Below are 57,671 nucleotides of genomic sequence, written 5' to 3'. Positions count from 1 at the left end.
GTCCAGCCAGCGGTTCCTTTCCAGGCCATGCGGATCACGATCGAGGTTATGAGCCCGCTCCGCAATCGCCTGCCCAGGGGCCAGCGCTCCGCAACGCTTGAGCTGCGCCCCGGCAGCACCGTCGCCGATGCCCTTCGGGCCGCGGGCGTCCCGGACGAAGAACTGTGGAACGCCAGCATCGCGGGCCAGCTCGTGTACGCTGAATACCAGCTCAAGGAAGGGGACTCCCTTCTGGTGTTCGCCCCCATCGCAGGGGGCTGTCAGCAGGCCTGATTGCCAACAAGCCAGGGAGGCTACGATGATGCGCGGGGTTGCCGGCAAGATCCTCAGGGTGGACCTGACCTCCAGAACGATTCAGGTGGATCAACCCGACGAGGAGTTCTACCGCACCTACCTGGGAGGCGCCGGCTTCGTCTCTTACTACCTGCTCAAGGAGGTGCCCCGGGGCATTGATGCCTTCGACCCCCAGAACAAGCTGGTCTTCGCCCTTGGCCCGATGACCGGACTGGCCATGCCGGGCGCCACCCGCAACTGCGTGGGCGCCAAATCGCCCCTCACAGGCGGCTACTCCAAGAGCGAGGGCGGGGGGTTCTTCCCCATGGCCCTCAAGAAGGCTGGCTACGACGCCGTCATCGTGGAGGGCAAAGCCGATCGGCCCGTCTACCTTCTGGTGACAGACCAGAAGGCAGAGATCCGGGACGCCTCGTACCTGTGGGGTAAGACGGTCCTGGAAACCCAGGATGCCATAGCCTCCGAGCTGGGGGAGAAGACAATCCGCACCGCCGCCATCGGCCCCGCGGGCGAGAACCTGGTTCGTTTCGCCTGCATCATGAACGACCTCAAAGACGCCGTGGGCCGCGGAGGACTGGGCGCGGTCATGGGCTCCAAGAACCTGAAGGCCATCGCCGCGGCCGGCCGCTGGAATCCTGAGGTGGCCGATCCGGCCAGAATCCGCCAGTTGACCACCATGATGAACAAGGGCTTCGCCGACAACCCCCTTGGGTTCGCCAAGAACCTCCACTCGTGGGGCACCGGCGGCTCTGCCATGATGCTGGCGAGCAACGAGATCGGCAACATGCCCTCCTACAACTTCGGCGTCAACTCCTTCGATGGCACCGCCAAGGTCACGGCCAACGCCGTCCTCGATACCTATGGTGTTGGCATGGAAGCATGCGCCGCCTGCGCGGTCCGCTGCAAGAAGGTGGTGGAGATCGGCGAGCCCTGGAACGTTGACCGCCGCAGCGGCGGGCCTGAGTACGAGTCCCTGGTAGCCCTGGGGCCCCTGTGCGGTGTGGACGACCTGGCCTCAATCACCAAGGCCAACGAACTGGCCAACCTGTACGGCATGGACTCCATATCTCTGGGCGTCTCGATCGGTTTCGCCATGGAGTGCTTTGAGAACGGGATTCTCACGCCCCGTGATACCAACGGCATCGAGCTCAAGTTCGGCAGCGCCGAGGCGATGCTGCAAATGGTGGAGATGATAACCCATCGCAGGGGCGTGGGCGGTCTTCTGGCCGAGGGCACGAAGCGGGCGGCCGAGAATCTGGGACCGGCTGCCGGCGCGTTCGCCATGCACGTCAAGGGTCTGGAGATCCCCATGCACGAGCCGCGCGTCAAGCAGGGTCTGGGCCTCATCTATGCCGTGGGGGCGCAAGGGGCCGATCACTGCTCCGGCATGCACGATACCGGCTACACCATGAACTCGCCCGCGTTTGAGCACCTGCGGGGCATGGGAGCCATACGGCCCCTGCCTGCCAACGACCTGTCGGATGAGAAGGTCGCATCGCAGAAGGCGTCTCACCTTTGGAACCTATTCCTCGATTCGGTTGTCTGTTGCCAGTTCGTGCCGTGGAGCATTGACGAGCTGGTGGAGATAGTGCGCGCCACAACCGGCTGGTCGTACACCACGTACGAGGCAGTGAGGCTGGGTGAGCGGGTCGCCACACTGGGCCGCGCCTTCAACATCCGTGAGGGGATCACCTCGGCCCAGGACAACCTGCCCAAACGGATGTTCGGCCCCACCCGCGCGGGCGCCTTGAAGAACGGCGGCATTGACCCTGAGAAGCTCAGCCACGCAGTCCGCACCTTCTACGCTATGATGGGTTGGGATGAGGAAACAGGCGTGCCCACCCGCGGCAAGATGATGGAGCTGGGGATCGGCTGGGCGGCTTGCGACAATACGCCAGACAATTAGTCTTTCGCAGTTGACAATCCACGCGACAATCAGTATCTTCAATAGGACAATTAGCACAGGCGGGGCCGGCGGCCGCAGTGCCTGTGACATCCGGCCGGGGCTGCGGCGCAGCAGGAGCACCGATGGCACTCAGGGACATCATCCTTGACACCGCTTCCAGGCGCCAGGCGTTCAGGACCGCCGACGTAATCCGCGCCCTGCGCGGCCGGGCATCCCGCCAGCATGTCAGCGCCACCATCAATCGCCTGGTCAGGGAGGGCCGCCTCATCAAAGGAGGCTCGACCCGGGGCGCCTTCTACGCGCTCCCGCGCCACAGCTCGACCCTGGGAGTTGCGGTCAGAAGGCGGCTGCGCAACGAATCCCTCCGCGAGGAGGAGGTCCTTGACGGCCTGCGGCGCAGGGCTCCGTTCCTGGGGCAGCTGAGGCAGAATGTTTCGGGCATACTTGCCTACGCCTTCTGCGAGATGCTGAACAACGCGATCGAGCACTCCGGGTCTCGCGCCGTCGAGGTCGAGATCACCCGCGTCGGTGGCGTGCTGGCGTTCGTGGTCAACGACTTCGGCGTGGGTGCGTTCCGAAACGTGATGCGGCAGCGCAACCTCAACTCCGAGCTGGAGGCCATCCAGGACATCCTGAAGGGCAAGACGACCACTACCCCCGCAGCCCACTCGGGTGAGGGCATCTTCTTCACCTCCAAGGTCGCAGACGTCTTCTCCCTGGAGAGCTTCAACTACAAGCTGAGGGTGGACAACGTGGTGGGCGACACCTTCGTGGGAGAGCGCAGACCGTCGAAGCGGGGGACCAGGGTGACCTTTGAGATCGCCGAGCGGTCCGCCCGCCGGCTGGACGACATCTTCAAGAAGTACGTGACGGACCTGGAGGAGCCCGCGTTTGATAGGAGCGAGATCCAGGTGCGGCTATACGCACACCGGACCATCTATATCTCCCGTTCGCAGGCCAGGCGACTGCTTGCAGGGCTGGAGAAGTTCAGGGCCGTGACCCTGGACTTCAGCGGTGTTGAGATCGTCGGTCAGGCGTTTGTGGACGAAGTGTTTAGGGTATTCCCAGGGCACCACCCCGAAACCGCCATCATCCCGGCCAACATGAACGATGCCGTGAGATTCATGGTCAGCAGAGCCCGCTCCGGATGATGGTAGGCCTCGGCCTGATGCGCGCTGGTTCTGGCGAGCGCGTAGGAGGGCAGGCCCCAGGCCCCGAAACCTCAGGACGGAGGGCGACGACATGAGCGAGAAGATCGAGTTCACCAGCAACTACTCGGATCTGAGCACAAATCAGGGCTTTCAGTTCGAGGTCGCCTGCAACCGGTGCGGAACCGGCTTTCGCACACCATTCCGGCCTTCCATCACCGGCACGGTTACCGGTGCGATGGACGCCGCCAGCAGCCTCTTCGGGGGGATCTTCGGCAGGGCCGCTGATCTTTCCGAGCGCGTGCGGTCGGCGAGCTGGGAGAAGGCGCATGACGCGGCCTTCAAGGAAGCCATGGCGGAGCTACGGCCGGAGTTCATCCAGTGCCCGCGCTGTTCGACGTGGGTGTGCCGGAAGAACTGCTGGAGCGTGGCGAAGGGCCTCTGCAAGGAGTGCGCGCCGGACCTGGGAGTGGAGATGGCCGCGGCGCAGTCAAGCCGCACCGTGGAGGAGATCTGGGCCCACTCCAAGATGGCCGAAGAGGACCGCTCGATGCTCAAGGAGCAGAGCTGGCGAGAAGGCGCGCGCGCCACGTGTCCGAGCTGCAACGCCCCGCTGGCCAAGAAGGTGAAGTTCTGCCCGGAGTGCGGCGCAAAGATCCAGGCCGAAGCCCACTGCACGGAGTGCGGGGCCAAGCTTGCTCCAGGGGCGAAGTTCTGCGCCGAGTGCGGCACGAAGACACAGTAGCGCGCCTGAAAGCGCCGGCTACGCTGTGTCGCCGAGGAGCCTGGCGTCCGCGCCCTCCGCGGAGAGCTCGATCCATGCCCCCGCGTTCCTGCCGTTGCCCATCGAGCAGTTGACGACCAGCGTTTCCTCCAGGCGCGCGACCCCGGGTGCTTCGTGGATGTGCCCGCATACCAGCACGCGTGGGCGGCATCGCGTCAGCAGCTCCAGCACGCTGCGCGATCCGGCGCGCGTGCGCAGGAAGGTCAGATCGAGGGTGCCGAGCGGAGGTTCGTGCGTAACCAGCACGTCGCAGGCGGTCCGCACGTTCGGCCCTCCGAAGGAGAGGCCCGCGATGACCGCGGGTTCCTCACCGGCGAGTCGGCCGTGACGCGTGACCTCGTCCACCGCACCCGGGCCGTCCATGTTGCCGGGTACGGCCAGAACCGGCACCGGAAGGGTGTGGAGCAGGGCGAGTACCTCAGCCCCCTGATCACCGTGAGTGAGGTCGCCTGACAACACCACGACATCAGGGGTGTGCGCAGATACCAGCGCGCGAACGCGGGTGACGCGTTCCATCCGCCCGTGGAGGTCGGCAAAGGCAAGAATCCGAATCGCCGGCATCAGCCACCATGATACCAAAACCACCACGATGCTAGAGCAAGAGAGTGGGAGGCAGTTGTAGAAATGTCGCCACGGGCCGCAATCTCGGGGCACGGCCTGGGGGGGTGCCGCCTGTGGGCAGGTTCGTCGTGGATCAGGACGGGCGCATAACGCTTCCCCCTGGCTATCAGGGGACCGAGGTTGTCCTGGAATCCCGCGAGGACGGCATATCTCTCTGGCAGGCCAGGCCGGACGCGCGCCGCATCCATCTCGAGGTGACGGGCCGCTGCAACCTGGACTGCGCCATCTGCATCCGCAGGGCATGGCGCGATCAGTCAGGGGAGATGGGTTCCGAGAACTTCGGCCTGGTCATGGAGCAACTGCGCGCCTTCCCTGACCTGCGGCGCATCACCTTCGGTGGCTTTGGGGAGCCGCTCCTGCACTCCCGGATCGTGGACATGGTCGCCCGCGCGGCTGCCACGGGAGCGGGCGTGACGCTGGCGACGAATGGACTGCTCCTCGACCGTCACACGGCCGAAGCCCTGCTGGAGGCCCGTCTCGATACCCTTGTGGTGTCCGTGGACACGGCGCACATCCAGGCATACGCGCGGGGAGGTGTGGCAGACGGCCTTGACAGGGTTCTGAGCAATGTGCGAGGCATGCGAGAGATGGCGTGGCAGCGCGGCTTCATGGGCCCCCGAATCGGCCTGGAGTTCGTGGCAACCCGCGGCAACGTGGAGGAACTGGGCCGGCTGCCCGAGCTGGCCAAGGACGTGGGCGCGTCCTTCGCCCTGGTTTCCAACCTGTTGCCCTACACCCAGGAGATGGCAGGCGAGATTCTGTACGACCGCGCGGAACCGCTGCCGGTGCCAGCGGGCTGGTCGGTGCGGTCGGCCGACTGGCTGGTGTGGGGGATCACCCGGCTTCCACGAATGGGTTGGGGCGCGGCCCGGCGCTGCCGCTTTGTCGAGGACCGGGCGCTGGTGATCGGGTGGGACGGCGGGGTGAGCCCCTGCTACGCCCTGATGCACTCCTACCCTTGCTACATCTATGGGAGGCGTAGAGAGGTCAGCCGCTACGTGCTCGGCCAGGTGGCCGAGCGGCCGCTCGCGGAGATCTGGGCCGCTGAAGAGTACGTGAGCTTTCGAGCAAAGGTACGCGAGTTCCGCTTCCCGTCCTGCGTGGACTGCGGAATGGCATGCGCATACGCCGCGAGCAACGAAGACTGCTGGGGCAACGCACCATCATGCGCCGACTGCCTGTGGGCGCAGGATATCCTGCGCTGTCCATAGCCGGGGGACCGCGGAAATCGCGATGATCCGCAGATGGTTGCCAGTGCTGCTCGTAATCGCCTTCGTGGCGGTGGTGGTGGGACGCCTCACCGAGATCGAGCACCTGTTGGAGGCGCTCCGGCAGGGTCAGTGGCAGTGGGTGCTGACCGCGGCCCTGCTGCAGGGTGCGTACTACGCCGCGTACGCCGCGCTCTTCCATGCCGCGTTCAAGGTAGTGGAGGTGGACGGGCGGTGGCGCGATCTCCTGCCGGTGTTGCTGGCCTCGCTGCTGATCAACACCCTGGCCCCCAGCGGCGGAACGGCCGGTTCCGCGCTCTTCGTGGACGACGCGGCCCGCCGCAGGCAGTCTCCGGCCCGTGCCCTGGCTGGCACCATGCTGGTGCGGGTGGCCGACGCGTGCGCCTTCACGGCCATCCTGGTCGTCGGGCTGGTCCACCTGTTCCTGCGGCACCATCTCGAGCCCTACGAGATCACCGGAGCCGCATTGCTGCTGCTGGGGACTGCCGGGCTTGCGGGCGTGCTGCTGCTGGGATTGTGGTGGCCGACGCAGTTGCGCCGCGGCCTGGGTTGGATCGAGCGCACCGGGGCCCGGCTGGGCGGCTGGCTCCGTCACCCGTCGCCGCTCCGGCCGGGTTGGGCCGAGCGGAACACCGATGAGTTCACCCGGGCCGGGGCCGCCATCGGCGCGCGCCCGCGGCGTCTGGGGCGGCCGCTCGGGATCGCGCTCGCCGCGCACCTGGTAGACCTGGTGAGTCTCTATGCCTTGTTCCTGGCGTTCCGACAGCCGATCGCACCCGGCGCGCTGGTAGCGGGCTATTCGATGGGCATCCTGTTCTGGAAGATGTCGCCGATCCCCGAAGGGGTCGGCGTCGTGGAAGGCATTATGATCCTGGTCTTCGTCTCGCTGGGCGTGCCGGCCCCGCAGGCCACGATCATCGCGCTGGCGTTCCGCGGCCTGACGTTCTGGCTGCCGATGGTGTTTGGCTTCTTCATGGTCCGGAGATTGAGACTGTTCAGCCAGGGAGGCCTGCGATGAGTGAAGGGTTTGCAAAGGTTCGCGCAGCGGTGGTACAGGCGTCGCCAGCGGTGATGGATCGGGAGGCGACGCTGGAGAAGGCCTCCCGCCTGATTGACGCGGCCGCGGCAGAGGGTGCGCGGTTGATCCTTTTCCCAGAGGCGTTCATCCCGGCTTACCCGTGGGGCCTTCGGTTCGGGACGCGCGTAGGTGGGCGTACGGCAGAGGGCAGGAAGGCGTGGGCGCGCTACTGGGCCAACGCCGTGGAGGTGCCGGGGCCGGCCACCGAGGCGATCGGGCAGGCGGCACGCCGGGCGCAGGCGTATGTGGGCATCGGCGTGATCGAGCGCGACCAGACCTACAGTCGAGGGACGGTATACTGCACCCTGCTGTACTTCGGTCCCGACGGCCGGCTGCTGGCCAAGCACCGAAAGCTCATGCCCACCGCCGCGGAGCGGTACATCTGGGGGGCGGGCGACGGCAGCACGCTGCCTGTTCTGGATACTCCCCACGGCCGGTTGGGTGGGCTCATCTGCTGGGAGAACTACATGCCGCTTGCGCGGATGAGCATGTACGCGAAGGGCGTGGAACTATATCTGGCGCCCACCGCCGACTCGCGCGACGCCTGGCAGGCCACGATCCGGCACATCGCGTGCGAGGGGCGGTGCTTCGTGTTGTCCTGCTGCCAGTTCGTGACCAGGGGGATGTACCCGGCCGATCTCGAGGTATCAGACGAACTGGTCGAACTGCCGGAGGTCCTTTCGCGCGGCGGCAGTGCCATCGTCGGTCCATTGGGAGAATACCTGGCAGGCCCTCTGTTTGGTAAGGAGGGCATCCTGACGGCCGACCTCGACATGGGGCAGGTCGTTCAGGGCAAGTTTGACTTCGACGTGACGGGACACTACGCGCGGCCCGACGTCTTCCGGCTGATGGTCAACGAGAGGCCGATGCCTCCGGTCCAGACCGCCAGTTGGTGCGGCGCTGCGGACCCCGAGCCGAACTCGGCCGCCGAGGAGGCGCATGGTTCGTGAGCGGCCGGACCGTCATCGTTACCGGCGCGTCGAGCGGGATCGGCGAGGCAACGGCCAGGGCATTCGGCCGCGCCGGAGACCGGGTCGTGTTGGTGGCGCGCAGGGCCGAGCGGTTGCGACAACTTGCCGCCGAGCTGGGCGATTGCCTCGTCGTGCCCGCCGACCTTACCCGGCGAGAGGACATTGCCCGGATCGTGGAAGCCGCGCTGGCGCGTTACGGGACGATTGACGTGCTGGTCAACAACGCCGGGCTGGGGCGCTACGACTGGCTGGAGCGCCTGCCCGAGGACGAGATCCACACCCAGATTGAGGTGAACCTGGTCGCGCCTATTCTTCTGACGCGTGCGGTGCTGCCGGTGATGCGGGCGCAGGGGCGCGGGGTCATCATCAATGTCGGCTCGGTGGCCGGGAAGATCGCTACCCCGACTACGACGATCTACAACGCGACGAAGTTCGGCCTGGAAGGGTTCAGCGAGGGGCTGCGCCGCGAGGTGCGGCCGAAGGGGATCCACGTCTGCGTGGTCGCCCCGGGGCCGGTTTCCGGCACCGAGTTCAGCGCGCATAGGAAGCCCACTCCCCTGGGGGTGACCGGGCCCAGGTGGCTGCGGACCAACACGGGGACGGTGGCCGAGGCAATCGTGGGGCTCGCCGACCGGCCCCGGCCTCGGCGCGTACTGCCCTGGCCCTACTGGGCCATGATCGCCCTCAACACCGCGCTGCCGTCGGTCGTGGATCGCCTGATCTTCCACATGATCCGCCGCAGGCAGGGGAACATTCCGCGCGGGCCGAGCGTAGACCAGGGAGAGCGTGGGAAGGAGTGATCGAGATGAACGTTCATCGTTGGCTTGCCGGCGCGCTGGTGGCGGTGTGGCTGCTCGCTTCCGCGGCAATCGCGACGGCCGAGCCCCAGGCCAGGCCGGAACCTCCGGTTGCGATTGGCAAGCCGAAGGCCGATGAAGTGCGGCGCCAGGGAGACGCCTATTGCTTTGACCGCGCCATGTCCCTCGGCAACGTCGTCGTTGCCGGAGGCCGATGCTACACCTTCTATCTCATGCGCACCTCAGGCGGCAGCTTCCTGGGGTTCGGTCCCCCTGGACCGCCGATGATCCCTCCGGGACAGCTCGTCCGAATGGGCACCCCTGCCGGGGCCAAGTTGAGGGGCCGGATGTTCTACACGGTTCCGTTGCCGAGGCCGCTCACGGGCATCCCAGTGGGAGCCATTCGCTTCACCAATGTGCGGATCGTTTGGGAATCCGGGCGGATCGTGATCTACGTCCCGGGAATCACGACAGAGGGAGATCAGCGAGAGATCGAGATGCCTTTCATGCAGCGCTAGCGCAGGTCGCGGCGCACAGGCCCAGGTCAACGTGGCGTCGGACCCCGAGGCACCGCGCGGTCAGCGTAGCGGCGGGATTTCTTCGAGGGCCTGCGGGTTCTCCAGCGAGGAGATATCACCTGGATCCTCGCCCAGGTAGCGAGCGCGGATCACCCGCCGCATGACCTTGGCATTGCGGGTCTTGGGTAGGTCCCGGACGAACCGTATGTCATCTGGGGCGAGTGCCTTGCCCAGGTGCGCCGCGGCAACCTGCTTCAGGTCCCGGCGCAGCTCCTCACCGGGCTCGTGTCCGGGTCGGAGCACCGCGAAGCACACGACCACCTCGCCCTTTATCTCGTGAGGCACGCCGATCGCCGCGGCCTCGGCCACCGCGGGGTGCGAGGTCAGCGCCGACTCGACCTCTGCCGGCCCGATCCGCTTGCCGGCAATGTTGAGGGTGTCGTCGCTGCGGCCCAGGATGTACCAGAAACCGTCCGCGTCCGCGCGCACCCAGTCGCCGTGCACCCATACTCCAGGCCAGCGGGACCAGTAGGTCTCAATGTAGCGCTCCGGGTCGCGCCAGAACCCCCGCGTCATGCCGGGCCACGGCTGAGTAAGCACCAGCTCGCCAACCGCCCCGCGCACCGGTCGGCCGTGCTCGTCGAAGACATCCGCGGCCATGCCTAGGATGGGTCCGGTGAACGCCGTGGGCGCCTGCGCGTGCAGCGGGTCGCAGCACAGGATCCCTCCTGATATCTCGGTGCCGCCCGAGTAGTTCATGATCGGGCACCGCCCTCCGCCGATGTGCTCGAAGTACCACTTCCAGGGCCCGGGGTTCCACGGCTCGCCTGTGCTGCCGAGGATCCGGAGACTGCCGAGGTCGTGGCGTCGCGGCAGTTCAGGGCCGTGGCGCATCAGCGCCCGGATCGCCGTTGGCGAGATGCCCAGCACCGTGACCCTCTGCCGTGCGACCATCTCCCAGAGGCGGTTCGGGCCAGGGTGGTCGGGCGTTCCGTCGTAGAGGAACATCGCTGCGCCCAGCCAGAGGGTGCCGATGATCAGCCAGGGCCCCATCATCCATCCGATGTCGGTGTACCAGAAGACACGGTCGGCGGGCCCGACGTCGAAGCAGTAAGCCATGTCCATGGCGGTCTTGAGCGGGAACCCCATGTGGACGTGCACTGTACCCTTGGGCCTGCCGGTCGTGCCCGACGTGTAGATGATCATGTAGGGGTCTTCCGGGTCCATGGCCTCGGCCGGCGCGTCTCCCTGGTGGTCGCGCACCACCTCGTGCCACCAGAGGTCGCGACCCTCGGTCCACGGCACCGGGGCTCCCAGGCGCCGGACCACGATCACGTGCCGGATGCCCGGGGCCAGTGCCGCTGCCGCGTCGGCCGTACGCTTCATCTCGACCGTCTGGCCGCGCCGCTGGAAGCCGTCGGCGGTGATCAGCAGCTTCGCCCCACAGTCGGCCAGCCGCGTGGCGACCGCCGGGGCCGCGAAGCCCGAGAAGATCGGGACGTAGATCGCGCCGATCCGCGACAGCGCCAGCGTCGCGACAACCACCTCAGGTACAAGCGGCATGAACACACCGGCCACGTCGCCCCGGCTGACCCCTAGTTCCCGCAGCGCCGACGCGAAGCGGCGCACCTCGCCGTGCAGCTCCGCGTAGGTGAGCGTGCGCGTGCTGCCGTCCTCGCCTTCCCAGATCACGGCCGTCCTGCCGCCCCTCCCGGCGTCTATGTGCCGGTCGAGCGCGTTGTCCACGAGGTTGGTGGCGCCGCCCGTGAACCAGCGCGCCCATTCGATTCCACGGGAGGTGTCCAGCACGCGGTCGAATGGCCGCAGCCACCGCAGCCCCAAATCCTCGACCACCGCGCCCCAGAACCAGGAGGGATCTTCGATCGAGCGGCGGTAGAGGGTGTCGTAGTCGCCCATCCCGTGGCGTTCGATGAACCGTTGTAGGCGGCTGGTTTGCGCTGATGCGGGGTCGGGGGTCCAGACGTATGACTCAGAAGATGCGTGCAACGTCGGATTCTCCTCCGTTAGAGGTGTCTTTGCCACAGTGTAGCGACGGAAGTCTTGACCGAACAGGAATTGCTCGCAAGGAGGGTTCTTGGGGATACCTGGCACCCCCGGGGGCTGACCGAATCAGCGATCCGTTGAATCATGTGCCTTCCGGGTCGAATCCGGCCGTCAACAGGCGATCGTATACTCGCCGCGCGTATTGCGCCTGCTTTTCAGATACCCTCCATGACCTTGACACATAGCGACCCATGCTGAAGAGCATGGCTCTCTCCCAAGGGCTTAGACAGTCGTGCAGCTTGGCCCAATGAGCCATGCCAAACCATATCTTGGGGGCGATGGACGAAACCCATTCGACAAGTCCATGTTCGCTCCGTGTCGTCATGGGCTCGCTTGCGCTGGGTTCTTTGGCTGACAACGGGGGGCGGATCAGGTCTGATGCAGCTGCAGGCGCACCCTCAATGTGCTCCACCCGCTTCTGCCTGTGCTCCTTCTTGCCTCTATCGCTAGGAGGCAGTGGCGCCTCCCATTGCAGTCCGGCTTGGAATTGCTCCTGGTTGCTCAGGAGCGACCTGATCTCAGGATCCTTCGCCCACTCTTCTCTGAGTTCGGCCGCGCGCGACTCAACGCGCCGGATCAAGGGATGATTCTCTGCGACATCAGGAACAGGCCTGGGGGCTTCCAGCTCGGGTGGGATTTCGCGGTCCCGCAATCGCTCGAAAACCGCCTCCATAGCTTCATCTGGAGCCCTGAAGAAGTGACTTCCACGCAGGCGAACGAAACGCCAGCCAAGCCGCTCCAGAATCGCCTGACGTTCCATATCCTCAGGGAGTTTCTCAATAGGATGGTATCTGTCACCATCACATTCAATCGCCAGACGGTTGCCCCCGCCTTCTACGACGATGTCGATCCGCAGACTGCCAGCAGGGTACTGCGGCCGCACGCGATAGCCAGCATTCATCAGTCTTCGAATTACGGACCTCTCGAACTCGGATTCGGCCCTTGCCTGGACCTCGTCGTGCATGTTGATGACTGCCGAGGGATCAATCGCATACTCAATCAACTGTTGCCGGAGATCGCCGGGCTTGAGATCCTTGCCGGGGTCGAGCGAGTGAATCACCCACATTTGGTCACGGGCGCGGCTCGCGGCCACGTTGAATCTCTGCTTGAACCGCTCGTCCTGTCGGAGCGGCAGGGGCCCGTCTTGAGGGGCGTCAACGACCGAAAGGAACATCACGTCCCTTTCGTCACCCTGGAACTGTGCTGCAGTTCCACACAGAACACGGCGCTTGCTGTAATGATCCGGCGGAACGAATCTTCTTAGGACGCGGTCGATCTCGCAAGCTTGCTCTTCGCCCAGGAGCGACACAACCCCGAAGGTCTTGCCTGCATATTCCCGCTGTTCCGTAGCCGCGACTAGGAGAGACGCTGTGGCGAACACTTCATCCCAATTGACCTTCCCTGTGGACCGAATCCCCTGAACTCGGTATGGGACAACGAAGGGCCTCAGATTGACAGTACTGGGATCGCGAAGCGGCTTGATCCTCCAGTCATAGGACAGCCAGTTGCTGAATTGGATGATCTCCGGTACACACCTGAAGTGCTCCTCGAGTACGATTGTGCCTCCAAAGGATTCCCTCGCAATGTCATAAATCGAACGGCGACCATCATACAGTATTGCGTTTGGGATTCCCTGAAGATACTCACGGATGAGGTTGTGCACCACATCGAGATCCTGGCCCACGGCCTCGGGACTGACCTGTTGGTGGTCGCCCACTATGACAACCCTGCGGGCAAGGTAGAAGGTGATTAGGGCCATGGCATCGCTTTGGCTCGCTTCGTCGATGATGACGACGTCGAACCGCGTCGTCCTTGGGTCGAAATGCTCCACAACCCTGGAGAATGGCATGATCCAGACTGGCACCGCAGCCCTTGATTCGGTCATCCGTTTGGCGGCCTCGGCGCGCAGCTGGGCGACCATTCTCCCGTAGCCCTTGCCGATTCGCCTCACGATGCCCAGCCACCCCATGAGCGCTTGTCGCTGTTGCAGCGTGGTCCGCCGGACTTGAGCGGCCCATGCCCGTCGGTCGATTAGCTCAACGGTGACCTTTCGAAGCGCCTCAGCGTGGCTCGATACGTCTTCTTGCAGCTTCTGGATCCTAGCTGATCCACGTCTTTCAAGCTCGTCATCCAGTTGCCGCCAGAGCCAAGCAGCTGCTGGGTCGCCTGGTAGCTCACCATTCCCATGAACGCTCTTTCGATTCCGTATAGCTTGAGCCCAAGAGGGCGCCCCGGCCTCTAAACGCTCAAGCAGCTCCCGCCGTCTCAGCAGGTCTTCTTGACGATGATGAAGATCCACAAGTCGGTCAAAGGCATGCCTGTACTCTCCCGCATCCAGCATCGAGACCGCTCGACGCAGATTGCTCACCACACCGCCGGTGAGACTGCTCGAAGAGACGAGCTCGAGATCGTGTCGCAGCGCCGAGAGGTGGCCTTCGACATTCCACAATCGGATCGAGTTGGCCCGTGCTTGGATGATCCTTGGGATGTGTTTAGTGACACCCTCTGCCATCCTGATGAGGTCACCGTGGGGGGATAGATTTGGTGGCTGTTCGTCGATGAAGGCGGTCCATCGGAATCCCCACCGCTCGAGATCCGAGACGACGCGATCGAGTTGCTGAGACCTCCAATCTAGCGAGGAACGTATTGTCTGCGCGAACTGGCTAGCGGCAAGCTCCGGTTCCGCACCCAGGGAGACCGATTGGGGGCCCCCGATGGCGGTTATCTGTCTTTCCCATCGTGTTGTTAGCTCTTTGCGGGAAATCTCAAGTGAGACGACGGCCTGTAGGGCTCTGAAATCCTCCGCATCGCTGGGGGGGTTCTGGTTCACGCGGGATTCGCTAATCAGCTTGCGCCAATCGGGCCGCGTGAGGAGCGCCAGAAGCCCCAGCTTGCGACGGTTACCTATATGACCAAGCACTTGAGCCACTAGTTCCTGTTGCTTGTCGAGCGGGATCTGACGCGACGGCTTTGGGTCGTACCGAATTAGGACCTCCTTCAGCTGTCCTGCTAGGTCTGAGACATCCCGTATCTTCGCGAGCAACTGTTCCCAGGGCTCTCGGTGGGTTTCGCCTCGCTGACCCGCTGCTAGCGCGGCGAGCCTCCAGGGTTCACTCTGGTTGATCGCTTGGATCGAGGCGAGGAGGCGCTGGCCAACCAGCTCGAGCTTCTCGGCGTCTCCTTGGGCAGGAGGATCCGCCCAGAGGTCATCCCTGAAGTTCCTTTCGGCACCCAAGATGTCACCACGTAGCCGGACCAGAGAGGCGAACTCTTCAGAAGTGAGGATCTCAACCGGGTTTGGAAGCGCGAGCGAGAGTTCCAGTTCATCTTCAGGAGTGAGACTCGCATTCGTCCGGTACAAATCGACAAGTTCGCCGTGCGAGAGTGGCAAGGGCAGGCCAGTTAGGATCGGGGAAGGAATCCAGCTATGTTCGGCACGCTCGCGGGCAACTTTCCGAGCGGCATCGGCGGGGGTGCAAGTCTCTTCGAGTATCACTATCTCTCTGTACTCGCTCGTGCGGGCCTCCAGCAGCGCTGCACGCACTTCTCTCAGCCTTGCGAGCAGATGCCCCCGTTCGGTTGCCAGCCTCTCTGCTTGCGCCTCAAGCTCGGCCGCGTTCGATTTGGAGAGCCGCTCGACTATCGCTTCGACTGACTGCTCCAGTTGCTTACGACTGTCGAGGTCACTTTCGAGAACACTGACACAAAGAGGCCGGAGAGCCTCAATGACGTGGCCGCGCAGAACTCGCAAGGCCTTTGTCGTATGAGCCGTGATCAAGACGCTCTGCCCCTGGGCAAGCAAGTGCCCCACCAAGTTCGCTATTGTGTGGGACTTGCCAGTTCCTGGCGGACCTTGGACGAGGACTGCTCCCTCACGATCGAGCCGCTCCGCTACCCTCGCTTGCTCAGTGTTCCAGGGTTTGGCAAAGAGAGTCTCCTCAGGTTCCCGTCCATGGGGTAAGGACGATCTGGACTCCTCTGACCCCCCTCGGGGCTGTTCGATGCCAACGACGCCTATGAGCGGTCCTTGAAGACTGCCGCGCTCGGCGAGGTCGGTGAGGACTCCTTCGATCGCGGCTGCGAATCCAAGCGTACGTTCTCGGAGAAATAGAACCGGACTACGACTAACGATGGGTTCATCACTTTCGGGCTTTGGCGAAGACTGATTATCGAACTGACCATGGGGCGAGAGGTGGAGGACAAACCGCCGCAGGAACCCGTCAGTGTCCGCCTCCCCCAGCGGATGATAGCCGCGCTTCTCGAGTTCCTCCCTCAGATGAGCGAACCCCCGAGCGTCAACTCCGGGTATCGCGCGCAGGAGTGCTGTATAAAGTTCAACCTGGTGCTCTGTCTCAATCACGGTGAACTCAGGGATGTCTGTGTCAAACTGCAGTTGCACCCGCTGAAGAAGAATAGGATGGAAGACCCCGCCGCTAGGCACGCGCCAACTGAGGATTCCGTCGCCGATCACTAGCTCAACCCGTTCACCCTCTCGATCCATTCGGCCGTAGGTCTCATACAACCGTTCAAATACGCGCATTGCTGCTCGAGCAGGGAGTTCATTTCGAGCCCATTCATCGCGTACGGTCGACCAGGATTGCAGATTTCTGACTTGTCCCGGATCGTCCTCGAACCTGACCAACCGTGATTCGCCTGAATCCTGACGTTCATTGGTCGTCTCCCTTACGCGCACGCTTTGCGATGGATCCTCCCACCCGCGCTCTAGCCACTGTGAGAGCCCGCCAGGCGGATTGGGAGCATGCGTCAGCGTCGGGCGCTTGACCTTGAGAATGAAATCCCCGACTTCTTTCGATTGGCCTGTAATTGGCCTCCCCGTTGCTTCACGTTGAGTGACCGTACGATCACCGATTCTGATCGCGGGATGATCTGGAAGGCCTTTGAACCAGAGGGCCCAGAGTTGCTCGCTAATCTGTCGCTTTGCAGGGTTGCGGTGTTGGTTAAGAGCCTCGAGATACCGGAATACCCGAGTGACACGGTCTCTTGCAATTCGCAGGGCCTCGTCCCTCGACTGCACCTAGGGTCCCTCCAGCATCCTGGCAGCGCGTTCTGCCACAGGTCTGGAAACGCTCCGAGCGCGCGAGAACACCAGACGAATTCCTCCCCGGCTGTGTTCGGTTTCACAATACCACGTTCCCGCGCGGAATCCCGCCTAGTCCGCGGTGGATTTCCCGCACAGCCCGGAGCCCGGTGCGATGGGGGCTGCGGGGCTTGCCCGCCGCTGCAGGGATTTCCGGGGCGGCCCCGAAACCCGCACCTTGTATTTCTCCAGTAGCCTGCAACACTGCTGCTTCGGGGTGTGAGCCGTGCCATGAAGGTCACCATTACCGTCAACGGGGTCACCGCCACCCACGACGTAGAGCCGCGGCTCCTGCTCGTGCAGTATTTGCGGGAGGTGCTGGGGCTGACCGGCACGCACATCGGGTGCGACACCACCAGTTGCGGGGCGTGCACGGTGATGCTCAACGGCCTGGCGGTGAAGTCGTGCACGGTGCTGACCGTGCAGGCCGACGGCGGGAAGATACTGACCGTTGAAGGCCTGGCCCAAGACGGTCGGCTCCATCCGATCCAGGAGGCCTTCTGGGAGGAGCACGCCCTCCAGTGCGGGTTCTGCACGCCGGGCATGCTGCTCACCGCGCTGCAGATCATCGAGCGCCATCCCGAACCCTCCGATGAGGAGATCCGGCGCGGGCTGGAAGGCAATCTGTGCAGGTGCACCGGATACCACAACATCGTGAACGCCGTGAAGTCCGCGGCGCGTGAGATGGCCGCTCAACCCCCCGGATAGCCCCAGCGAAGCAGGAGATCGGACCGGCACGGCGAACGGTGTGGCTAGGCCACATAGTTGAAGGGTGATTCACCTGCCAGATAACCGCCGCCCGGTCACCCATCCCAAGGGAGAGCGGGGACGGCGCACCAGGCAGCAACTCCTGGATGCCGCCGAGGCCGAGTTCGGCCAGCGGGGCTACTTCGCCACCTCGGTGGCGGACATCACGCGCCGCGCCCGGGTCGCGCTGGGAACCTTCTACGTCTATTTCCCGAGCAAGCAGGCGATTTTCGCCGAGCTGGTGCGGCACCTGAGCCGGGCCCTGCGCCACACAATCCAGCAGGAGGTGGCAGGGGCCGGAGATCGCCTGGCTGTGGAGCGCAAGGGCTTCGAAACCTTCCTCCGGTTCGTCGCCGCGCACCGCAACCTGTACCGCATAGTGCTGCAGGCCGAGTCCGTCAACCCCCAAGTCTACCGCTGGTACTACCGGCGCTTCGCGGAAGGATACATCCGGGGGCTGTCCGCGGCGATGGACGCCGGAGAGATCCGGCGCACCGATCCCGAGGCCCTGTCGTACTGCCTTATGGGCATCGGCAACTTCATTGGGATGCGCTACTCGCTTTGGAACAGGGCCGGCCTGCCGCGGCGCGCCCTGGAAAGCATGTTCGAGTTCATCGCCTCGGGCCTGGCGCCCGCAGCCGCGCTGGCTCCGAGGAGCGGAGGCCGGCGGTCGAGTCGCGGCGAGCGGCGACAGGGTGACGCGCGGCGGGCGGGCGGCCCATGATCCCATCGGTAGGAATCGTGGACCTGGCGGTCTACCTCCCAGAGCAGATCATGAGCGCCGAGGAAGTCGCCGGCAGGTCCGGCATACCCGCCGAGGTCGTGCGGGAGAAGTTCGGACTGCGGGGCAAGCACATCGCCGCCCCCGATGAGCACCTTTCACACCTGTGCATCGAGGCCGCGCGCCCCCTGCTCTCGGTGGTACCCGCCGAGGAAGTTGACGTCGTCATCTACTTTGGGAGCTACCATCGGGACTACTATGTATGGCCGGTGGCCCCGCGCATCCAGCACGCGCTGGGGCTGCGTCGGGCGCACGCCTTCGAGTTGATGAACACCAGCGCTGGCGGTCCCATCACCCTGAAGGTGGCGGCGGACATGCTGCGGGCCGATGCGACACTCCGGACGATCCTGGTAGTGGCCGGGTCCCGCGAGTCCTATCTGCTGGACTACCAGAACGCGCGCTCGCGATTCATGTTCAACTTCGGGGACGGCGCCGCGGCCGCGCTGCTACGGCGCGGCCACGCGAGCAACCGCATCCTGGGGGGCGCGTTTCTCACCGACGGCTCGTTCGCCATGGACGTCATGGTGCCGGCCGGCGGTTCGGTGCACCCCACGAGCCCCGAGACGGTCGCACGCGGCATGCACTCCTTTGATGTCCCGGACCCCGCAGGGATGAAGGCGCGCCTCGACCCGCTGACCATCACTAACTTCCTCCAGGTCATCCGCACCGCCTGCGAGCGCAGCGGGCATGACCCTGGCTCGATCGAATTCCTGGCCGTGCTGCACACCAAGCGGTCGCTCCACGACCACCTGCTTGCGGCGCTGGGACTTCGCGAGGACCAATCGGTCTACCTGGATACGACCGGGCACCTATCAGCGGCCGACCCCCTGGTGGCGCTGCACGAGGGCCGCCGCACCGGCCGGCTGCGCGACGGCATGCTGGCCGTGGCGGTCAGCGCCGGCACCGGCTACTCCTGGGGCGCGGTGGCCATCCAATGGGGTGATGGCTGATGCAGGGGATCTGGCACTGGCTCGACCGCCGGGACCTCATCACGCCGCGTCGCCAGGCCGTCGTGGACGGCGATCGGCGTCTCACCTATCGCGACCTGGCCGCGCGGGTGCGCGCTCTGGCCGCCGGGCTGCGTCGGCGCGGGATCGGCCGGGGCGACCGCGTCGCACTCCTCTCGTACAACCGGGTCGAGACCCTGGAGGTTCTGTTCGCCCTGGCACGCCTGGGCGCGATCATGGTGCCGCTCAACTGGCGGCTGACCCCGCCTGAGCTGGCCGTCCAGATTGCCGACAGCGCGCCGGATCTGATGATCGCCGACCCCGAGCACCGCGACCAGGCAGAAGCCGCTGCATCAGAGGCGCGGATGGCGCTGCCCATGGTCCTGATCGGGGATGAGTACGAGGAGGCCGTCCGCACCCCGCCGGGGAGCGATGCGGAGGGTGCCTTCGACGATCCCCTCATCATCATGTACACCTCAGGCACCACCGGCCGGCCCAAGGGCGCGGTGCTGGCCCAGGGCACGCAGTTCTGGAACAGCATCAACATCGGCACGGCGATCGGGCTCACCTACCGCGACGTTACCCTGACGGTCCTGCCGATGTTCCACATCGGCGGGCTGGGGCTCTACGCGCTGCCCACGCTCCATGTCGGCGGCCGGCTGGTCATACAGCGCACCTTCGACCCGGAGGAGACCTGCCGGCTGCTGCGGGCCGAAGGGGTGACCGCGATGTTCGGCGTGCCGGCTATCTACCAGGCGCTGCTGCAGACACCCGCCTTCGGGCAGGGCGACCACCATGGCGTCCGGTTCGGCGTCGGGGGCGCGCCCTGCCCGCTCCCGGTGATCGAGGAGTTCGAGCGGCGCGGCCTGCTTCTCCAGCAGGGCTTCGGGCTGACCGAGACAGCACCCACGGCCACGCTGCTGCCTCCGGAGGACGCGTTCCGCAAGAAGGGCTCGGTCGGTCCGCCGACCCTGCACGTAGAGGCGCGCGTAGTGGACGATGCCGGACGCGACCTCCCGCCGGGTGAGATCGGGGAAATCTGCCTGCGCGGACCCAACCTGTTCTCCGGCTACTGGGGGCTGCCCGAGGCCACCGCAGAGGTCTTTTCACCGCCGGAGCGGCCGGACGACCCTGCGGCGTCGGGCGGGGACTACCGTGGCTGGTGGTTCCACACCGGCGACCTGGGCTACGCCGCCGACGATGGTTTCCTGTACGTGGCCGACCGAAAGAAGGACATGATCATATCGGGCGGGGAGAACATCTACCCTGCAGAGGTGGAGCAGGTCCTCTACCAGCATCCGGCGGTTCTCGACGCTGCGGTGATCGGCATTCCCGACGCCCGCTGGGGCGAGGCGGCTATGGCGCTCGTGGTGCTCAAGCCCGGGGCCCAAACCGAGCCCGAGGGAATCATCGCCGCCTGCCAGGGCCGGCTTGCCAGGTACAAGATCCCCAGGCGGGTGGTGTTTGTCGAGACGCTGCCGCGCAACGCCGCGGGCAAGGTGCTCAAACGCGTGCTGCGCGAGACATACGGGAAGGCCGGGAAGGCCTAGGCCGATGCCGCAGGCGACAGTGGGCGCGATCACGCTCCACTACGAGCGGACAGGAGACGGGCCCGCCGTCGTGCTGGTGCCCGGGCTGGGCGGCGACCACCGCCTCTGGCATCACCAGATGCTGGCGCTGGCCGGGCGGTTCGACGTCATCGCGGTGGACAACCGCGGTGCCGGGCAGTCGGCGAAGCCGGACGAACCGTACTCGACCGCGATGTTCGCCGACGACCTGGCCGGATTACTGGACGCGCTGGAGATCGCGAGCGCGCACGTGGTCGGCGCCTCGATGGGCGGGTTCGTCGCCCAGGAGTTCGCCCTGCGACATCCGGACCGGCTGGACCGCCTGGTGCTCTGCTGCACGTCGCATGGCGGGCCCAGAAGCGTGCCGATTCCCCAGGAGGCCGTGGACATAATGGTCAATCGGACGGGCGACCCTCGGACCGACCTCCTGCGATCGCTCGAACTGATGACCGCCGAGGCGTACCGGGCGGCCTGCCCGGACGCGATCGAGGCACACATCGCATGGCGCCTGGAGCATCCCCAGCCGCTGTACGCCTATCACCGCCAGCTCGGCGCGGCCGCCGCGCACGACGCCGCGGACCGGCTGCGCGCGATCCGCGCGCCCACGCTCGTTTGCCACGGTACCGGAGACCGAGTCGTGCCGTCCGCGAACGCGGCGCTGCTGGCCGATGGTATCCCACATGCCCGCCTGCATCTCTTCGAGGGCTCGTCGCACCTCTTCTTCTGGGAGCAGGCGGCGGAGTTCAACCGGCTCGTGATCGAGTTCCTGGTCGAGGACGGCACCCATGGAGGTGGAGGATGAGAACGCTTGCGGTCGCATTCGTGGTGGTGGCCCTGCTGGCCATGGCAGGGACGGAAGGCATGGCGCAGCGTGAGCAGGTCCGGATCGGCATCTCGCTGCCGCTGACCGGTCCGGCCTCGGCCAGCGGAAAGGCGGCCGAGGCCGGCTACCGGCTGGCCCTGGACGAGATCAACAAGGCCGGCGGTGTGCTGGGCCGCCGGCTGCAGATCTTCATCGAGGACGACGGCAACCTGCCGGCCAAGGCGGTGCCGATCTTCACCAAGTTCGTTACTGTGGACCGGGTCCACGCGATCACCGGTATCTTCGGCAGCGCGGTGGGCGTCAGCATCGTCGGGCCGGCGAAGCTCCATGAACCGCTGATCGCGATGCTGGGCGCGGCCTCACCCCTGGTCGAACGCGGCTTCGAGGGCTACAAGTATCTCTTCCATTATCATCCGTGGGCGTACCACAACATGGAGGCGGTCTTCAGCTTCATGGAGTTCGTGCGGACCGGCACCGGAGCGTCCACCATTGCCATGCTCTACGAGGACGGCCCCTTCGGGTCGGCGGGCATCGGAGACACCCGCGCCGAGTTGATCAAGCGTGGGTTTGACGTGCCGTTCATGGAATCGTTCAAGAGCGGGTCGGGCGACTTCACCGCGCTGCTGTCGCGCGCGAAGCGCCATCCGGTGGACGTGCTGTTCTGGATCGGGTTCGACGCCGACGCGCTGCCGATCGCGGTGCAATCCCGCGAGGTCGGCTTCAAGCCGCGGCTGATCTTTGGAACGCCGGCATCTTGGCCGGTGGGCTACGAGGGCAATCCCGTAGCCCGTGACGTCGCCGGGATGGCCGGGTGGACGTCGGCCAGCCCGCTGCCCGCCTCCAAGGAGTTCGTCAAGAAGTACCAGGCCAAGTACGGGGGGCTGACCGAGGAGTACATGGCGCCGATGGGCTTCGTGACGCTCACGACCCTGGCAGCGGCGATGAACAAGGCCGGCACGACCGACCGTGACCGGGTCGCGGCCGAACTGGCCAGGACCGACGCGGATACGCCCCTTGGGAAACTGCGGTTCAAGCCCAGCCGGCTGAGTCCCAGCGTATACCAGGGGTTCGACTCAGACCTGTGGATGGTGTTCCAGTTCCGGGAAGGGCGGCGGGTGCCTGTATGGCCCAAGTCCATGGCCGCCGGCCCGCTGGCGTGGCGCTGGCGGTAGGAGTAGAGACCCCTGGCCGCCCGTCCGTGTACTGGCGGGCGGCCGGGACGGCGTGATGGAGCTCTTCCTTCAGACCCTGGCCAACGCGCTGATTCAGAGCGGGACCTACGCGCTGGCATCGGCCGGCCTGGCCCTGGCGGTCGGGGTGCTCCACATCGTGAACTTCGCCCACGGCGAGTTCCTGATGGTCGGCGCGTTTGTCGCCTACTGGCTGAGCGTGCTGGCCGGGATAGATCCCATCGCATCGCTGGTGCCTGCCGGCGCCGTCATGTTCGCGGCGAGCGGAGCGATCTACCATGCCAGCATCCGTCGCGTGCTGCTCGCCCCAGAGCTCAACGCCCTGCTGCTTACCTTCGGGATAGGCATCACGCTGCAGAACCTGGCGATCTTGGTGTTCGGCGCCACGCCCCGCGTGGTCCACACCGCCTACCAGCTCACCGTGGTGACGCTGGGCCCGGTCTCGGTGGGCGTAGCCCCGCTGGTCACGCTCGTCGTATCGGTCACGCTGCTGGCCGGCATGTACGCCGTCCTGTACCGGACCGGCGTCGGCAAGAGCATCCGCGCGGTGGCCCAGAACCGTACCGGTGCGCACCTGGTTGGCTTGGACGTGGACCGGATATACCTGCTGACCTTCGGCATCGCCTCGGCGCTGGCCGCGATCGCCGGCTCGATGGTCCTGGTGCGGATCGGCGCCAGCCCGCACATGGGATTCGGGTTCGTCCTCAAGGCGTTCGCGATCATAGTGATGGCGGGCCTGGGGAACCTGACCGGCGTGCTGTGGGCGTCGCTCGTCCTGGCGACGGCGGAGGCGTTCGTGCGCACATACGTCCCGGGCGGCGGCGGCGCGGCAGAGGCCGTCTTCTTCCTACTCATCTTCTTCACGCTGGTGTGGCGCTCATGGAGGACGGCATGAGGTGGGTCGGACCGACGGTGGTGGTGGCGGCGCTCCTGGTGCCGCTGATCCCGGCCGGCGGCTACCAGCAGTACGTGGTGCAGGTGGCCACGTTCGTCCTCATCAACGCGGCAGCGGCTCTGGCCTGGGACATCCAGGCCCGCACCGGGCAGCTCTCGCTGGCGCCGGCGGCGTTCTTCGGACTCGGCGCCTACGCGTACACGATGGCGGCGCTTCGCGGTGTCCCGCTGCCGGTGGCGTTCCTGCTGGGGCCGCTCGTGGCCGGGGCGGTCAGCTTGGGTTTGGGAGTCGTCACGCTGCGGCTGCACGGGCTGTACTTCGCCATCGCCACGCTGGCGTTTGCCGAAGTCGTCAAGGTGATCTTCAAAGAACTGCCGCTGGATCTCACCGGAGGTGCGGTGGGACTGACCGCGCCGCCTCTGCTGGGCGGGCACCAGACCGGGCTGTACTACCTGGGCCTTTGCGTCTTGCTGCTCGTGGTCGCCGCCAGCCTGGCGATCCGCCACAGCCGGCTCCACTACGCCTTCACCGCGATCCGCCAGGGCGAGCTGACCGCTCGGGTTCTCGGCGTGCCGGTGGTGCGGACCAAGCTCCTCGCATTCGCCCTGTCGGCGGCCCTGACAGGGATGGTGGGCGCCTACGCCACGAGTCGGCTGTTCTTCGTCATCCCAGAGGACACGTTCGGAATCGGGCTGTCGGTAACCGCGCTGGCGACCGCGATCTTCGGCGGAGTCTACACAACGGCAGGGCCTGTGCTCGGTGCTATCATCCTGCGCAGTCTTGAAGAGGGACTGCGGCTGGTGCTGCGTGAAGGGTACCTGGCGGTCTACGGGGTGATCCTGATGCTGGTCATCCTATACCTCCCGGGCGGACTGGTGAGCCTCTGGAATCGGCGGTCGCGCGATGCTGCTGGCGGCGACTAGCCTTTCCAAGCGATTCGGCGGCGTCGCCGCGGTGCGGCGCCTCGACTTCCACCTGGATCCAGGGGAGATCCTCGCCATCATCGGCCCCAACGGCGCCGGCAAGACGACCGTGTTGAACCTGCTGTCCGGCGTGTTCCCTGCCGACGAGGGCCGCGTCGTGCTCGACGGCGTAGACATCACACATCTTCCGGCCGAGGACCGCTGCCACCTCGGCCTGGGCCGCGCGTTCCAGGTCGTCCAGCCGTTTCCCGAGATGACGGTCCGCGACAACCTGATGGTCGGCGCGCTGTTCGGCAGCCGCCAGCGCTCGCTAGCCGAGGCGCGCAGGCGGACCGACGAAGTTCTCGCCCTCACGGGCCTTGCCGGCCGGGCCGCGATGCCGGCGCGTGACCTCACCCTGGCCTGGGAGAAGCGGGTGGAGATGGCCCGCGCGATCGCCACCTCGCCCCGAGTGCTGCTGCTCGACGAGGTCATGGCCGGGTTGCTGCCGCACGAGGCCGACGAGATGCTGGCCGTGGTCCGCTCGGTTCGGGAGAGCGGGGTCGCGGTGCTGTTCATCGAACACGTCATGCGGGTCGTTCGCGACCTGGCCGACCGCGTGATCGTCATGGACTTCGGCGAGAAGATCGCCGAGGGTAGCTATACGGACGTGACGGCCAACCCCATGGTCATCGAGGCGTACCTGGGTTCGGAGGAGGCCGGCGGTGCTTGAGGTGCGCGGCCTGCAGGCCGGGTACGGCAAGGTGCAGGTGCTCTGGGGCCTGGATCTTCATATGGCGGACGGCGAGTTTGTGGCCCTCATCGGCGCCAACGGCGCCGGCAAGACCACGCTGTTGCGCACGATCTCAGGGCTGATCCGCCCGACCGGCGGAACGATCCGGTTCCGCGGGGCCGAGATCGCAGGGCGGCGGCCGGCCGAGATCGTTGCGCGCGGCATCGCCCATGTGCCCGAGGCACGCGAGCTGTTCCCGATGATGACCGTGCAGGACAACCTAGATCTCGGGGCGTTCGCCCGGCCGGCGGCCTGGGCGCGCGCGGAGCAGACCCTGGCAGAGGTCTACCGGTTGTTCCCGCGGCTGGCCGACCGACGGTCGCAGATCGCCGGCACGCTGTCGGGCGGGGAGCAGCAGATGGTCGCGATCGCGCGGGCGTTGATGAGCCGGCCCGAGGTGCTGCTCGTGGACGAGCCGAGCCACGGGTTGAGCCCGCTCATGGTGCAGGCCGTTTTCGCGGCCCTGCGAGAGGTCAGCCAGAGCGGGGTCTCGGTGCTGCTCATCGAACAGAACGTCCGACAGAGTCTTCGCCTGGCTGGCCGGGCGTACGTGATGGAGAACGGCCGGATCGTCCTCCAGGGCACAGGACGCGACCTGCTCGACAGCCCGCACGTCAAGGAGGCGTACCTGCGGCTCTAGCCGGCAGGCGGCATGGGTACTCTCGAGGCGGATTTTCTCCACGGGAAGGCCGCGGTCGTCACCGGCGCGGCCAGCGGCATCGGGCGCGCCGTCGCGCAGGGCCTGGCCCGCGCCGGCGCGTCGGTCTGCATAGCCGACCTTGATGCGGCGCAGGGCCGGCAGGCAGCCGAGGCCATCGTGGCCACAGGGGGCATCGCGCGTTTCGTGCGCACGGACGTCGCCCGGTCCGACGATGTGCGCGCCATGGTGGAAGCGGCCGCAGCCGCCTTCGGGGGACTGGACATTCTGGTCAACAACGCCGGGCTGCAGTACGTGGCGCCGATCGTGGACTATCCCGAGGACAAGTGGGACCTGCTGATAGGCGTGCTGCTGCGCGGCACGTTTCTGTGCACCAAGTACGCGCTGCCGCACATGATCCGCCGGCGCTGGGGCCGGATCGTCAACATCGCCTCGGCGCACGGCCTGGTGGCCTCGCCGTTCAAGTCGGCCTACGTGTCTGCCAAGCACGGCGTGGTGGGTTTCACCAAGGTCGCCGCCTGGGAGGTGGCCGAGCACGGTGTAACCGTGAACGCGATCTGCCCGGGCTACGTGCGTACTCCGCTGGTGGAAGGCCAGATCGCGGATCAGGCCCGGGTGCACGGGATCCCTGAGGCCGACGTCGTGGAGCGCATCATGCTTGGGACCCACGCGGTCAGGCGCATGATCGAGCCCGATGAGGTTGCCGCGATGGTGGTGTATCTGTGCTCGGATGCAGCGGCCATGGTCACGGGGGCAGCACTGACGATGGACGCGGGTTGGACCGCGCGATGAGTTTCGCCCCAGGGCAGAAGGCCTCCGTTACAAGAACCGTCACCGAGGCCGACGTCGAGGCGTACGCCCACCTGACCGGAGACCACAACCCGCTGCACATGGACCCCGAGTTCGCATCCGCCAGCCGGTTCGGGGGACGGATCGCCCACGGCATGCTGACCGCCGGATTGATCTCGGCGGTCCTGGGCATGTACCTGCCCGGCCCTGGCGGCATCTACCTCAGCCAGACGCTCACCTTCCTCAAACCGGTCCGCATCGGTGATACAATCACGGCGACCGCCGAGGTCGTCGCCTACGACGCCGAACGGCGGCGTCTTCGGCTCCGGACGTCCTGCGTCAACCAGCGCGACGAGGTGGTGCTGGACGGCGAGGCCGTGCTCCTGGTCGAGGCGACTCAACGCGGCTCCTGAGCCCGGCGTCAAACTAAGAAGAGTCTTGCATCCGGAGGACCGGAGTGAAGCGTATCGTCGTCATTGTGGTTGTGGCGGCCATCATCGCCGGCGGGGCCTGGATCTACCGCGGCCGCGCGGCCCTGAGGCCAGTTGATGAAGGACCCCGCACCGCGCGGGTAACGCGCGGCAGCCTTACCCACAGTGTATCGTCCACCGGAACGCTGAAGCCGTACTCGCAGGTGGAGGTCCGGTCTCGCGCCACCGGCACCGTTGTCGAGGTGCACGTGCAGGAAGGCGACCGGGTGTCCAGGGGCCAGCTGCTCGTGGTCATTGACGACCGCGATGCCCGAGCCGAGCACGAGACCCGAACCGCGCAGCTTGCCTCGGCGCAGGCCCGGCTCGAGCAGGCCCGCAGCCAGCTGGGTCTGACCCGCGCGCAGACGCGGACGCGCGTGGCCGAGGCCGAGGCCTCGTTGGCCACCGCGCGGGCGCGCCTCGCACAGGTAGTGGCCGGCTCGCGACCCGAGCAGCTCGATCAGGCGCGAGAAGCCCTGCGGCAGGCCGAGCTCTCCGCGGAACTGGCGCGCGCGAACCTGGCCAGAACGCGCGACCTGTTCGCCGACGGCCTGGTCTCCCGTGCGCAGCTGGATCAGGTGCAGAACCAGCACGACGTGGCCCAGGCCCAGCTCAGGTCCGCGCAGGCGCGCCTGCGGGAGATCACCGCTGGCAGCCGGCCCGAGGAGATCGAGGTGGCCGGCGCCCAGGTTCGGCAGGCCGAGGCGGCGCTGGCGCAGGCCAGGGCCGCGTTGCTGCAGGTGGACGTGCAGGCCGCGGACGTGGCGGCGGCCGATGCCCAGGTGCGCAACGTCCGAGCGCAACTGGCACAGGCGCGCGACCGGCTGGGCGAGACGCGGATTCTGGCCCCGATCGCAGGGATCGTTGCGCGACAGCTCGTGCAGGTGGGACAGAGCGTGATCGGCGGCACCGGAGCCGGCGGCACGCTCGTGATGGTGATTGCCGACGTGCGTGTTGTACAGGCCGAGGTCGGCGTGGACGAATCCGACATAGCGCAGATCGCGCCGGGCCTGGCGGTGCGGGTCACCGCGGATGCGCTGCCGCGGCGCACCTTCAACGGCAAGGTGGCCCGCATCGCGCCCCAGGCCTCGGTCGTCCAGAACGTGACCCAGTACCAGGTCATGGTAGAGGTTGAAGACCCAGGAGGGGACCTGCGTCTGGGAATGACCCTGGATGCCGAGTTCGTCATCACCGAGAGGCAGGGCGTGCTACTTGTGCCCGCGGAGGCGGTGCGCGGTCAGGATGCAAAGGTGCTCATCATCATCGAGAATGGCAAGCTCATCCCGGTAGTGGTCGAGACCGGGGCCAGCGACGGCCGGCAGGTGGAGATCGTGCGCGGCGTCGAGCAGGGGCAGACGGTCTACCTCGGGCCTTCGCGCCGCCAGGGCGGCAACGCCACGCGGACGCAGCCGGCCAGCCCGTTCATGCCGGTTCGTCCGCCGGCGAGGCGCTAGCGCCTTCCCCGATGTCGCTGATTCAGGTCAGGAACGTCGATAAGATCTACCGCATGGACGGGGTGGAGGTCCACGCGCTGCGCGGCATCTCGCTGGCGATCGAGCCCGGCGAGTTCGTGGCCATCATGGGACCCAGCGGATCGGGCAAGTCCACCTGCATGAACATCCTGGGATGCCTGGACCGGCCTACCGCAGGCACCTATCTGCTGGACGGGACCGACGTGACCACGCTGGGCGACGAGGCGCTGGCCCGGTTGCGCAACCGGCGGCTGGGCTTCGTGTTCCAGTCGTTCAACCTACTGCCGCGTACGCCTGCGATCGAGAACGTAGAGCTGCCGCTGGTGTATGCTGGCGTTCCGGACCGACGTGCCCGCGCGCGCGCGGCGCTCGATTCGGTGGGCCTGGGCGCGCGGGCCGGGCACCTGCCCACACAGCTCTCAGGAGGCGAACAGCAGCGCGTCGCCATTGCCAGGGCGCTGGTCAACTCCCCTGCAATCATCCTGGCGGACGAGCCGACCGGCAACCTCGACTCCTCCACCGCGGGCGAGATCATGGGTGTGCTCGATCGGCTCTCGCAGCAGGGGATCACGGTAATCCTGGTTACCCACGAGGCCGACATCGCGGCGCACGCCCGGCGGCACGTTCTGTTCCGGGACGGCCACATCGTGGGCGATGTTCCGGTGCGGTTGCGTACCGTGGTCGCACGGGGGCCGGTGCAGCCATGACGCTTGGGGCAAGCTTCCGGATCGCGGTGCGCGCGATGGCGGCGAACCCTCTGCGCTCGCTCCTGACGGCGCTGGGCGTGATCATTGGGGTCGGCGCTGTGATCGCCATGGTCGCGATCGGCCAGGGTGCCCGCCGTGCGGTCACCGATCAGGTGCAGGCCCTGGGCAGCAACCTGCTGACGGTCTTCGCCGGGCAGGCGCAGATCGCCCGGATCGTCCGGGGCGATCCAGTACAGACGCTGAACATCGAGGACGCCGAGGAGATCCGCAAGACGACCCCCGGCGTGACCGGCGTCAGCGCCGAGTACTCGAGGCAGGCACAGGTGGTCTTTCGGGCCGAGAACGTGATCAGCCAGATCTCGGGCGTTACCCCGGAGTTCCAGGAGGTGCGCAACTTCCGGCCTGCACGGGGGGAGTTCTTCACCGAGCAGGAGATGCGTAGCCGGGCCAAGGTTGCCGTGGTGGGGAAGACCGTCGCCGACCGGCTCTTCCCCGACACCGAGCCCATAGGGCAGCGCATCAAGATCCGCGGGATCACCTTCACCGTGATCGGCGTCATGGAGGAGAAGGGCGCTACCTCATTCACCGACCGCGACGACATTGTATTCGTCCCACTTGCGACCGCGCAGCGCCGCCTCTTCGGCGTGACGCACGTTCGGACCATCCACGTGCAGGTGGCCTCGGCCGAGGAGATGCCAGCCGCGCAGGAGGCGCTCACGGAGCTGCTGCGCCAGCGCCACCGCCTAGCTCCCCACCAGGAGAACGACTTCACGGTGCGCAGCCAGGCAGACATCCTGCAGACGTTCACGAGCGTATCCCAGACGATGACCGTGCTGCTGGGCGGAATCGCCGCGGTCTCGCTGGTCGTGGGCGGTATTGGTATCATGAACATCATGCTCGTCTCGGTGACAGAGCGGACGCGCGAGATCGGGATCCGCATGGCTGTAGGCGCGCGCCGCCGCGATATCATGCTGCAGTTCTTGGTCGAGTCGGTGGCACTCAGCGTGGGCGGCGGGTTGATCGGCATCGGCGTAGGCGTCATGGGATCACAGTTGATCAGCCGGTTCGCGGGATGGGCCACGCTGCTGTCGCTGCAGGCGGTGCTGCTGGCTTTCGCGTTCGCGGTCGCGGTGGGCGTGTTCTTTGGGCTCTACCCAGCGCAGCGCGCGGCCAGGCTGGATCCGATCGTAGCGCTGCGCCACGAGTAGGAACGGCCGCGCGCAGTCAGCCGGCGGCGATTTGGGAGGGTACGAGGCGATGAAGCGGCTCTGGGTGTGGTTTGGGGTGACGGCAGCAGTTGTTGTGGTAGTTGGGGCAGGTTTCTACTACTACGCCCGGAGCCGGCCGGCCGCCCAGCCCCAGCGGCCGCGCGACCCCGGGTTTCTGGTTATACTGTCAATCCGAACCCTGGAGCGCGAGCCCGAGACCCGGCTCTCCCGGGAACAGATCGCCAAGGTCCTACCGTTGATCAAGGCGTTGAAGGATGTGCCGCTATCGGACGTGGAGGCCTCAATGGCGATCGTGCGCGCCGTCGGCGAGGTCTTCACGGCGGAGCAGCGCGCGGCTCTGGAGGAGGCCAGGATGCAGTTCCGGGAACGCGCGCGGGCTCAGGGAGTCCCAGGAGGGCAGGGAGCCGGTGGAGCGGCCCTCGGTCCGGGTCTCGGCCCGGCAGGGGCCGGTGCCGGAGCGGACCTGACCGACGAGGAACGCGCGCAGCGCCGCGCCAGGACCTTTGAGAGGATGATTCGGTACCTGGAACGACGAATGAAGTCCTGAGACCCAGGCAGTCGTGTAGGAGGATTAGATGCGCCACCTCGCGCTTCCAATCGCATTCATTCTACTTTCTCTGTCGAGCGGCCCGGCCCTGGCCCAGACGCCCCTGCCCCGCCCGTCTTCGCTGGCCGAACTGATCGTTGCGGCCGATCAGCGCAACCCGTCCATCGCGGCCGCGCGCCAGGCGATCGCCGTTGCCGAAGCCAGGGTCGCGCTGGCCCGCGCCGGCCGGGGCCCTACGGTGACCGCGTCGGGCACCGCGGCGACGGCCGGTGGCGGAACTCCCACCACGACCCCGTCCTTCTCGAGCTCCACTTCGATCTCTGTCTCGTACCTGCTCTACGACAGCGGTCAGATCGGCCACGCCGTGCGGCAGGCGGAGGCGAACCTCAAAGCCGCACGCCTGGTACTAGAGGCCGTGCGCCAGGACGTGGCCAACGGGGTGGCCCAGGCCTACGTGAACCTTCTGCGCGCCGAGCGCACTGTGGGGCTGCGCGAGCAGGTGATTGCCCAGAGCCGCGAGGCGCTGCGCCTGGCCGAGGGACAGTTCAGGGCCGGCGTGGTGCCCAGGTCCGACGTGGTGCGTGCGCAGGCAGGGCTGGCCGCTTCCGAAGGAGAGTTGCTGGTTGCCCGCAACGCGGTGGACCAGGCCAAGGCATCGCTGAACGTCGTCCTCGGCCAGGCGCCGCCATCGCCCGTGGCGGTTGTGCCCGCGCCCCCAGTCCCTGTGCTGACCATCACGCCTGCGGGCCTGCCCGCGCTCACGGAGGAGCGCCCGGAGATTCGCCGGGCGCTGGCCGAGATCGAGGCCGCGGAGGCGGCCCTGGCCCTTGCCCAGGCAAGCGGCGGCCTGCGGATGACCCTCGACGGCCGGGGTACGCACGCCTTCGCGCCCTCCACGCAGACTATATACTCGATCGGCACCACGATCAGCTTTCCGCTTTCGGATGCAGGCCGCGTGGATGCCCAGGTCGCTGAGGCAACCGCAACCCTGGCGTCGGCGCGCGAGCGCATCCAGACAACACGCCTGACGGTGCAGCAGCAAGGGCTCGTCGCGTATCTGGCAATACTCGACGCACGGGCGCGCACAGCGAGCGCCCGCGCAGGGCTTGCGTTCGCACAGGAGTCGCTGCGGCTGGCACAGGGAAGGTACGCCGCCGGGGCCGGGCCTTTCCTGGAGGTGGTGGACGCGCAGACGGCGCTGGTGTCGGCCGAGGTGACGCTGGCCCGGGCCGAGTTCGACGAACTGGCGGCGGTGCTGTCGCTAAGGTACGCACTTGGGCGATCGCTGGTGGACGGGGCGATCTAGGGCATGCGGATGCGTCACCGGCTCCTGCCGATTCTGCTGGCCCTGATCCTGGCGGTCGGGGTTCCGGTTGCTCCTGCCCGTGCCCAACCCGCAGACATCGGTGTCGGGCTCTTCCTCGAGAGCTACCGTACCCTCAGGGAAGAGAGCCTGTTCCTGCCTTCCCCGGAGACCTTGCTGCGCGGCGCCGATGCCGGGCTGCGCGGCCTGCTACGCGAGGAGGGCCAGAACCCTGCTTCGCTGGGCGCGCTTACGGTCACCGGGGACGAGCGGGGCGACCTCGAGCAGTTACTGCACCGGATAGCGCAGGTACAGATGCTCGCCCGTGCCCGGCCGATCGCCGTCGTCTACGCGGCGATCTCGGGCATGGTGGCCGCGCTGGGTGATCCCAACAGCGCCTTCTTCTCGCCGGATGCCCTCGTCCAGCTCAACAACCGGATCCGCGGGGAGGAGTTCGTCGGCATCGGCATCGTCATCGAGGAGCGGGCCGGACAGGTTGTAGTCACCGAGGTGCTGGAGGAGTCACCCGCGATCGAGTCCGGGCTACGTGCCGGCGACGTCATTCTGTCGGTGGACGGTGTTCCGGCCGTGGGTCTCTCACTCGAGCGGGTGAGCCAGATGATACGCGGTGCTGAGGGCTCGGAGGTCTCTCTGACGATCCAGCGCCTCGGGGTCACGGCACCGATTCTCGTTACCCTGGTCCGGCGCCGCATCGCGCAGCGCGTGGTGGCGACCACCGTGCTGGCTTCCGGAATCGGCTACCTGCGGATTACGCAGTTCAACCAGGCGTCGTCCGAGGCAGTTGCAGTCGGGCTGCGCGGGCTCCTCGAGCAGGGCGCCAAGGGGCTGGTGCTCGACCTGCGGGGCAACCCCGGTGGCCTGTTGGACGCCGCGGTGAACGTCGCCAGCCACTTCCTGGAACGCGGGGTCGTGGTAACCCTGGAGTCCGGCCGCGGAGATGCGACCACGTACACAGTCCGTCCGCGCGATCCCAGGCACAACGGGCCGCTCGTGGTGCTGGTGGATCGCGGGAGCGCCAGCGCCTCGGAGGTGGTGGCAGGGGCGCTGCAGGATGCTGGCGTCAAGCTGGTGGGCACGCGGACCTACGGCAAGGCCACGGTTCAGGCGGTCTACCGCCTGCGCGACGGCAGCGGGCTGCGGCTGACCGTGTCGCGGTACCTGACGCCGCTGGGTCGCAACATCGAGGGCCGCGGGCTCACCCCGGACGTGGAGGTTGCCACCGGGGGAGCACTGATCGGAAGCCCTGGCGACGCACCGCTGAACCGTGCGGTGGCAATGCTTCAGCAGTCGGCCTCACTGGTGGGTGTGGCGTCCCGCTAGACCGATTCCCGATCCTCAAAGGAGGCGCCGTGACGATCTACGGTGAGATCCACCGCAGCACATACTACGACTCCGTGGCGCTGATGCTGGCACAGCGCGAGGCGCGCGACCTGCCCGGTGTGGAGGAGGTCGGCGTCGTCATGGCGACCGACGCGAACAAGGAGATCCTTCGCGCCGGAGGGCTGGAGTTCCCAGGGCTCGAAGGCGCAAGGGCGGACGATCTGGCGATTGTTGCGAGGGCGGCGACGGAGGCGGGGGCGCAGGCGGCAACTGCGTTCGCGGTCCAGGCGCTCACCCGCCGCCGGGTGTCAGCGACGGGTGATGCCTACCGGCCCAAGACGGTGTCCTCGGCGGCGCGTGCGCTTCCCGAGGCCACGATCGCCCTGATCTCGGTCCCCGGGCGGTTCGCGCATTCGGTGGCGCGCGAGGCCCTGGATGCCGGCCTGCACGTCCTCCTGTTCTCGGACAACGTCCCAATCGAGCACGAGATCGCCCTGAAGGCGCAGAGCCGCGAGCAGGGACTGCTCATGATGGGTCCGGACTGCGGAACGGCGATCATAGGCGGCGCCGCGCTCGGCTTTGCCAATCGGGTCCGCGCAGGGCGCATAGGCCTGGTCGGCGCGGCCGGCACCGGGCTGCAGGAGGTTACATCGCTGATCCACCGGCTCGGCGGCGGGATCACGCACGCTATCGGCACGGGCGGGCGCGATCTCTCCTCGGCCGTTGGCGGGGTAACCATGCTGGCGGGCCTGCGGGCACTGGACCTCGACCCCGGCACCGACGTGATCGTGCTCGTGAGCAAGCCGCCGGCGCCTGAGGTGGCTGGGGGGATCCTCGCCGCTGCCGCCGTCTGCAGCAAGCCGGTCGTCGCCGCCTTTGTCGGGGCCACGGTGGAACCCGCCGGAGCGGTGCAGGGCGCCGCGACCCTCGAGGAGGCAGCGTGCCGCGCGGTGCAACTGGCCCGCGGCACCGAGGCCTCGCTCCCGCCCAGCCGATCGCTGCCCGAAGGCGAGGCCAGACGGCTCTCCGCTGAGCAGCGGTACCTGCGCGGCCTCTACAGCGGCGGAACCCTCTGCTACGAGGCGCTGGTGCTGCTGCGGCCGTACCTGGGCGCCGTCTACTCGAACTCGCCCGCGGATCCCGCAGAGGCGCTTGAGCCGGTGACGCGCAGCCGGGAGCACACCGTGATTGACATGGGTGGAGATGAGTTCACGCAGGGCCGCCTTCACCCAATGCTCGATCCCACCCTGCGGCTGGCGCGCCTGCGCCAGGAGGCCGCCGATCCAGAGACCGCAATCGTGCTGCTGGACGTGGTTCTGGGCTACGCCGCCCACCCGGATCCCGCCGGCGCGCTCGCACCGGTAGTCAGGGAGGTCCGCGAGCAGGCGTCCCGTGAGGGGCGGCACCTGGCCGTCGTGGGTTCGGTGTGCGGCACCGACGATGATCCGCAGGGCGCCGGCGCGCAACGCGCGGCGCTGGTCGAGGCAGGGGTGCTGGTCGAGGAGAGCAACGCGCAGGCGGTCCGCCTGGCGCGACTGATCACAGAGGCGCGCGGCGCGCAGAAAGCCCGCCCATCGCAGAAGATCGTTGCCGCATCCGCGGCAGCGCCGGCATGGCCCGAGATCGGGCCGATCAGCGCGCTGCTTGGGAGGCGGCCCGCGGTCATCAACGTCGGGCTGGAGTTGTTTGCCGAAAGCCTCCAGGCCCAGGGTGTGCCGGTGGTCTCCGTGGACTGGCAACCACCGGCCGGGGGGAAGCAGCACCTGCTGGATCTGCTGGACAAACTGGAGGGATAGTGCCGTGGACATCAACGCCGCGAATCAGGAGGCACTCGGCCGAATCCTTGCCGCGCAACCGGTTCTGATGGGTGTTGGCCGCGCGCTCGATCTCATACCGGGGATGGCGCCGGATCTGATTCTTCACGCGGGACCGCCCATCACCTGGGAACGCATGTCAGGCCCGCTGCGCGGCGCGATCATCGGCGGGCTGATCCTCGAGGGCCGCGCGGACACCGAGGCAGAGGCGGTGGCGTTGGTGGAGCGGGGTGAGGTCCGCTTTGAACCGTGCCATCACCACGCCGCGGTGGGGCCGATGGCCGGCGTGACGACCGCCTCAATGCCCGTCTACATCATTGAGAACCGCGCAGGGGGCAATCGGGCGTACTCCAACTTCAACGAGGGCTACGGCAAGGTGCTGCGCTACGGCGCCTACAGCGAGGAGGTCCTGGCGCGGCTGCGCTGGATCAACGGGGTCCTGGCGCCGGCGGTCGGCGAAGCCCTGCAGCGCGCCGGCGGGCTCGACGTGAAGGCCCTGATCGCGCAGCAACTCACCATGGGCGACGAGGGCCACAACCGCAACCGGGCGGGATCGGCTACGTTCGGCCGTCTGCTCGCGCCGCACCTCGCCCGCGTCGGCCTCGCTCCCGAAACGCTGGAGCAGGTGCTGCGCTACTTCGCCGACAACGATCTGGCGGTGCTCAACCCGGTCATGGCCGCGTGCAAGGCCACCATGGACGCCGCGCATGGGATCGCCGGCAGCACGGTCGTTACGTGCATGGCGCGCAACGGCACCGACTTCGGCATCCGGGTCTCAGGCCTGGGCGACCGCTGGTTCACCGCCCCGGCCGCGGTGCCGGTTGGGCTGTACTTCCCCGGGTTCTCCTCCGCCGATGCCAACCCTGATATCGGAGACTCGACGATCACCGAGACCGCGGGCATCGGCGCGTTCGCCATGGCCGCGGCGCCTGCCATAGTGAAGTTCGTGGGCGGGACCCCGGCAGAAGCAGCCGCCGCGACCCTGGAGATGTACGAGATCACCGTCGGCGAGAACCCGGCCTTCGGCCTGCCGCCGCTGGACTTCCGCGGCACCCCAACCGGGATTGATATCCGCAAGGTGGTGCGCACCGGCATTACCCCCCGCATCAACACCGGGATAGCGCACAGGATGCCGGGCGTCGGCCAGGTCGGTGCCGGGCTGGTGCGGCCGCCCATGGCCTGCTTCGAGCAGGCCCTGGAGGCGATGGCCGAAATGGCGAAGTAGCCGGTCGAATCTGCCGGAGGTGTCACGAGATGAAGATCGAGGCCAAGCTTGCCGAGATGGGACTGGAGCTTCCCAGCGCGCCCAGGCCCGTCGCGAACTACGTCCGCACGGTGCGCGCGGGGAACCTGCTGTTCGTAGCAGGGCACGGTCCCTTCCGCGATGGGAAGATGCAGTTCCTGGGCAAGGTCGGTCAGGATCTGCCGGTGGAGGAAGGCTACCAGGCCGCCCGGCTGGTGGCGCTCAACTGCCTGGCCTCGGTGAAGGAGGCGCTGGGCGATCTCGACCGCGTGAAGCGGGTGGTGAAGCTGCTGGGCATGGTCAACTGCGCGCCGGAGTTTGGGCAGCAGCCCGAGGTCATAAACGGCGCCTCAGACCTGCTGGTGGATCTGTACGGGGATGCCGGGCGCCACGCCCGGTCGGCGGTCGGGATGAACGCGCTGCCGCGCGGGATCGCGGTTGAGATCGAGATGGTCCTGGAGGTAGAGTAGGGACCGGCGGGCCGCTAGGCGTCCTAGGCGGCCCACCCATCATCTGCCAGACACCGCGAATTCCCCCGGGGTGTGCCGATGTTCGAGTTAGGGTTCCGGCTGTCCGTCAAGAACCCTCGTATCAACGCTTGCCCTGAATTAGCATATTTGCTAATCTCTTCTTGCCACTTCACTCGGGAGGAGCATTGTGAAATGGACGGTGGAGTACGGTCCAGATGTGGGCAGGCCACATGTGGCTCCTGTGGGCCAAGGCATCTGGGAGATGCGGGCAGTGGGGAGCGATAGGCGAATGCTCTGCTCCGTGGCCCGGGGACACAGATTCGTCGTCCTACACGGACTGGCGAGCGCGAAGCGCCGCGAGGTGACACGAGTGAGGCGCGTACGGAAGGTGTCTCCCAGCGTAGGCTGGCGGCACTGGTTTGAGAGGGAGCTAGGCAGCTCGGGGTTTAGGGATGCATTCGAGCGACTGGCTCCGGAGTACGAGATCGCCCGGCAGTTGATTGAACTGCGCAGGCGGTGCGGATTGACGCAGCGGGAAGCCGCTGCCTCGGCCGGGATGTCGCCGCCCGAGCTCGCGAAGATTGAAAGAGGCAAGGTGCTGCCTGGGTTGGAAAAGATGGCGCAGGTGTACGGGGCAGTAGGATACGATCTGGAAGTCCGTCCGGTAACCAGGTCAGGCAGGCCGGCAAAGGGCGTCAGGCCTGTCCGCATCAGGAGCGGCCAGCGCCTCGCGGAGCCGGTCATCCGCATGGCCGCTGAAGGGGACTAACCTGACCCCTGGTGTAGGGCTGGTCATGGCAGAAATGTGACCGCCTCCGGGTTCCCGCGCAGGATGACCTCAGACCGCGCCGGTGTCGTCCGCGCCACCACACGGCCGCGCGAGATGACCGCCACCCGCGGGGCAATGCGCCGCACGGCGTCCTCGGGCGTCGGCGCGTCCCACACCACCAGGTCGGCCTGGCGGTCCTCGACCAGCCCGTACTCGTCCAGCCCGAAGCAGGCGGCCGCGCGCGTGGTGACCATCTCGAGGAGGGTGCGCACCTCCTCATATCCCGACATCTGCCCGTAGTGCGCCATCACGAAGCATGCCTGCATGGGATCGCCGGTACCAAGCGGGTACCAGGGATCCATGATCGAATCGTGTCCAATGCACACGTTGATGCCGGCGGCCAGCAGTTCTTTGACCCGCGTGAATCCGCGCCGGATTGGGTAGGCATCGAACCGGCCCTGCAGGACCGAGTTGTCGAGGGGGTTGGTGACGATGTGCACGCCTGCCTGCCGCATCCAACGGATCAAGCGGTGAGCATAGGCGTTGTTGTATGAGTGCATCGCGGTGGCGTGGCCGGCCGTCACGCGGCCCTGCAGGCCCAACCGGATGGTCTCGGCCGCCACCACCTCGAGGAACCGGCTCTGGTCGTCGTCGGTCTCGTCGCAGTGCAGGTCCGCCCGTAGGCCCCGCTCCGCGGCCAGGCGCAGCGCGGTCTTGACGGCACGCTCGCCGTACTCGCGCGTCCACTCACAGTGTGGGATGCCCCCGACAACGTCTGCCCCCTGATCCAGCGCCCGGACCAGCAGCGCCTCGCCGTCGGGGAACGAGTAGATGCCCTGCTGCGGAAAGGCCACTACGTGAATCGTGACCACGCCCTGCCAGGCATCGCGGACCTCTAGCAGTGCCCTGAGAGCCATTAGCGTCGGATCGCACACGTCCACGTGCGTGCGGATGTGGGTGACGCCACTGGCCAGCATCCAACGAATGGCCTGATTCGCCCGGCGGATCACATCCTCGCGCGTGAGCGTCTTGACCCTCTCGCCCCAGATCTCGATCCCCTCGAACAGCGAGCCGGTGAGGTTGTGGCGGGGCTGGCCCACGGTGAGCACGGCGTCGAGATGGACGTGTGTCTCGACCAGAGAGGGAGTGACCATGCGCCCGGCGGCATCAATCTCGTTGGGCGAAGTCTCCGCGATCGCGGGGCCGATCCGCGCGATCCGCTCACCGCGGACGCCGATGTCCACGGGCTGCGCCGCGCCCGCGACCGTTGCCTGCCTGATTATGAGATCCAAAGCCCTCACCTCGAGAACTCCTTCCCGCGGCAGCGCCGTTTCCCTTCAGATCCAGGCAGGTCACCAGCAGGCATGGCGCCGGCACTGCCGAAGAGTCTCTCGACGGACGGACAAGCACCCGACGGAGGTGGACCGATGAAGCCGTTTGATCTGTCAAGCGCACGCGTCCTGGATCTCTCGCAGAACTTCAGCGTGGACTCGCCGCCCTTTGCCTACTACGAAGGCCCTACGATCAAGTGGGTCAAGAAGATGGCCTTCGAGGGCGTGAACGCACAGCACATCAGCAGCACGAACCACATCGCCACGCACCTCGACGCGCCGCTGCACTTCAACGACCCAGGGCCGGACGTGGCAGGGATCCCGATCGGCACACTGGTGGGCCCGGCGTGCATAGTGGACCTGGCGCAGTTCGGGATTGGCGACTACGACATCTACGGCCCGAAGCACTTCGAGCAGTGGGAGAAGAAGTACAACACCAAGATCGAACGCGGCGACATCCTGGTCATTCACACCGGCTACCACGCCTACTACAACGAGGACTGGTCGCCGGCGACCAAGGCAACCCACCCCGATGCCCGGCCCGACCTGCCCCGGTCGTTCCTGCGCCATCCCGGCCCGCAGGCCGAGTTCTGCGATTGGGTACTCGATCGCGGGATCCGCTGGATGGCCGTTGACGCCATCTCGACAGATCACCCGTTCAACACCAAGGTGCGTGACGCCCGACGCGACCTGGTCCCCGAGGTTGAGGCCAAGATCGGCATGACGATGGACCAGGCGTTCCCCTGGCCGAAGGACTACCAGGCCACGCACACCCGGCTATTCCCCAAGGGCGTATTCCACATCGAGAACGTGGGCGGGGACATTGACCTGATCCTCAACCAGCGCGTCTGGGTGGGCTGCTTCCCGTTCCGGTTCAAGGGCGGCGAGGCGGCGTTCTGCCGTTTCGTGGGGTTTGTGGAAGCGTAGAAGACGGCGCGGGCGCCCGCTGCGGATGAAGACTCCCCTGGAAGGCCTCCTGGTCGTTGACCTGACCCGGGCGCTGGCCGGGCCGTACTGCACCCTGATGCTGGGCGATTTCGGCGCCCGCGTGATCAAGATCGAGGTCCCCACCGGAGGAGACGACACGCGAGGGTGGGGACCTCCGTTCATCGCCGGTGAAAGCGCCTACTTCATGGGCATCAACCGCAACAAGGAGAGTCTCACACTCGACCTCAAGACGCCCGAGGGTCAACAGGTGCTGGGCCGGCTCATCACGCGGGCGGACGTGCTGGTGGAGAACTTCCGACCGGGCATAATGGAGCGCCTGGGATTGGCCTATCCCGCCGTGCGCGCCCTGAACCCCGGTCTTGTCTACTGCTCCATCTCGGGATTCGGGCAGGACGGTCCCTACCGCGAGCGCACGGCCTACGACCTCATCCTCCAGGGGATGGGAGGGCTGATGGGCATCACGGGTGAGGAGGGCGGGCCGCCTGTGAAGGTTGGGGTCGCCGTGACCGACATCGCCGCCGGCATGTTTGCGGCCTACGGGATCCTGGCGGCGCTGCGCGTGCGCGACCGAACCGGAGCGGGTCAACTGGTGGACGTTTCCATGTTGGACGGCCAGGTGGCGTGGATGACCTACCAGGCCGGCCACTTCTTCGCCACCGACGAGAACCCGAAGCGCCTGGGCAGCGCGCACCCGTCCATCGTTCCCTACCAGGCGTTTCGGACGCGGGACGGGTACGTTAACGTAGCCGTGGGCAGCGAGGCGATCTGGGGCCGGTTTGTGGTTGCGGTGGGGGCTCCGGAGATGGCGGACGATCCCCGGTTTCGCGCCAATCCGGACCGCGTAGCGCACCGCGACGCGCTGATCGTACGCCTGGAGGAGCTCTTCGCCGCGCGCGCGACGGCCGACTGGGTGGCCGGGCTCGAGGAGGCCGGGGTGCCCTGCGGCCCCATCTACCTGCTCTCGGACCTCTTTGCCGACCCGCAGGTGCGTCACAGAATAATGGTGGTGGAGATGGATCACCCGCGGGCCGGTCGGATCAGGCAGACAGGCGTTCCGGTGAAGCTCTCGGCGACCCCGGGCCGCATCGTTTCCCCGCCGCCGGTGCTGGGAGAGCACACGGCCGCGATCCTGGCGGAACTCGGCTACGACGCCGAGACGGTTCGGGGCATGCGCCGCGCCGGCGCGATCTAGAATCTCCAGCCCAGAGAGGACACACCATGGCTGAGACCGAACGTTGTCCGGAATGTCAGACCGAGACCGCTCTAGGCACGTTGCGGTCTTCCCTGTGGCTTTGCCCCTCGTGCGGGTGGCACCTCTCCATGCCGGCCCGCGACCGGATCGAAGCCCTGGCCGATCCGCGGACGTTCAAGGAACTCGCCCGCGGACTGGTGTCGGTGGACCCGCTCAAGTTCACGGATCAGCGCGCCTACCGGGCGCGGCTGCTCGATGCCCGCAAGCAGACCGGATTGCGCGAGGCGGTCGTGACCGGCGTTGCCCGGATAGACGGGCTGCCGGTGGTCCTCGCCGTTTTCGACTTCACCTTTCTCGGCGGGACGATGGGCTCGGTGGTGGGGGAGAAGATTGCCGACGCGTTCGAGGTCGCCACACGGCGTCGCTGGCCCGTGGTTTCGGTCACGTCCAGCGGCGGCGCCCGTATGCAGGAGGGGATGCTTTCCCTGATGCAGATGGCCAAGACCGCGGCGGCGCGCGGGCGCCATCACGCCGCCGGACTGGCCCACATCTCGGTGCTCGCCCACCCCACGTTTGGGGGCGTGGCCGCGAGCTTCGCCTCCCTGGGCGACGTGCTGGTGGCTGAGCCCGGGGCGCAGATCGGGTTCATCGGGCCACGCGTCATCGAGGCAACGATCGGCGAGACCCTGCCGCCGGGGTCGCACCGCGCCGAGCGGCTCTTCGCCGGAGGCATGGTGGACATGCTGGTTGACCGGCGCGCCCTGCGCGAGGCGGTCTCGTGCCTGGTCCACCACCTGCGGCGGCCTCCGCCTGCGCGCCGGGCCGCGGGCCGGCTGCCTGCCCGCGCAACAAAGCCGGCATCGGACCGGCCGGCCTGGGAGATCGTCCAGGTCGCACGACGGCCGGATCGCCCTACCGCGCTGCTCTACATACGGCGCCTGCTCTCCCGATTCGTCGAGCTACACGGAGACCGCCAGTTCGGGGACGACCCGGCTGTCGTAGGCGGGCTGGGCGAACTCGACGGTCAGGCCGTGGTCGTGATCGGCCAGGAACGCGGTGCCACCCCACAGGAGGCGTCTGCGCGCCGCCGGGGCATGGCCTATCCCGAGGGCTACCGCGAGGCGCTGCGCCTCATGAACCTGGCCGCCAAGTTCCGCCTGCCGCTGGTGACCCTGATTGACACCCCTGGCGCCTATCCGGGGTACGAAGCCGAACAGCGGGGGATCGCGCAGGCGCTGGCCCACGACCTGCAGGCGATGGCGCTCCTGCCCACGCCCGTGGTGGCGGTGGTGATCGGCGAAGGCGGCAGCGGCGGCGCGCTCGCGCTGGCGGTGGGCGACCGGGTCATGATGCTGGAGAACGCGTACTTCTCGGTCATCTCGCCCGAGGGCGCAGCCGCCATACTCTATCGGGATGTCTCGCGCGCCGAGGACCTCGCGGCCGCGCTCAAGCTGACGGCGCCCGACCTGCTGAGACTAGGCGTGATTGACGAGATCGTGCCCGAACCGCCCGGCGGCGCGCACGCCGATCCCGATGCTGCGGCTGAATCCGTGCGCCGGCATCTTCGCGCGGCGCTGGATGCCCTGGGCCACCAGTCCGCGGACAGGTTATTGCGCCGGCGCTACCACAAGTACCGGCAGATCGGGCGCGTGGGCGCCTACTGGCGAGAGGTGGTGGTGGGAGAGGTGCAGGATGCCCTGGAGATGCTGGAGCGCAGGTTGCCGCGGCGCAGGGAGGCCGGGCGCCAGGCCCCGGCATCACCAGCGGCCGAGGGGTAGATCAGCAGGGAACTCCTGCGCGGCGTCGAACGCATGCACGATTCCAGGGCAATTACACCGAAGGCGCACGTGTGGCTTCTTCGATTCCTGTTCGATTCCTGACGGAAAGGGGGTGGAGAGGAAAGTCGGAATGGGCGGATTCTGACCACGAAGGGAGGCGAATGGATGGCAGCTGAAGTGCGAAGAGGGGATCTCATCTACAGCATTGACGACATCCCCCGCCCGTTTGGCAGAGCCTTCTTCCTGGGTGTACAGCACGTCCTGACCATGTTTGGGGCCACCGTGTCGGTCCCGCTGCTCCTGGGGCCGGCGATGGGGCTCAACCAGGCCCAGATCGCGACCCTTGTCGGGTCGGTCATGCTAGCCTCCGGCGTCGTCACCCTGCTTCAGGTACACTGGGGATCCCGCCTGCCCATCGTGCAGGGGGTCTCGTTCTCCTTCCTCGGCCCGTTCTTCGCCATAATAGGCCAGTACAAGGGGCCAGCCGCGATGCAGTACATCGCCGGCGCCATAATAACAGGCAGCTTCGTTGAGATGGCGGTGGGCCACTTCCGCTGGATCGGCAAGCTGCGCCGGTTCATCAGCCCCGTGGTCATCGGCCCGGTCATCATGCTGATCGGCCTGGCCCTGTTCAAGGTCGGCGCCCCCAAGGCGGGCGCGTACTGGCCGATCGCGGCGCTGGTGATCATTTGTATCTTCTGGTTCTCGCAGTTCCTCTCGCGGGCCAGTCTTGTGTTCCGGCTGTTTCCCATCCTGCTGGCCGTGCTTGCAGGCTGGGTAGTGTCGTACTTCTTCAGCTCGATAGGGACGTTTGCCCCGGACCACCCCGCCTATGTGAGTCTCCAGGTCGTGCGGGAGTCGAAGTGGTTCCGCCCGCCGTGGGGCGAAGGCACGGGGTGGATCCTGCCGTGGGGACTCCCTAAGTTCAGCCTGGCATTCTTCCTGGCGATCCTGGCCAGCTATCTCGCCTCGATGATCGAGTCGTTTGGGGACTACCACTCGGTCTCGTACATGAGCCGGCTCTCCGATCCCAGCGAGGACACGATCAACAAGGGGATCCGGGCCGAGGGCGTAGGCTGCTTCTTCACCGGGCTGTTCGGTGGGTTCGCCAGCACCAGCTACTCCGAGAACATCGGGCTGATCGGGATAACGAGGGTCGCCAGCCGCTACGTTGTGACAATAGGAGCCTTCGTCCTGATCTTCCTGGGTATCTTCGGCAAGTTCGGGGCGCTGGCAGCGACGCTCCCCGGGCCTGTCGTGGGCGCGATGTACTGCGCGCTCTTCGGGCTCATCGCGGCGATCGGCGTCCAGCAGGTTGCAAGGGCCGATCTTCGCAGCGACCGGAATCTGCTCATCATCGGGTTCTCCCTCTTCATGGGCCTGAGCCTCCCGGCGTACTTCACAGGTGTTCCAGAGTTCGGCATCGCTGCCAAGAAGGTGGTCATCGCCGGGGCTCCCTGGCTCGCGGAGATGATCAACATCATTGGCTCTACCGGCATGGCGGTGGCCGCGATATTCGGGCTGCTGCTGGACAACATCCTGCCGGGGACACCCGAGGAGCGCGGGATCAGGAGTTAGACGGGCAGGCCTTTACTGCTGCCCGTTCGAAGGGTGAGGCGGCCGCCGGATGGCGGCCGCCTCGTCTATGTGGCATTCGGGCTGCAAGGAAAGGACCGGCTGCCGGCGGCGAAGAAGGAGTCCGCTGCGCCCGGAGATCGGTGCATAGGACACGGCACAGGTGGGGTGATCGCATGCCGCTGCTTGTCAAGAACGGAGAGATCCTCACGGCTGATTCTCGCCACAGGGCCGACATCTTCGCAGAGGACGAAACGATCACGCGCATCGGGAAGGACCTCGAGGTCCCTCCTGGTACCGAGGTGGTGGATGCCGGCGGGCAGTATGTATTTCCCGGCTTCATAGACCCGCATGTCCACGCCTACCTCCCGTTCATGGGGACCTTCAGCAAGGACACACACGCCACCGCCAGCCAGGCGGCGCTGGTGGGAGGCACCACTACCTACATCGAGATGTGCTGCCCCTCCCGGGCCGAGGACGCCCTGGAGGGATACGCTCTGTGGAAGTCAAAGGCCGAGGGCCAGAGCGCCTGCGACTATTCCTTCCACATGTCGGTCGCCAAGTTCGACGATCGGACCGCCGCAGCGCTCCGCGAGATCGCCCTGGACGGCACCACGTCCTTCAAGGTCTTCCTGGCCTACAAGAACTTCCTCGGGGTTGATGACGATGAGCTGTTCAGGACGCTCGCGCTGGCCAGGGAGCTGGGCGTCATCGTTACGGCCCACTGCGAGAACGCGGAACTCGTTTTGCGCCTCCAGCAGCGGCTTCTTGCCGAGGGCAAGACCGGCCCCGAGTGGCACGAATCGAGCCGCCCAGAGGCGGTGGAGGCAGAGGGCACCCACCACTTCGCTACCTTCCTGGCCGCCACGGGTGCCCGCGGCTACGTGGTGCACCTCTCCTGTGAGCCGGCCCTGCGGGTCGCGCTGGGAGCCAAATCCCAGGGCGTGCCCATCCACATCGAGGCGGTCATCCCCCACCTGATCCTCGACAAGACCTTTGCCGAGCGGCCCGCGTTTGAAGGGGCCAAGTACGTGATGTCGCCGCCGCTGCGCGAGAGGCGGAACCAGCAGGCGCTTTGGAACGCCCTTGCGCATGGGTTCATTGATACCGTCGGTACTGACCACGCGCCCTTCGATTTCCAGGTCCAGAAAGAAATGGGCAGAGGGGACTTCACCAAGATCCCAAACGGCATTCCCGCCATCGAGGATCGCGTGAACCTGCTCTACACCTACGGGGTGAGCCGCGGTCACCTCGACATCCATCGGTTTGTGGACGCGGCCAGCACCCGCGCAGCCAAACTCTTTGGTCTGTTCCCCAGAAAGGGCACCATCGCCGTGGGAAGCGACGCCGATCTGGTCGTCTACGATCCCATCTACCGGGGCACGCTCTCGGCCAGGACGCAGGTCATGAACGTTGACTACAGCGCGTTCGAGGGTATGGAGATTGACGGACGGCCTTCCGCGGTCACGGTGCGGGGGAGGATCGCAGTCCGCGACGGCCGGTTCGTGGGCGATCCCGGTCGAGGCCGGTTCCTCAGGCGTGAGCCAGCGCATTCCTGATCAGGGCAAGGACGCGGAGGAGAAGAGGCGTGAAGGCGTTGAGCCCGGCACGCACCATCCAGGAACTCAAGGAGCTGCGGTCCCTCACTTCCGATGAGCACGGCGCGCAGCGCGTGGCCTTCACCGAGACCTGGGCCAGGGCCCGGGATTGGCTGAAGGACAGGATGGCCGACCTACCCGTTGATGTGCACAGGGACGAGGCCGGCAATCTCTGGGCGACCCTGGCGGGCGCATCGGAGAAGGCCCTCCTGATCGGTGGGCACATTGACTCCGTGCCCAATGGCGGCTGGCTGGACGGTTGCCTCAACGTGCTGGCAGGTCTCGAGGTGCTGCGCCGGATCCACGCCGAGTTTGGTGACAGGCCGCCGGTAACGGTACGCCTGGTGGACTGGGCAGATGAGGAGGGCGCCCGCTTTGGGCGCAGCCTCTTCGGCTCGAGTGCGGCCGCGGGGTGCCTGAACCCAGACGAGGTACGCGGCCTCACCGGCAGAGACGGCGTGGCCCTGCCCGATGCCCTCAATGCCTGCGGGCTCGACCTGGATCGTGTGACCGAGGCCCGAGGGGAGCTCCCGGGAGCCGCGGCCTACATCGAGCTGCACATCGAACAGGGGCCCGTTCTGGAGAGCCTGGGCCTGCCGCTGGGCGCGGTGACTGGCACGGTCGGCGTGGAGCGGCACACCGTCAGGTTCACAGGTCAGGCGGCACACTCAGGTTCCACGCCCATGGACAGGCGCCGGGACGCCTTCCTGGCGGCCGGCAGGATGGCCCAGGAGATCTACTCCATAGCCGCGCGGTGGGACGGGGTGTGCACAATCGGCAGTTGCACCACCCTGCCGGGCATCGTCACATCGGTGGTTGAGGAGTGTGTGATCAGCCTGGATCAGCGGCATCTGGACGCCGGGCGTCTGGCGCGGATGTGGCAGGAAGCACAGGATGCCGCCCGCCGGTTCGCCCAGGAGGGAAGCGTGGAGGTCGAGTTCGGCGATCTGTGGCGCATCGAGCCGGTCCCATTTCACCCCGAGCTCATCGAGCTTTGCGATGCGGCCATCAGGGAGACATGCGGCGCCGGGCACCGCCTCCCCAGCGGCCCTCTTCATGATGCGGCGGTGGTCGCCAGAGCCGGCGTGCCCACGGTGATGCTGTTCGTGCAGAGCCTGCAGGGCATCTCCCACAACAAGATCGAGGACACCAGGGAGGAGCACCTGGAACTGGCCGTCCGGGCCCTGGACCGCCTGGCTGCCAAGACCATGGGCTGGATACTCGAGCAAGGTTGAGTGGCGCGATGGAGGGGCGAAAGTTGGTAGAAGCAGAGGGTGGGCAGGTCTACCGGAACTTCATAGGCGGGCAGTGGCAGGCTCCAAGAGGGGCCCTCACGGTCCCCAACCGCAACCCGGCCACCGGCGAGACCCTGGGCCAGGTGCCGCTGTCAGGCCGCGAGGAGGCGCGGGAGGCGATCGAGGCCGCGCGCGAGGCGTTCCCGGGATGGCGCGACACCCCGGGCCCGGTGCGGGGGCGCATCCTCTTCCGTGCGCTGGAGATCTTCGATCGCGAGATCCCACGCCTCGCCGGGATTCTGACCCAGGAGGAAGGCAAGACGCTGACAGAGGCAACCGGCGAGCTGCAGCGCAGCCGCAACATCTTGGAATTCATCGCCGGCGAAGGCCGACGCCTGCGGGGCGAAACGCTTCCCAGCGAGCTGCCCAATACCTTCACCTACACCCGCCGCGACCCCCTGGGCGTGGTGAGTTTGATCACGCCGTGGAACTTCCCGGCCGCGATCCCGATCTGGAAGATGGCACCCGCGCTGGTCTGCGGCAACACCGTGGTCCTCAAGCCGGCGACGCTCGTGCCCTGGACCGCGACGATACTGGTCGAGATCTTTCACGAGGCCGGGCTGCCCCCAGGGGTCCTCAACATGGTGATCGGGCCGGGCAGCACCGTGGGCGATGAGATCGTGGCTCACGAGGCGGTTCGGGCTGTCTCGTTCACCGGGTCCAATGACGTGGGATCGCGGCTCTACGAACGCGCTGCGGTCCGCGGCATCCGCGTGCAGGCCGAGATGGGCGGTAAGAACCCGGTGGTGGTGCTGGACGACGCCGATCTCGACCTGGCCGTCGCCGGGACCGTACAGGGTGCCTACGGTTCCACCGGTCAGCGCTGCACCGCAACCAGCCGGGTGATCGTCACCCAGGGAATCGCCGATCGGTTCGTGGAGGCCGTGGCCGATCGGGCCTCGGCGCTGGTGGTGGGTGACGGGTCGGCCCCGACCTCCGAGATGGGTCCGCTGGTGGACGAATCGCAGGTGCAGAGCGTGCTGCGCGACATCGCCATCGGCCGGCAGGAAGGCGCGGCGCTGATCACTGGCGGTCACCGGCTCACCGACGGTGCCCTAGCCAAGGGGTGCTTCGTCGCGCCCACGGTGTTCGATCGCGTGACCCCGCATATGCGCATCTTCCAGGAAGAGATCTTCGGCCCGGTGCTGGCGGTCTGCCGGGTGCCGGACTTCTACGCCGCGGTGGAAGCCGCCAATGCCGTGCGCTATGGGCTGGCCTCGTCCATATATACCCGCGATCTGACCGCGGCCATGCGCTTCGTGGACCGCAGCGAGGTCGGTATCGTGCACGTCAACCAGCCCACGGTGGGTGGTGAAGCCCACCTGCCCTTCGGCGGCGCCAAGGCCACAGGCATCGGCCCGCGCGAGCAGGGGAGCGTGGCCGTAGACTTCTACACCGATCTCAAGGTTGTCTACCTTGACTACACAGGCGCGCGGCGCACGGGCAACCTCTATTGACAGGGCCTCGGTCCGTAGTTCTCGCCCTTTGAGTTGGGGAAGGTGGTGGCATGAACATGGTTGAGCAGACATCGGAGCATCAGGCAAAGCACGCCCGCTACGTGCTGACGCCCTGGTCGGCCCAGGCCGGGCTGCGGCCTCCTGCGATCGTCCGCGGGGAAGGGCGGTTCGTGTTCGACGCGGAGGGCAAGCGATACCTGGACTTCTCTTCGGGGTTGGTGTCGGTGAACCTGGGGCACGCGCACCCCAAGGTCGTGCGGGCGATGCAGGCCCAGGCCGAGCGTCTCTGCTACGCGGCACCGTCGTTCTTTCACGATGCACGGGCCGAACTTGCGCAATCCCTGATCGAACTGGCCCCATGGCCGGAGGAAGGCAGGGCGTTCTTCACCACCGGTGGAGCGGAGGCCAATGAGGATGCCATCAAGATGGCACGGCTCATCACCGGGCGGCCCAAGGTGCTTGCTTCCTACCGCTCATTCCACGGATCGAGCCACGGAGCAGCCACGCTCACCGGGGATGACCGCCGGTTCGCAGCAGAGCCCGGGATTCCCGGCGTGGTTCACTTCCTGGCCCCGTACCCCTACCGGAGTCCCTTCTTCACCGAGGAGCCCGCGGAAGAGACGCGGCGGGCCCTTGAGCACCTGGAGCTGATCCTGCTCAATGAAGATCCCCAGCGGATCGCCGCGCTCATCTTAGAACCGGTCGTAGGGACCAACGGCGTGATCGTGTACCCGGATGGGTACCTGGAGGGGGTTCGGAGGATCACGGAGCAGCACGGGATCATCCTAATCTTTGACGAGGTCATGACAGGATTTGGCCGCACCGGGGCGCCCTTTGCCGCACAACGCTTCGGGGTCACGCCAGACATGATCACCTTTGCCAAGGCCGTGACCTCCGCCTATGTGCCCCTGGGCGGAGTTCTGGTGCGCGAGTCCCTGGCCCGCCACTTCGACAACAACGTCCTCTGGTGCGGGCATACCTTCTCGGGCCACCCATTTGCGGTGGCCGTGGCCCTGGCGGTGCAGCAGGCCTACCGTGAGGAGGGCCTGCTCACACGGGCCCTTGAGGTGGAGGGCTGGCTGCGGTCCGCCCTGCGAGAGATCCACAACAAGCATGCCGTGGTGGGGGACGCACGAGGGTTGGGCGCGTTCTTCGCCCTGGAACTGGTGAGCGATAGAGAAAGCCGGGAGCCCTTGGTATCGCGATACGGAGGGGATCCGACGCCGCTCCGGGAGTTTCACGCGACCCTGAGGAGGCGCGGCGTCTGTGTCTTCGGGCGGTACAACATCCTCCTCATCGCTCCTCCCCTCAATGTTGCACGCGACGAGGTGGACCTGGGCGTGGAGGCCCTCCACGAGGGCCTGGCGGACCTCGCGCGCAAGGTCGGAGGCCAGACCAGGTAGGCTCCCGCGTATCGGCAGTTCGGCCGGTCAGGTCTGCCTGGCCGAGACCTCGGGCATCACCTGAAGCAAGATCACCGATGCCAGGATGATGGCAGCCCCGGCAATCCCCCTGCCGGTGAGCGTCTCTCCGATGAGGGCCGCCGCGACCGCGGTGGCGACCACCGGTTCGATCGTGGCCGTCAGGCTCGCGGCCCTGCTGTCTATGAACCGCAGACCGTACAGGAACAGGCCGAACGGCACAAGGGAGGCGGCCACAACGATGAACGCTATCATGCCCCACTCGGCCGCGCTGTACGGCCGCAGGTAGGCCTGCCACGGTGGCACCAACAGACTCCACAGGACGGCGCCGGTGCCCAGCGCGTACAGGAGCATCTCCCACGAGCCGGTTGTGCGCGCCCGCGACCGGCCTACAAGAACCCACGCCGCGAATCCAAAGGCCGAGGCGATGCCGGTAGCCAGCGCCGCCGGTGTGACCGCCAGGCCTCCAGGGCCCACAACGAGCAGGTACGCACCGCCGATCGTGCCCGACACGGATAGCGCCTGGATGGCGGTTAGCCGCTCCCTGTGCAGCGCCATCCCGTAGGCCACGACAAGCGCGGGCGCGGTGTACTGTAGAAAGATGGCCGTGGCCACATCGGCGAGGCTGATCGTAAGGTAGTACGTGGACTGCGCGAGGACCATCGCCGCGCCGAGCGGCAAGAGCCGGAGGACCTCGGCGCGGGGCAGCCGGACCGGCCTACGCCTGATCCAGAAGATGGCGAGGGTGAGGGCGAAGGCCGCGGTCAGCCGGATCTCGACGAGAGCCAGCGGGTCCACCCTCCCGGAGAAGAGCGACTTGGCAACAACGCCCGAGATGCCCCACAGTGCCGCGGCCGTGAGCACCGCCGCATATCCACGCCAGCGCATCTACGCCACGACCCGCCACCATGCCCAGCAGAACCCGGTCAACGCGTCGGCGCCGGAGGTCTCGCCGATGAGGAGAATCCGCCGGGCCGCCGCGCGAGCGGCGTCCGGTCCCTGGCCGATGCCACGCACCAGCCCGTGCCAGGGTTCCGAAGCCCAACCTTGCCGGGCTGTCACCAGGTAGGCGGCGCTGATGCGCGTGGTGTGTGGGACCGCGGCGTTGACCAGTAGATCCCGAACCCGCGACGCACCTCCGGCCGGTGCGGCCAACCTGGGCCACAGGGTTATCGCGTGCATGATACCGGTCAAGAGATCGTCCCCTGACGGCGTCAATCCTGGGCCGCGGCCAGCGATCTGCGCGGCGGCCGCGTGGGCCGCCGCATCGGAACTGCCTTCTCCTGACAGGAGCGCGGCGATCGCATCCAGCCCACAGGCGAGCGCTTCCGGAAAGCCACCCCCTGCCGCTACACTCCTCGCCGTAATGCCTGACTGGGATCTGCGGGCACGGAGCTCGTCCACGACCGCCTCACGCACGTTCTTCATCGCGACCGGCGCCAGGTCATTGGGCAGGGAGGGCAGCGCCGGATCCCAGACGCGGGCGTACCCGAGGTCTACCCCGGTCTGCCCGATCCGCAGTACGCCGTCCCGGAGGACGACCCGCTCCCCAGGGGTGGCCGTCTTCACTGCAGAGAACTCGCTCAGCCCAATCGTCAATGGTCCAGGGTCGAGTTCGGCAGCAGCAGCCGCGACTATGCAGCCGTCCATCTCCAGATAGGCGCTGCGCTCGAACGAGGCCAGAACGGTCCCCGCCGCCTCACGGTGACGCAGGCCCGCCAGCGGCGCGGCGATGAGAAGGGCGGCGATGGGATCGGCCCGCGGGGGAAGGGTCATGCCCCGGCGGTCTTCACCGCTTCCCCGATCGCCGCGTATCCCGTACACCGACACAGGTGCCCGCCCATCATCTCGCGGATCAACTCGTCCGAGGGCCGGGGATGATCGCGCAGCAGGGCGGTCGCGCTCATCAAGAACCCGGGCGTACAGAAGCCGCACTGGAGCGCGTGGTGGTCCATGAACGCCTGCTGCAGAGGCGAGAGCGCTTCGGGCGTGCCCAGCGCCTCGACAGTGGTGACCTCGGCGCCGTCGGCCTGCACCGCGAACAGGAGGCAGGACCTGACCGGCCGGCCGTCCAGCAGCACCGTGCACGCTCCGCAGACGCCGTGCTCGCATCCGACGTGCGTTCCGGTCAGCCCCAGGTCCTCGCGCAGGAAGTCGGCCAGGGTGCGCCGCACCTCGACCGTTCGGGTGACCTCGCTGCCATTGACGCGCACGTGGATCTGCGCCTGGCTCACCGGAATCCTGCGTCTGGTGCGCATCATCGTCGCTCCCTGGTCCTATTGGCTGCCTGCAACATGGCCCGGCCTGCCAGCACGCCGGCGGCGTGCCTGCGGTAGTCCGCGGTGGCGTGGATGTCGGTGGGGGGGTCGAGGTTGTCCTGGACGATGCGCGCCATCTCGGCAACGGACGGACCAGGAACCTGCTGTCCCAGAAGCGCCTGCTCGGCCTGTGGGATGCGCACAGGTCCAGGTCCCACGCCGGTGAAGACCAACTGCGCTTCGGTGCAGCGGCCATCGCCGTCGAGCCGCAGGACCGCTGCCACGCCGGCCAGGGCGAAGTCGCCGTGGCGCCTGGCGATCTCGACAAACGCCCATCCGGCGTCCGGCAGCAACGCGGGCAGCCGCACTTCGGTCAGCAGCTCGTCGGGCTCCAGGGCGGTGGTCAGGTATCCCGTGAAGAACTGCTCGCTGTTGAGCACGCGCTCCCCGCGCACACTGGCAAGCACGAAGTGGGCGTCCAGTGCCGCGGCCGCCGCGGGCAGCTCAGAGGACGGATCGGCGTGTGCCAGACTCCCGCCGATCGTGCCGCGCGCGCGGATCTGCGGGTGCGCGATGCAGCGGACGGCCTCTGCCAGCAGGGGGACCCGGGCGACAACGAGTCGGTGGGCCTCCACCGTACGCTGGCGCGTCATGGCGCCGATCGCGAGTCCCCCGTTGTAGGGACGGATGAAGGCCAGATCCCTTATCCGGTTCAGATCCACCAGTACCGCCGGGCGCGCCAGGCGCATCGCCAGCAGCGGCACCAGACTCTGCCCGCCGGCCAAGGCCTTGGCTTCAACGCCGTACTCGCTCAAGGCCTCCAGCGCTTCAAGGCGCCTGCGGGGCGCGAGGTATTCGAAGGGTGCTGGCTTCACGAGTGCACGCTCCGATCTTCCGCCGGGGCTTCTGCGCCGCGCAGCATCTCCAGCAGGAGGCTGTGCGACAGCGGCATCTCTGCGACTCTCGTGCCCAGGGCGTCGTCCAGTGCCGAGGCGAAGACCGCCGCGGCCGGGATCACACCTGCCTCACCCGCGCCCTTCACGCCCAACGGGTTGAGCGGGGACGGGGTCTCGACGTGCCCGATCTCGGCCCTTGGCACCTCGGCCGCGGTCGGCAGCAGGTAGTCCATGAAGGTCTGCGTCAGGAGCTGGCCGTCCTCGTCGTAGACAAGTCTCTCGTAGAGGGCGCCGCCGATTCCCTGGGCCACGCCGCCCTGGATCTGTCCGTCCAGGATCATCGGGTTGATCACGGTGCCGCAGTCGTGGACAACCACGTACCGCTCTACGCGCACCGCGCCTGTATCCCTGTCCACCTCTACGATCGCAGCGTGACACCCGCCGGCGAAGCTCCCCCGAGGCGGCGCGAAGTAGCGCGCGGCTTCCAGCCCCGGACCTTCCCATTCCTTTGGGATGGTTCCGCGGAGCGGGTTGGCCGCAGTCGCTACCTCGCCCAGCGTCACCGACCGCGCCGGCGCTCCGCGTACGAAGATCTTACCCCCGGCGAGTTCGAGGTCGTCCGTACTTGCCTCCAGGAGCCCGGAGGCGACCGTGAGGGCCTTCTCCCGCACCGCCTGGCCCGCGAGCGCCACCGCGCTTCCCGCCACCACTGCCGAGCGGCTTGCGAACGTCCCTGTGCCCCATCCGAACGCCGCTGTGTCGCCGGTGGTGACCGTGACGTCGCGCACGTCCACGCCCAGTGCGTCCGCGATGATCTGGGCGAACACGGTGAAGTGCCCCTGGCCCTGTGTGCCCACGCTCGTCGCCGCGAAGACCTTGCCCGTCGGCTCGACCGTGATCCGGCATCCTTCGTATGGACCGATGCCGGTGCCTTCCACGTACAGGGCAAGGCCGAGGCCCAACGTTCTGCCTTCTCTGCGCGCCTCGGCCTGCTGCTGTGGCCATTGGGCGTACCCGATCATCCCGAGGGTCTTCTCGAGTACCGCCGGGTAGTTACCGCTGTCGTAGATGAGCGGCGCGTTGTCCTGGTAGATCAGCCCGGTGTCGTAGGGGAACTCGTCGGGCTGTATCAGGTTGCGCCGGCGGACCTCGGCGCGATCAACCCCCAGCTCCCGCGCCACCCTGTCCATCAGGCGCTCCATGATGAAGACGCCATGGGGTCGGCCTGCCCCGCGGTAAGGGCTCACCTGGGTCTTGTTTGTGAACACCGCCTTGAACTCACAGTGGTAGTTGGGAATCCTGTAGGGACCGACCAGCGTTGTGCTGGCGACGATGGGCACGATCAGCCCGTAGGCGATGTAGGCGCCCGCATCGTGTAGGAAGACGGTCCGCACGCCCAGGATCCGGCCCTCGCCGTCCACCGCGATCTCGACGTCGTGGATCTGTTCCCGTTCCTGGTTTGTGGCCACGAAGTTCTCGCGCCGGTCCTCGATCCACTTGACCGGCCGGTTCAGGCGCATCGCGGCCAGCGGCACCAGGATCTCCTCGGGGTAGAACATCATGATCTTGGGCCCGAAACCGCCGCCCACGTCGGGTGCGATCACCCTTACGTTGTTCTGGGGGAGGCCGAACAGCCGCGCCAGGCCGTTCCGGATCGGGATCGGAGACTGCGTGGAGTCGTAGATCACCAGGTTGCGCATGCGCCCGTCCCAGATCGCCACGACCCCGCGGGTCTCCATGGAGGCGGCCGTGCCCCGGTCCATGCGGATCCTCTCGCGGAAGACACGCGGAGCGCTGGCGAACGCACCCTCGGGGTCGCCCACGCGCTGGGTGTAGTGCGCGGCCACGTTGGTGCCGGCATCCTCATGGACCAGAGGGCCGTCAGGCCCGGCCGCGGTTTCCAGGTCCACAACGGCAGGGAGCGGGTCGTACTCAACCTCGATGGCTTCCAGGGCGTCCTCGGCCAGGTAGCGACTCTCTGCTACCACGAACGCCACCGGCTCGCCCACGTGACGGACAATGTCCGCGGCCAGCGCCACCTGGGTCTTGTGGTGGATCAGGGTGGGATGGGGGATGAGCCTGGGTAGCGGATCCCCCAGCGGCGGCGGCAGGTCTGCGTGGGTGTAGACCGCGGCCACGCCGGGCATTGCCCTGGCCTTGGAGGCGTCAATCCGCACAACCCGCGCGCGGGCATGAGGGCTTCGGAGCACGGCCCCGTGGAGCAGATTTGGGGGATGGATGTCGTCCACATAGGAGCCCCTGCCGGTCAGCAGCCGGGGATCCTCGACCCGCCGGATCCGTTCGCCGAACCACCGCGTCCCCATCTTGTGCGCCTCCAACACCACCGCCTGCCGGATTGCCCGGGACCGCTGCGGAATGTCGAGCCAAAAAGGGAGTAACAGTGTCTTCGCGGCGCACAAACTGCGCTCCTGCCCTGCAGCAGTGCGTCCGGTCGGGCGGAGGAGGGACCGGCGCGCCGGCGAACCTACGGTGGGAATGCCTCTTGGAGGTGACGGCGGTGGCAAGAGCGATGAAGTTCATCTTTGGGCACGATAGGGAGGGAGAGGTTCGGGAGCTGCTTCTTGAGCACCTGGACAAGGTCGGCGAGTGCGTGGCGCGGGCCCGAACCGTCATGGACGACTACCTGGCCGGCCGGATCGAAGAGGCCAAGGCAGGAGCGATCGAGGTGGATCACCTGGAGACCGACGCGGACCAGATGCGGCGCTCGGTGGTTGACCTGCTGTACCGGGGGGCGTTTCTGCCGATCTTCCGGTCCGACATCCACGAGTTCGTCGAACGGATGGACATGATCGCCGATGCCGCCGAGGTGATGTGCGACTTCCTGCTGGGCCAGCGCCCCGAGATTCCCTCGGAGTACGCGGAGCACATCCATCAGATCCAGGAGCAGACCCAGGTGGCCTATGCCGCCCTGCACGATGCCGTGACGAACTTCTTCTCGACCCCTGATCAACGGGTGATCCGCGACAGCCTGACCAAGCTCGGCGTTACCGAATCACTCATTGACGGCATCGAGTGGAAGATGACCCGGCAGATCTTCACCTCTGACCTTCCCCTGGCCGGTAAGACCCACCTGAAGCAGTTCCTTGAGACACTGACCGAGATGTCCGACGAGATGGAGGACGCGGGCGACCGTCTTGAGGCACTGATCATCGGCCTGAAGATCTAGACATGATCGCACTGCTGCCCGCCCTCTACCTCGGCTGGGGGATCGGGGCCAACGACGCCGCCAACGCCTTCGGCCCCCAGATCGGCGCCAACATCATCGCCTACCGCCGTGCGATTGTCCTGGCGGCGATCTTCGCCCTCCTGGGCGCGGTCCTGGAGGGGGAGAAGGTATTCCCAACGCTGGGGCGCCTTACCAGTCTGACGTTGGAGATAAGCATCGTCGCCGCGCTGGCGGCCGGCATCACGGCCCACGTGATGACCAGGCTCGGGCTGCCCATCTCGACCTCCCATTCCATCTTCGGCGCGCTGATTGCAGCGGGTCTGTATGCGGGGAAGGGCTTCGATCCGGTGATCGCTGCGCGGATGGTGGCCTCGATGGTGACCGCGCCCATCGGCGCCGGGATCGCCGCTTACCTCCTCCATCGGCTGCTTGCCCGGGTGGCGGCAGGGAAACTCGGCGGGGGGCTGCTCTTTGGCCGTGCCGTGCGCTACTCCGCGGTGGTGGTGGGTTGCTACGCGGCGTACGCGCTGGGCTCCAACAACGTCGGCAACGCGATGGCCCCGTTTGTGGCAGTGGGGGTGATAAGCCCTGCCGCCGGGGCTGCGCTGGGCGGGGTGGCCATCGCCGCCGGCGTGCTCACCTACAGCCGGAACGTTGTCATGCTGGTCGGCAAGCAGATCACGGCGTTGGACCCGATCACCGCGCTGGTGGCGGCGCTGGCCACGGCGGTCACGGTCCACATGTTCACCCAGCTCAGGATCCCGGTGTCCAC

Annotated in this window: 50 protein-coding genes; 41 read left to right on the top strand and 9 right to left on the bottom strand. The window is 67.0% G+C overall.

Going from position 1 to position 57,671, the window contains the following annotated elements; translation table 11 throughout:
- The first annotated feature begins 27 nt into the window (after positions 1-27).
- The 4 genes from FJX73_08325 (at position 28) to FJX73_08310 (ending at position 4,090) form a co-directional block, all read left to right on the top strand.
- Positions 28-273 (top strand): RnfH family protein, encoded by a 246-nt coding sequence (locus FJX73_08325; protein MBM3470780.1) that lies wholly within the window; start codon positions 28-30, stop codon positions 271-273.
- Positions 274-298: 25 nt separating this feature from the next.
- On the top strand, positions 299-2,197 hold the full coding sequence (locus FJX73_08320; protein MBM3470779.1) for an aldehyde ferredoxin oxidoreductase family protein: 1,899 nt from the start codon (positions 299-301) through the stop codon (positions 2,195-2,197).
- A 122-nt stretch (positions 2,198-2,319) separates the two neighbouring features.
- Positions 2,320-3,348 carry a DUF4325 domain-containing protein gene (locus tag FJX73_08315; GenBank protein MBM3470778.1) on the top strand — a complete coding sequence of 343 codons (1,029 nt, stop codon included), beginning with the start codon at positions 2,320-2,322 and terminating at the stop codon, positions 3,346-3,348.
- 91 nt (positions 3,349-3,439) lie between these two features.
- Positions 3,440-4,090 (top strand): zinc ribbon domain-containing protein, encoded by a 651-nt coding sequence (locus FJX73_08310; GenBank protein ID MBM3470777.1) that lies wholly within the window; start codon positions 3,440-3,442, stop codon positions 4,088-4,090.
- Positions 4,091-4,108: 18 nt separating this feature from the next.
- Here the strand turns inward: FJX73_08310 and FJX73_08305 are convergent, their stop codons facing one another.
- The gene (locus FJX73_08305) at positions 4,109-4,993 is read right to left on the bottom strand and encodes a hypothetical protein (GenBank protein MBM3470776.1); all 885 of its coding nucleotides are present in this window, start codon (positions 4,991-4,993) and stop codon (positions 4,109-4,111) included.
- Here FJX73_08305 and FJX73_08300 point away from each other — a divergent pair.
- From FJX73_08300 to FJX73_08280, 5 genes are read left to right on the top strand one after another with little or no spacing between them, the layout of a single operon-like run.
- A complete protein-coding gene (locus FJX73_08300; protein MBM3470775.1) occupies positions 4,735-5,961 on the top strand; it encodes a radical SAM protein in 1,227 nt (408 codons plus the stop codon). The two genes, FJX73_08305 and FJX73_08300, sit on opposite strands and share 259 nt — an antisense overlap.
- A 22-nt stretch (positions 5,962-5,983) precedes the next feature.
- Entirely contained in the window at positions 5,984-6,997 is a 1,014-nt protein-coding gene (locus FJX73_08295) for a flippase-like domain-containing protein (protein ID MBM3470774.1), read from the top strand.
- Entirely contained in the window at positions 6,994-8,007 is a 1,014-nt protein-coding gene (locus tag FJX73_08290) for a carbon-nitrogen hydrolase family protein (GenBank protein ID MBM3470773.1), read from the top strand. The genes FJX73_08295 and FJX73_08290 overlap by 4 nt, the downstream gene beginning before the upstream one ends.
- Positions 8,004-8,828, top strand: a complete 825-nt coding sequence (locus FJX73_08285) for an SDR family oxidoreductase (protein MBM3470772.1) — start codon at positions 8,004-8,006, stop codon at positions 8,826-8,828. The genes FJX73_08290 and FJX73_08285 overlap by 4 nt, the downstream gene beginning before the upstream one ends.
- A 5-nt stretch (positions 8,829-8,833) precedes the next feature.
- Positions 8,834-9,343, top strand: a complete 510-nt coding sequence (locus FJX73_08280; protein MBM3470771.1) for a hypothetical protein — start codon at positions 8,834-8,836, stop codon at positions 9,341-9,343.
- Positions 9,344-9,403: 60 nt separating this feature from the next.
- On the opposite strand, the gene FJX73_08275 is transcribed toward FJX73_08280, so the two are convergent.
- Together FJX73_08275 and FJX73_08270 are read right to left on the bottom strand one after the other, a co-directional pair.
- Positions 9,404-11,260: an acetate--CoA ligase gene (locus FJX73_08275; GenBank protein ID MBM3470770.1), complete on the bottom strand. Its 1,857-nt coding sequence runs from the start codon at positions 11,258-11,260 to the stop codon at positions 9,404-9,406.
- Between the two features lie 229 nt (positions 11,261-11,489).
- Positions 11,490-15,947 (bottom strand): DUF559 domain-containing protein, encoded by a 4,458-nt coding sequence (locus FJX73_08270; GenBank protein ID MBM3470769.1) that lies wholly within the window; start codon positions 15,945-15,947, stop codon positions 11,490-11,492.
- A gap of 789 nt (positions 15,948-16,736) precedes the next feature.
- Here FJX73_08270 and FJX73_08265 point away from each other — a divergent pair.
- From FJX73_08265 to FJX73_08160, 22 genes are all read left to right on the top strand, one after another.
- Positions 16,737-17,213 carry a (2Fe-2S)-binding protein gene (locus FJX73_08265; GenBank protein MBM3470768.1) on the top strand — a complete coding sequence of 159 codons (477 nt, stop codon included), beginning with the start codon at positions 16,737-16,739 and terminating at the stop codon, positions 17,211-17,213.
- 67 nt (positions 17,214-17,280) lie between these two features.
- Positions 17,281-17,976, top strand: a complete 696-nt coding sequence (locus tag FJX73_08260; protein MBM3470767.1) for a TetR/AcrR family transcriptional regulator — start codon at positions 17,281-17,283, stop codon at positions 17,974-17,976.
- The gene (locus FJX73_08255; protein MBM3470766.1) at positions 17,973-18,983 is read left to right on the top strand and encodes a 3-oxoacyl-ACP synthase; all 1,011 of its coding nucleotides are present in this window, start codon (positions 17,973-17,975) and stop codon (positions 18,981-18,983) included. Before FJX73_08260 ends, FJX73_08255 begins: the two co-directional genes overlap by 4 nt.
- A complete protein-coding gene (locus tag FJX73_08250) occupies positions 18,983-20,530 on the top strand; it encodes a long-chain fatty acid--CoA ligase (protein MBM3470765.1) in 1,548 nt (515 codons plus the stop codon). Before FJX73_08255 ends, FJX73_08250 begins: the two co-directional genes overlap by 1 nt.
- 4 nt (positions 20,531-20,534) lie before the next feature.
- Positions 20,535-21,350 (top strand): alpha/beta fold hydrolase, encoded by an 816-nt coding sequence (locus FJX73_08245; protein MBM3470764.1) that lies wholly within the window; start codon positions 20,535-20,537, stop codon positions 21,348-21,350.
- A 41-nt stretch (positions 21,351-21,391) separates the two neighbouring features.
- The gene (locus tag FJX73_08240; GenBank protein ID MBM3470763.1) at positions 21,392-22,543 is read left to right on the top strand and encodes an ABC transporter substrate-binding protein; all 1,152 of its coding nucleotides are present in this window, start codon (positions 21,392-21,394) and stop codon (positions 22,541-22,543) included.
- 55 nt (positions 22,544-22,598) lie between these two features.
- Complete coding sequence (locus FJX73_08235) at positions 22,599-23,456, top strand: branched-chain amino acid ABC transporter permease (protein MBM3470762.1); 858 nt, start codon at positions 22,599-22,601, stop codon at positions 23,454-23,456.
- Complete coding sequence (locus FJX73_08230; GenBank protein MBM3470761.1) at positions 23,453-24,379, top strand: branched-chain amino acid ABC transporter permease; 927 nt, start codon at positions 23,453-23,455, stop codon at positions 24,377-24,379. The genes FJX73_08235 and FJX73_08230 overlap by 4 nt, the downstream gene beginning before the upstream one ends.
- Positions 24,360-25,091, top strand: coding sequence for an ABC transporter ATP-binding protein (locus tag FJX73_08225; GenBank protein MBM3470760.1), 732 nt, complete (start codon positions 24,360-24,362; stop codon positions 25,089-25,091). The genes FJX73_08230 and FJX73_08225 overlap by 20 nt, the downstream gene beginning before the upstream one ends.
- A gap of 61 nt (positions 25,092-25,152) precedes the next feature.
- On the top strand, positions 25,153-25,791 hold the full coding sequence (locus FJX73_08220; GenBank protein ID MBM3470759.1) for an ABC transporter ATP-binding protein: 639 nt from the start codon (positions 25,153-25,155) through the stop codon (positions 25,789-25,791).
- Between the two features lie 12 nt (positions 25,792-25,803).
- Positions 25,804-26,601, top strand: coding sequence for a 3-hydroxybutyrate dehydrogenase (locus FJX73_08215; GenBank protein MBM3470758.1), 798 nt, complete (start codon positions 25,804-25,806; stop codon positions 26,599-26,601).
- The gene (locus FJX73_08210; GenBank protein MBM3470757.1) at positions 26,598-27,011 is read left to right on the top strand and encodes a MaoC family dehydratase; all 414 of its coding nucleotides are present in this window, start codon (positions 26,598-26,600) and stop codon (positions 27,009-27,011) included. The genes FJX73_08215 and FJX73_08210 overlap by 4 nt, the downstream gene beginning before the upstream one ends.
- A gap of 44 nt (positions 27,012-27,055) precedes the next feature.
- Positions 27,056-28,522, top strand: a complete 1,467-nt coding sequence (locus FJX73_08205; GenBank protein ID MBM3470756.1) for an efflux RND transporter periplasmic adaptor subunit — start codon at positions 27,056-27,058, stop codon at positions 28,520-28,522.
- An 11-nt stretch (positions 28,523-28,533) separates the two neighbouring features.
- Positions 28,534-29,247: an ABC transporter ATP-binding protein gene (locus FJX73_08200; protein ID MBM3470755.1), complete on the top strand. Its 714-nt coding sequence runs from the start codon at positions 28,534-28,536 to the stop codon at positions 29,245-29,247.
- Entirely contained in the window at positions 29,244-30,455 is a 1,212-nt protein-coding gene (locus FJX73_08195) for an FtsX-like permease family protein (protein MBM3470754.1), read from the top strand. Before FJX73_08200 ends, FJX73_08195 begins: the two co-directional genes overlap by 4 nt.
- Positions 30,456-30,504: 49 nt before the next feature.
- The gene (locus FJX73_08190; GenBank protein ID MBM3470753.1) at positions 30,505-31,023 is read left to right on the top strand and encodes a hypothetical protein; all 519 of its coding nucleotides are present in this window, start codon (positions 30,505-30,507) and stop codon (positions 31,021-31,023) included.
- 28 nt (positions 31,024-31,051) lie between these two features.
- Positions 31,052-32,329, top strand: coding sequence for a TolC family protein (locus FJX73_08185; protein ID MBM3470752.1), 1,278 nt, complete (start codon positions 31,052-31,054; stop codon positions 32,327-32,329).
- A gap of 3 nt (positions 32,330-32,332) precedes the next feature.
- Positions 32,333-33,667: a S41 family peptidase gene (locus tag FJX73_08180; protein ID MBM3470751.1), complete on the top strand. Its 1,335-nt coding sequence runs from the start codon at positions 32,333-32,335 to the stop codon at positions 33,665-33,667.
- A gap of 29 nt (positions 33,668-33,696) precedes the next feature.
- The gene (gene fdrA, locus FJX73_08175; protein ID MBM3470750.1) at positions 33,697-35,463 is read left to right on the top strand and encodes an acyl-CoA synthetase FdrA; all 1,767 of its coding nucleotides are present in this window, start codon (positions 33,697-33,699) and stop codon (positions 35,461-35,463) included.
- A gap of 67 nt (positions 35,464-35,530) precedes the next feature.
- Positions 35,531-36,706 (top strand): DUF1116 domain-containing protein, encoded by a 1,176-nt coding sequence (locus FJX73_08170; protein MBM3470749.1) that lies wholly within the window; start codon positions 35,531-35,533, stop codon positions 36,704-36,706.
- 29 nt (positions 36,707-36,735) lie between these two features.
- The gene (locus FJX73_08165) at positions 36,736-37,194 is read left to right on the top strand and encodes a RidA family protein (protein ID MBM3470748.1); all 459 of its coding nucleotides are present in this window, start codon (positions 36,736-36,738) and stop codon (positions 37,192-37,194) included.
- Between the two features lie 187 nt (positions 37,195-37,381).
- A complete protein-coding gene (locus FJX73_08160; protein MBM3470747.1) occupies positions 37,382-37,963 on the top strand; it encodes an XRE family transcriptional regulator in 582 nt (193 codons plus the stop codon).
- Between the two features lie 23 nt (positions 37,964-37,986).
- On the opposite strand, the gene codA is transcribed toward FJX73_08160, so the two are convergent.
- Positions 37,987-39,255 carry a cytosine deaminase gene (gene codA, locus FJX73_08155; GenBank protein MBM3470746.1) on the bottom strand — a complete coding sequence of 423 codons (1,269 nt, stop codon included), beginning with the start codon at positions 39,253-39,255 and terminating at the stop codon, positions 37,987-37,989.
- A gap of 135 nt (positions 39,256-39,390) precedes the next feature.
- On the opposite strand from codA, the gene FJX73_08150 reads away from it, so the two are divergent.
- The 8 genes from FJX73_08150 (at position 39,391) to FJX73_08115 (ending at position 50,540) form a co-directional block, all read left to right on the top strand.
- Positions 39,391-40,221 (top strand): cyclase family protein, encoded by an 831-nt coding sequence (locus FJX73_08150; GenBank protein ID MBM3470745.1) that lies wholly within the window; start codon positions 39,391-39,393, stop codon positions 40,219-40,221.
- 25 nt (positions 40,222-40,246) lie between these two features.
- Positions 40,247-41,434: a CoA transferase gene (locus FJX73_08145; GenBank protein ID MBM3470744.1), complete on the top strand. Its 1,188-nt coding sequence runs from the start codon at positions 40,247-40,249 to the stop codon at positions 41,432-41,434.
- A gap of 128 nt (positions 41,435-41,562) precedes the next feature.
- Entirely contained in the window at positions 41,563-43,212 is a 1,650-nt protein-coding gene (locus FJX73_08140; protein ID MBM3470743.1) for an acetyl-CoA carboxylase carboxyltransferase subunit alpha, read from the top strand.
- 165 nt (positions 43,213-43,377) lie between these two features.
- The gene (locus tag FJX73_08135; protein MBM3470742.1) at positions 43,378-44,790 is read left to right on the top strand and encodes a xanthine permease; all 1,413 of its coding nucleotides are present in this window, start codon (positions 43,378-43,380) and stop codon (positions 44,788-44,790) included.
- 173 nt (positions 44,791-44,963) lie between these two features.
- Complete coding sequence (gene hydA, locus FJX73_08130) at positions 44,964-46,346, top strand: dihydropyrimidinase (protein ID MBM3470741.1); 1,383 nt, start codon at positions 44,964-44,966, stop codon at positions 46,344-46,346.
- Positions 46,347-46,375: 29 nt separating this feature from the next.
- On the top strand, positions 46,376-47,620 hold the full coding sequence (locus FJX73_08125) for a M20 family metallo-hydrolase (protein ID MBM3470740.1): 1,245 nt from the start codon (positions 46,376-46,378) through the stop codon (positions 47,618-47,620).
- A gap of 8 nt (positions 47,621-47,628) precedes the next feature.
- Complete coding sequence (locus tag FJX73_08120; protein MBM3470739.1) at positions 47,629-49,137, top strand: aldehyde dehydrogenase family protein; 1,509 nt, start codon at positions 47,629-47,631, stop codon at positions 49,135-49,137.
- A gap of 56 nt (positions 49,138-49,193) precedes the next feature.
- Positions 49,194-50,540, top strand: a complete 1,347-nt coding sequence (locus tag FJX73_08115) for an aminotransferase class III-fold pyridoxal phosphate-dependent enzyme (GenBank protein ID MBM3470738.1) — start codon at positions 49,194-49,196, stop codon at positions 50,538-50,540.
- A gap of 27 nt (positions 50,541-50,567) precedes the next feature.
- On the opposite strand, the gene FJX73_08110 is transcribed toward FJX73_08115, so the two are convergent.
- Genes FJX73_08110 through FJX73_08090 form a run of 5 tightly spaced genes read right to left on the bottom strand, consistent with a single transcriptional unit; the run spans position 50,568 to position 56,036 of the window.
- A complete protein-coding gene (locus tag FJX73_08110) occupies positions 50,568-51,446 on the bottom strand; it encodes an EamA family transporter (protein MBM3470737.1) in 879 nt (292 codons plus the stop codon).
- Positions 51,447-52,334 carry a DUF2877 domain-containing protein gene (locus FJX73_08105; protein MBM3470736.1) on the bottom strand — a complete coding sequence of 296 codons (888 nt, stop codon included), beginning with the start codon at positions 52,332-52,334 and terminating at the stop codon, positions 51,447-51,449.
- Complete coding sequence (locus FJX73_08100) at positions 52,331-52,792, bottom strand: (2Fe-2S)-binding protein (protein ID MBM3470735.1); 462 nt, start codon at positions 52,790-52,792, stop codon at positions 52,331-52,333. The genes FJX73_08105 and FJX73_08100 overlap by 4 nt, the downstream gene beginning before the upstream one ends.
- A 23-nt stretch (positions 52,793-52,815) precedes the next feature.
- Positions 52,816-53,691 (bottom strand): xanthine dehydrogenase family protein subunit M, encoded by an 876-nt coding sequence (locus FJX73_08095; GenBank protein MBM3470734.1) that lies wholly within the window; start codon positions 53,689-53,691, stop codon positions 52,816-52,818.
- Positions 53,688-56,036, bottom strand: coding sequence for a xanthine dehydrogenase family protein (locus tag FJX73_08090; GenBank protein MBM3470733.1), 2,349 nt, complete (start codon positions 56,034-56,036; stop codon positions 53,688-53,690). Before FJX73_08090 ends, FJX73_08095 begins: the two co-directional genes overlap by 4 nt.
- A gap of 194 nt (positions 56,037-56,230) precedes the next feature.
- Here FJX73_08090 and FJX73_08085 point away from each other — a divergent pair, with 194 nt between their 5' ends.
- Both FJX73_08085 and FJX73_08080 read left to right on the top strand, forming a co-directional pair.
- Positions 56,231-56,899, top strand: a complete 669-nt coding sequence (locus FJX73_08085) for a DUF47 family protein (protein MBM3470732.1) — start codon at positions 56,231-56,233, stop codon at positions 56,897-56,899.
- Between the two features lie 2 nt (positions 56,900-56,901).
- A partial coding sequence (locus FJX73_08080) for an inorganic phosphate transporter (GenBank protein MBM3470731.1) occupies positions 56,902-57,671 on the top strand: 770 nt, incomplete at its 3' end.

The sequence above is a fragment of the Armatimonadota bacterium genome (genome assembly GCA_016869025.1).
Classification (GTDB): domain Bacteria; phylum Sysuimicrobiota; class Sysuimicrobiia; order Sysuimicrobiales; family Humicultoraceae; genus VGFA01.
The sequence above is the reverse complement of the archived record's forward strand: the minus strand, read 5'-3'. Positions and strand labels throughout refer to the sequence as shown.

Bases quoted from the DNA above. Each gene is read 5' to 3' on its own strand.
- FJX73_08310 (MBM3470777.1), top strand. From the start codon at position 3,440: ATGAGCGAGAAGATCGAGTTCACCAGCAACTACTCGGATCTGAGCACA.
- FJX73_08270 (MBM3470769.1), bottom strand. From the start codon at position 15,947: ATGCGCGTATTTGAACGGTTGTATGAGACCTACGGCCGAATGGATCGA.
- FJX73_08185 (MBM3470752.1), top strand. From the start codon at position 31,052: ATGCGCCACCTCGCGCTTCCAATCGCATTCATTCTACTTTCTCTGTCG.
- FJX73_08215 (MBM3470758.1), top strand. From the start codon at position 25,804: ATGGGTACTCTCGAGGCGGATTTTCTCCACGGGAAGGCCGCGGTCGTC.
- FJX73_08255 (MBM3470766.1), top strand. From the start codon at position 17,973: ATGATCCCATCGGTAGGAATCGTGGACCTGGCGGTCTACCTCCCAGAG.
- FJX73_08110 (MBM3470737.1), bottom strand. From the start codon at position 51,446: ATGCGCTGGCGTGGATATGCGGCGGTGCTCACGGCCGCGGCACTGTGG.
- FJX73_08090 (MBM3470733.1), bottom strand. From the start codon at position 56,036: ATGGGGACGCGGTGGTTCGGCGAACGGATCCGGCGGGTCGAGGATCCC.
- FJX73_08190 (MBM3470753.1), top strand. From the start codon at position 30,505: ATGAAGCGGCTCTGGGTGTGGTTTGGGGTGACGGCAGCAGTTGTTGTG.
- FJX73_08220 (MBM3470759.1), top strand. From the start codon at position 25,153: ATGGCGGACGGCGAGTTTGTGGCCCTCATCGGCGCCAACGGCGCCGGC.
- FJX73_08195 (MBM3470754.1), top strand. From the start codon at position 29,244: ATGACGCTTGGGGCAAGCTTCCGGATCGCGGTGCGCGCGATGGCGGCG.
- FJX73_08280 (MBM3470771.1), top strand. From the start codon at position 8,834: ATGAACGTTCATCGTTGGCTTGCCGGCGCGCTGGTGGCGGTGTGGCTG.
- FJX73_08180 (MBM3470751.1), top strand. From the start codon at position 32,333: ATGCGGATGCGTCACCGGCTCCTGCCGATTCTGCTGGCCCTGATCCTG.
- FJX73_08325 (MBM3470780.1), top strand. From the start codon at position 28: ATGCGGATCACGATCGAGGTTATGAGCCCGCTCCGCAATCGCCTGCCC.
- FJX73_08105 (MBM3470736.1), bottom strand. From the start codon at position 52,334: ATGACCCTTCCCCCGCGGGCCGATCCCATCGCCGCCCTTCTCATCGCC.
- FJX73_08240 (MBM3470763.1), top strand. From the start codon at position 21,392: ATGGCAGGGACGGAAGGCATGGCGCAGCGTGAGCAGGTCCGGATCGGC.
- FJX73_08225 (MBM3470760.1), top strand. From the start codon at position 24,360: ATGCTGCTGGCGGCGACTAGCCTTTCCAAGCGATTCGGCGGCGTCGCC.
- FJX73_08320 (MBM3470779.1), top strand. From the start codon at position 299: ATGATGCGCGGGGTTGCCGGCAAGATCCTCAGGGTGGACCTGACCTCC.
- FJX73_08235 (MBM3470762.1), top strand. From the start codon at position 22,599: ATGGAGCTCTTCCTTCAGACCCTGGCCAACGCGCTGATTCAGAGCGGG.
- FJX73_08315 (MBM3470778.1), top strand. From the start codon at position 2,320: ATGGCACTCAGGGACATCATCCTTGACACCGCTTCCAGGCGCCAGGCG.
- FJX73_08245 (MBM3470764.1), top strand. From the start codon at position 20,535: ATGCCGCAGGCGACAGTGGGCGCGATCACGCTCCACTACGAGCGGACA.
- FJX73_08250 (MBM3470765.1), top strand. From the start codon at position 18,983: ATGCAGGGGATCTGGCACTGGCTCGACCGCCGGGACCTCATCACGCCG.
- FJX73_08290 (MBM3470773.1), top strand. From the start codon at position 6,994: ATGAGTGAAGGGTTTGCAAAGGTTCGCGCAGCGGTGGTACAGGCGTCG.
- FJX73_08200 (MBM3470755.1), top strand. From the start codon at position 28,534: ATGTCGCTGATTCAGGTCAGGAACGTCGATAAGATCTACCGCATGGAC.
- FJX73_08115 (MBM3470738.1), top strand. From the start codon at position 49,194: ATGGTTGAGCAGACATCGGAGCATCAGGCAAAGCACGCCCGCTACGTG.
- FJX73_08140 (MBM3470743.1), top strand. From the start codon at position 41,563: ATGCCGGCCCGCGACCGGATCGAAGCCCTGGCCGATCCGCGGACGTTC.
- FJX73_08275 (MBM3470770.1), bottom strand. From the start codon at position 11,260: ATGGGCGACTACGACACCCTCTACCGCCGCTCGATCGAAGATCCCTCC.
- FJX73_08150 (MBM3470745.1), top strand. From the start codon at position 39,391: ATGAAGCCGTTTGATCTGTCAAGCGCACGCGTCCTGGATCTCTCGCAG.
- FJX73_08145 (MBM3470744.1), top strand. From the start codon at position 40,247: ATGAAGACTCCCCTGGAAGGCCTCCTGGTCGTTGACCTGACCCGGGCG.
- FJX73_08135 (MBM3470742.1), top strand. From the start codon at position 43,378: ATGGCAGCTGAAGTGCGAAGAGGGGATCTCATCTACAGCATTGACGAC.
- FJX73_08230 (MBM3470761.1), top strand. From the start codon at position 23,453: ATGAGGTGGGTCGGACCGACGGTGGTGGTGGCGGCGCTCCTGGTGCCG.
- FJX73_08265 (MBM3470768.1), top strand. From the start codon at position 16,737: ATGAAGGTCACCATTACCGTCAACGGGGTCACCGCCACCCACGACGTA.
- FJX73_08120 (MBM3470739.1), top strand. From the start codon at position 47,629: ATGGAGGGGCGAAAGTTGGTAGAAGCAGAGGGTGGGCAGGTCTACCGG.
- FJX73_08295 (MBM3470774.1), top strand. From the start codon at position 5,984: ATGATCCGCAGATGGTTGCCAGTGCTGCTCGTAATCGCCTTCGTGGCG.
- FJX73_08170 (MBM3470749.1), top strand. From the start codon at position 35,531: ATGGGTGTTGGCCGCGCGCTCGATCTCATACCGGGGATGGCGCCGGAT.
- FJX73_08305 (MBM3470776.1), bottom strand. From the start codon at position 4,993: ATGCCCTGCGGATGCAGATGGCGCAGTCCAGGTTGCAGCGGCCCGTCA.
- hydA (MBM3470741.1), top strand. From the start codon at position 44,964: ATGCCGCTGCTTGTCAAGAACGGAGAGATCCTCACGGCTGATTCTCGC.
- FJX73_08210 (MBM3470757.1), top strand. From the start codon at position 26,598: ATGAGTTTCGCCCCAGGGCAGAAGGCCTCCGTTACAAGAACCGTCACC.
- FJX73_08165 (MBM3470748.1), top strand. From the start codon at position 36,736: ATGAAGATCGAGGCCAAGCTTGCCGAGATGGGACTGGAGCTTCCCAGC.